Annotated in this window: 39 protein-coding genes, 8 tRNA genes, 3 rRNA genes and 1 other RNA gene; 43 read left to right on the top strand and 8 right to left on the bottom strand. The window is 28.4% G+C overall.

Features of this window, described 5'->3' with window-relative positions:
* The 15 genes from KQI86_RS19785 to KQI86_RS19715 form a co-directional block, all read left to right on the top strand.
* Positions 1–156: ribosomal RNA gene (locus KQI86_RS19785) — 23S ribosomal RNA — on the top strand; the annotation flags it as partial.
* Between the two features lie 110 nt (positions 157–266).
* Positions 267–383, top strand: a 5S ribosomal RNA gene (gene rrf / locus KQI86_RS19780).
* 6 nt (positions 384–389) lie between these two features.
* A tRNA-Ile gene (locus KQI86_RS19775) sits at positions 390–466 on the top strand.
* Positions 467–469: 3 nt separating this feature from the next.
* Positions 470–545: transfer RNA gene (locus tag KQI86_RS19770), tRNA-Ala, on the top strand.
* A gap of 121 nt (positions 546–666) precedes the next feature.
* Entirely contained in the window at positions 667–1,161 is a 495-nt protein-coding gene (locus KQI86_RS19765; RefSeq protein ID WP_216441138.1) for an HD domain-containing protein, read from the top strand.
* A gap of 17 nt (positions 1,162–1,178) precedes the next feature.
* On the top strand, positions 1,179–1,694 hold the full coding sequence (locus KQI86_RS19760; RefSeq protein ID WP_216441137.1) for a transcription repressor NadR: 516 nt from the start codon (positions 1,179–1,181) through the stop codon (positions 1,692–1,694).
* 17 nt (positions 1,695–1,711) lie between these two features.
* Complete coding sequence (locus KQI86_RS19755; protein WP_216441136.1) at positions 1,712–2,875, top strand: DUF362 domain-containing protein; 1,164 nt, start codon at positions 1,712–1,714, stop codon at positions 2,873–2,875.
* A gap of 5 nt (positions 2,876–2,880) precedes the next feature.
* The gene (locus tag KQI86_RS19750; RefSeq protein WP_216441135.1) at positions 2,881–5,559 is read left to right on the top strand and encodes a UPF0182 family protein; all 2,679 of its coding nucleotides are present in this window, start codon (positions 2,881–2,883) and stop codon (positions 5,557–5,559) included.
* Between the two features lie 118 nt (positions 5,560–5,677).
* Complete coding sequence (locus tag KQI86_RS19745; protein ID WP_216441134.1) at positions 5,678–7,912, top strand: hybrid sensor histidine kinase/response regulator; 2,235 nt, start codon at positions 5,678–5,680, stop codon at positions 7,910–7,912.
* A gap of 40 nt (positions 7,913–7,952) precedes the next feature.
* Positions 7,953–9,344: an NAD(P)/FAD-dependent oxidoreductase gene (locus tag KQI86_RS19740; RefSeq protein ID WP_216441133.1), complete on the top strand. Its 1,392-nt coding sequence runs from the start codon at positions 7,953–7,955 to the stop codon at positions 9,342–9,344.
* A 20-nt stretch (positions 9,345–9,364) separates the two neighbouring features.
* Positions 9,365–9,745 carry a DUF1667 domain-containing protein gene (locus KQI86_RS19735; protein WP_216441132.1) on the top strand — a complete coding sequence of 127 codons (381 nt, stop codon included), beginning with the start codon at positions 9,365–9,367 and terminating at the stop codon, positions 9,743–9,745.
* Between the two features lie 10 nt (positions 9,746–9,755).
* On the top strand, positions 9,756–9,923 hold the full coding sequence (locus KQI86_RS19730; protein WP_425514398.1) for a hypothetical protein: 168 nt from the start codon (positions 9,756–9,758) through the stop codon (positions 9,921–9,923).
* A 120-nt stretch (positions 9,924–10,043) separates the two neighbouring features.
* Positions 10,044–10,134: transfer RNA gene (locus KQI86_RS19725), tRNA-Ser, on the top strand.
* A gap of 30 nt (positions 10,135–10,164) precedes the next feature.
* Positions 10,165–10,255, top strand: a tRNA-Ser gene (locus KQI86_RS19720).
* A gap of 93 nt (positions 10,256–10,348) precedes the next feature.
* Positions 10,349–10,425, top strand: a tRNA-Arg gene (locus KQI86_RS19715).
* Between the two features lie 59 nt (positions 10,426–10,484).
* Here KQI86_RS19715 and KQI86_RS19710 read toward each other — a convergent pair.
* The 3 genes from KQI86_RS19710 to KQI86_RS19700 form a co-directional block, all read right to left on the bottom strand.
* Positions 10,485–11,084 carry a nitroreductase family protein gene (locus KQI86_RS19710; RefSeq protein ID WP_216441131.1) on the bottom strand — a complete coding sequence of 200 codons (600 nt, stop codon included), beginning with the start codon at positions 11,082–11,084 and terminating at the stop codon, positions 10,485–10,487.
* 29 nt (positions 11,085–11,113) lie between these two features.
* Positions 11,114–11,815 (bottom strand): pirin family protein, encoded by a 702-nt coding sequence (locus KQI86_RS19705; RefSeq protein WP_216441130.1) that lies wholly within the window; start codon positions 11,813–11,815, stop codon positions 11,114–11,116.
* 290 nt (positions 11,816–12,105) lie between these two features.
* On the bottom strand, positions 12,106–12,414 hold the full coding sequence (locus KQI86_RS19700; RefSeq protein ID WP_216441129.1) for a winged helix-turn-helix transcriptional regulator: 309 nt from the start codon (positions 12,412–12,414) through the stop codon (positions 12,106–12,108).
* Between the two features lie 491 nt (positions 12,415–12,905).
* Here KQI86_RS19700 and KQI86_RS19695 point away from each other — a divergent pair, with 491 nt between their 5' ends.
* The 7 genes from KQI86_RS19695 (at position 12,906) to KQI86_RS19665 (ending at position 21,868) form a co-directional block, all read left to right on the top strand.
* Positions 12,906–14,057 (top strand): DUF3798 domain-containing protein, encoded by a 1,152-nt coding sequence (locus KQI86_RS19695; protein WP_216441128.1) that lies wholly within the window; start codon positions 12,906–12,908, stop codon positions 14,055–14,057.
* Between the two features lie 85 nt (positions 14,058–14,142).
* On the top strand, positions 14,143–15,747 hold the full coding sequence (locus tag KQI86_RS19690; RefSeq protein WP_343216197.1) for a sugar ABC transporter ATP-binding protein: 1,605 nt from the start codon (positions 14,143–14,145) through the stop codon (positions 15,745–15,747).
* Positions 15,747–16,796 (top strand): ABC transporter permease subunit, encoded by a 1,050-nt coding sequence (locus KQI86_RS19685; protein WP_216441127.1) that lies wholly within the window; start codon positions 15,747–15,749, stop codon positions 16,794–16,796. Before KQI86_RS19690 ends, KQI86_RS19685 begins: the two co-directional genes overlap by 1 nt.
* Entirely contained in the window at positions 16,789–18,042 is a 1,254-nt protein-coding gene (locus KQI86_RS20560) for an ABC transporter permease subunit (protein WP_216441126.1), read from the top strand. The genes KQI86_RS19685 and KQI86_RS20560 overlap by 8 nt, the downstream gene beginning before the upstream one ends.
* 164 nt (positions 18,043–18,206) lie before the next feature.
* Positions 18,207–19,697, top strand: a complete 1,491-nt coding sequence (locus KQI86_RS19675; protein WP_216441125.1) for a spore germination protein — start codon at positions 18,207–18,209, stop codon at positions 19,695–19,697.
* Positions 19,684–20,763: a GerAB/ArcD/ProY family transporter gene (locus KQI86_RS19670; protein WP_216441124.1), complete on the top strand. Its 1,080-nt coding sequence runs from the start codon at positions 19,684–19,686 to the stop codon at positions 20,761–20,763. Before KQI86_RS19675 ends, KQI86_RS19670 begins: the two co-directional genes overlap by 14 nt.
* Complete coding sequence (locus KQI86_RS19665; RefSeq protein WP_216441123.1) at positions 20,753–21,868, top strand: Ger(x)C family spore germination protein; 1,116 nt, start codon at positions 20,753–20,755, stop codon at positions 21,866–21,868. The genes KQI86_RS19670 and KQI86_RS19665 overlap by 11 nt, the downstream gene beginning before the upstream one ends.
* Positions 21,869–21,911: 43 nt before the next feature.
* Here KQI86_RS19665 and KQI86_RS19660 read toward each other — a convergent pair whose 3' ends face one another.
* Positions 21,912–22,799: a phosphatidylserine decarboxylase gene (locus KQI86_RS19660; RefSeq protein ID WP_216441122.1), complete on the bottom strand. Its 888-nt coding sequence runs from the start codon at positions 22,797–22,799 to the stop codon at positions 21,912–21,914.
* Positions 22,800–22,988: 189 nt separating this feature from the next.
* Here KQI86_RS19660 and KQI86_RS19655 point away from each other — a divergent pair.
* From KQI86_RS19655 to KQI86_RS19585, 15 genes are all read left to right on the top strand, one after another.
* Positions 22,989–23,065: transfer RNA gene (locus KQI86_RS19655), tRNA-Arg, on the top strand.
* Between the two features lie 58 nt (positions 23,066–23,123).
* Entirely contained in the window at positions 23,124–23,570 is a 447-nt protein-coding gene (locus tag KQI86_RS19650) for a nucleoside deaminase (RefSeq protein WP_216441121.1), read from the top strand.
* 4 nt (positions 23,571–23,574) lie between these two features.
* Positions 23,575–23,666, top strand: a tRNA-Ser gene (locus KQI86_RS19645).
* Positions 23,667–23,884: 218 nt separating this feature from the next.
* A complete protein-coding gene (locus tag KQI86_RS19640; protein ID WP_216441120.1) occupies positions 23,885–24,124 on the top strand; it encodes a Spo0E family sporulation regulatory protein-aspartic acid phosphatase in 240 nt (79 codons plus the stop codon).
* A gap of 110 nt (positions 24,125–24,234) precedes the next feature.
* Positions 24,235–24,324: transfer RNA gene (locus KQI86_RS19635), tRNA-Ser, on the top strand.
* Between the two features lie 11 nt (positions 24,325–24,335).
* Positions 24,336–24,599: signal recognition particle sRNA large type (gene ffs, locus KQI86_RS19630), an RNA gene on the top strand.
* A gap of 155 nt (positions 24,600–24,754) precedes the next feature.
* Positions 24,755–26,365: a DNA polymerase III subunit gamma/tau gene (dnaX, locus tag KQI86_RS19625; RefSeq protein ID WP_216441119.1), complete on the top strand. Its 1,611-nt coding sequence runs from the start codon at positions 24,755–24,757 to the stop codon at positions 26,363–26,365.
* A gap of 62 nt (positions 26,366–26,427) precedes the next feature.
* Entirely contained in the window at positions 26,428–26,769 is a 342-nt protein-coding gene (locus tag KQI86_RS19620; RefSeq protein WP_216441118.1) for a YbaB/EbfC family nucleoid-associated protein, read from the top strand.
* 27 nt (positions 26,770–26,796) lie between these two features.
* Entirely contained in the window at positions 26,797–27,393 is a 597-nt protein-coding gene (gene recR / locus KQI86_RS19615; RefSeq protein ID WP_216441117.1) for a recombination mediator RecR, read from the top strand.
* Between the two features lie 179 nt (positions 27,394–27,572).
* Positions 27,573–27,842, top strand: coding sequence for a YaaL family protein (locus tag KQI86_RS19610; RefSeq protein WP_216441116.1), 270 nt, complete (start codon positions 27,573–27,575; stop codon positions 27,840–27,842).
* Positions 27,843–27,960: 118 nt separating this feature from the next.
* Entirely contained in the window at positions 27,961–28,221 is a 261-nt protein-coding gene (locus KQI86_RS19605; RefSeq protein ID WP_216441140.1) for a pro-sigmaK processing inhibitor BofA family protein, read from the top strand.
* Positions 28,222–28,262: 41 nt separating this feature from the next.
* Complete coding sequence (locus KQI86_RS19600) at positions 28,263–30,023, top strand: sigma-54-dependent Fis family transcriptional regulator (RefSeq protein ID WP_216441115.1); 1,761 nt, start codon at positions 28,263–28,265, stop codon at positions 30,021–30,023.
* Positions 30,024–30,330: 307 nt separating this feature from the next.
* On the top strand, positions 30,331–31,716 hold the full coding sequence (locus tag KQI86_RS19595; RefSeq protein WP_216441114.1) for an alanine/glycine:cation symporter family protein: 1,386 nt from the start codon (positions 30,331–30,333) through the stop codon (positions 31,714–31,716).
* A 177-nt stretch (positions 31,717–31,893) separates the two neighbouring features.
* On the top strand, positions 31,894–32,586 hold the full coding sequence (gene sfsA / locus KQI86_RS19590) for a DNA/RNA nuclease SfsA (RefSeq protein ID WP_216441113.1): 693 nt from the start codon (positions 31,894–31,896) through the stop codon (positions 32,584–32,586).
* 49 nt (positions 32,587–32,635) lie between these two features.
* Positions 32,636–33,169 carry an NAD(+) diphosphatase gene (locus KQI86_RS19585; RefSeq protein ID WP_216441112.1) on the top strand — a complete coding sequence of 178 codons (534 nt, stop codon included), beginning with the start codon at positions 32,636–32,638 and terminating at the stop codon, positions 33,167–33,169.
* A 127-nt stretch (positions 33,170–33,296) separates the two neighbouring features.
* Here KQI86_RS19585 and KQI86_RS19580 read toward each other — a convergent pair whose 3' ends face one another.
* The gene (locus KQI86_RS19580; protein WP_216441111.1) at positions 33,297–33,644 is read right to left on the bottom strand and encodes a hypothetical protein; all 348 of its coding nucleotides are present in this window, start codon (positions 33,642–33,644) and stop codon (positions 33,297–33,299) included.
* A 2-nt stretch (positions 33,645–33,646) separates the two neighbouring features.
* Complete coding sequence (locus KQI86_RS19575) at positions 33,647–34,885, bottom strand: DUF1576 domain-containing protein (RefSeq protein ID WP_216441110.1); 1,239 nt, start codon at positions 34,883–34,885, stop codon at positions 33,647–33,649.
* Between the two features lie 185 nt (positions 34,886–35,070).
* Here KQI86_RS19575 and KQI86_RS19570 point away from each other — a divergent pair, with 185 nt between their 5' ends.
* The 3 genes from KQI86_RS19570 (at position 35,071) to KQI86_RS19560 (ending at position 35,712) form a co-directional block, all read left to right on the top strand.
* A complete protein-coding gene (locus KQI86_RS19570; RefSeq protein WP_216441109.1) occupies positions 35,071–35,232 on the top strand; it encodes a hypothetical protein in 162 nt (53 codons plus the stop codon).
* Between the two features lie 90 nt (positions 35,233–35,322).
* The gene (locus tag KQI86_RS19565) at positions 35,323–35,511 is read left to right on the top strand and encodes a hypothetical protein (RefSeq protein WP_216441108.1); all 189 of its coding nucleotides are present in this window, start codon (positions 35,323–35,325) and stop codon (positions 35,509–35,511) included.
* Between the two features lie 12 nt (positions 35,512–35,523).
* The gene (locus KQI86_RS19560) at positions 35,524–35,712 is read left to right on the top strand and encodes a hypothetical protein (RefSeq protein ID WP_216441107.1); all 189 of its coding nucleotides are present in this window, start codon (positions 35,524–35,526) and stop codon (positions 35,710–35,712) included.
* 529 nt (positions 35,713–36,241) lie between these two features.
* On the opposite strand, the gene KQI86_RS19555 is transcribed toward KQI86_RS19560, so the two are convergent.
* Positions 36,242–36,895 (bottom strand): DUF4230 domain-containing protein, encoded by a 654-nt coding sequence (locus KQI86_RS19555; RefSeq protein ID WP_216441106.1) that lies wholly within the window; start codon positions 36,893–36,895, stop codon positions 36,242–36,244.
* 27 nt (positions 36,896–36,922) lie between these two features.
* A complete protein-coding gene (locus KQI86_RS19550; protein ID WP_216441105.1) occupies positions 36,923–38,095 on the bottom strand; it encodes a class I SAM-dependent methyltransferase in 1,173 nt (390 codons plus the stop codon).
* Positions 38,096–38,238: 143 nt separating this feature from the next.
* Here KQI86_RS19550 and KQI86_RS19545 point away from each other — a divergent pair, with 143 nt between their 5' ends.
* The 3 genes from KQI86_RS19545 to KQI86_RS19535 form a co-directional block, all read left to right on the top strand.
* On the top strand, positions 38,239–39,402 hold the full coding sequence (locus tag KQI86_RS19545; RefSeq protein WP_216441104.1) for an MFS transporter: 1,164 nt from the start codon (positions 38,239–38,241) through the stop codon (positions 39,400–39,402).
* A 22-nt stretch (positions 39,403–39,424) separates the two neighbouring features.
* Positions 39,425–40,363: a GNAT family N-acetyltransferase gene (locus KQI86_RS19540; RefSeq protein ID WP_216441139.1), complete on the top strand. Its 939-nt coding sequence runs from the start codon at positions 39,425–39,427 to the stop codon at positions 40,361–40,363.
* 335 nt (positions 40,364–40,698) lie between these two features.
* Positions 40,699–40,795 (top strand): 16S ribosomal RNA (locus KQI86_RS19535); the annotation flags it as partial.

Genomic DNA, 40,795 nt, shown 5'->3' with positions numbered 1-40,795 from the left:
GCTGAAAGCATCTAAGCGTGAAGCCCACCTCAAGATTAGATTTCCCATAGCGTAAGCTAGTAAGACCCCTTGAAGAACACAAGGTTGATAGGCTAGAGGTGTAAGTGTAGTAATACATTCAGCTGACTAGTACTAATAGGTCGAGGGCTTGATCTTAATTAAAATGCTTTGTGCAATTTTGAAAGAATTTCTTTCAATGAAACTTCGGCAGCTAAAGCTGCGAAGTACTGTTCCAAAACGAAATCAAAGATTTCTGTGGAACAGTATCTGGTGATAATGGCTTGAAGGTAACACCCGTTCCCATTCCGAACACGACGGTTAAGCTTCAATGCGCCGATGATACTACAAGGGAGGCCTTGTGGGAAAGTAGGTCGTCGCCAGGTTAGTATGGATCTTTAGCTCAGTTGGTTAGAGCAACCGGCTCATAACCGGTTGGTCCGGGGTTCGAGTCCCTGAAGGTCCACCATATGGGGGTATAGCTCAGCTGGGAGAGCACCTGCCTTGCAAGCAGGGGGTCAGGAGTTCGAATCTCCTTATCTCCACCATTATAAAGTCTATGGTTAGTTTAACCATAGACTTTTTTTATTTACAATTTATTAATATGAAATTTATAAATTATATATTAAAATTGTAATATGAGATGTATTTAAATAAAGGAGAATATAAATGAATATAAGTAGAGTAAAGCAGTTTTATCTTTACTTTTTGGATAGAATGGTAAAAGAAGATTATATTTATATATCTAAATATTTAAATGAGTATGAAATTAGTATGTTTAAAAAGTTGTCTAAAGGAGATCAAAAACATTGTGTAAGGGTAGCCTATGAAGTAGAGAATAAATGCAATGAAAATAAAAGTTTAAATAAAGATAGATTAATAAAGATAGCACTCCTCCATGATATAGGAAAAATCAAATGTAAATTAAACATAATAGATAAATCCGTATTAGTATTACTAGATTCTATAACTAGAGGGAATATAAAAAAATATTCAAATATAAAAAAAATCAATACATACTTTAATCATGGGGAAGATGGATATAAAATTTTAAAAGATAAAGAATATGATGAAGGTTTTTTATATATAGTAAGAAACCATCATAATAAGGAATTCAATAATGATGAGTTAGATATAATTAGATTATGTGATGATAATAATTAATTTATAAGGAGGTTGCTATGAATGCAGAAGAAAGAAGACAATATATGATAAACTTATTAGTAAAAAGTTTATCTCCAATTAAGGGACAAAAATTAGCTGAGGAATTAGGGGTAACAAGACAGGTAATAGTAAAAGATATTGCAATACTGCGAGCCAAAGGAACAGATATAATAGCTACTCCAGACGGTTACATTATAAACAAAAATGAAAAAGGTGGATATTTTAAAATATTAGCTCTATGTCATAATTCCAATGAAATAGAAGAAGAATTAAAAACTATTATAAAGTATGGGGGAGTTGTTAAAGATGTTTTAGTAGATCATCCGTTATACGGTGAAATTAAAGCTATGTTAATGATTAAAAATTTATATGATGTAGACAACTTTGTAAAGAAGTTTACAAACTATAAAGCAGAACCATTGCTTATTTTAACTAATGGAGTACATTTACACACAGTATGGACTGAAAAAGAGGATCAAATCAATAAAATAGTTGAAGAACTTAGTGAGAAGGGATATTTACTAGAAGAGTAATAGAGAGGAAAAGAATTATGGAGAAGGTTGCTCTAATAAAATGTGGGTATTATAATGTTAACTTAATAGAAGAAAAAATAAGAGAGGGTTTTAAGTTATTAGGAGGAGAAAAATTTTTAAGAAAACTTATTCCATACAATAGTAAAGTTTTATTAAAGCCAAACTTATTAAATATTGAAAAACCAGGTTCTATTGCTGTAACTCATTATGCAGTTTTTGAAGCTGTTATTAGGGTGTTAAAGGACTATTCTAGTGATATTACATTTGGAGATTCTCCAGGATTTGGAGACTCAAGAAAAGCTGCTGAAAGATCAGGATTAATAGATGTAGCGTCAAAATATGATGTAAAGTTTGATGGATTTAGTGATTCAATTCATGTAAGATTAGAAGATTCTATACTATGTAAATCATGGAATGTAGCAAAGGCAGCTTATGAAGCAGATGTTGTTATTACATTACCAAAGCTTAAAACCCATGGTATGGCTTTTTACACAGGTGCAATAAAAAATCAATTTGGATGCGTTCCAGGTACTCAAAAGGCTACTTGGCATACAAGAATGCCAGATGCTAATAATTTTTGTAAAATGTTATTAGATTTAAATACCCTTATAGGCACAGACTTTGCAATTTTAGATGGTATAGTTGCTATGCAAGGAAATGGTCCTAAGAGTGGAGAGCCATATAAATTAAATACATTAATAATGGGGGAGAGCCTAACAGCAGTGGATTCTGTAGCTGTAAGGCTTATAGGTTATGACAATCCTTTAGATATTCCAGTATTGAAGGAAGCAAAGGACTATAATTGGGGACCAGTTTTACCTAATGAAATTGAAGTTCTTGGAGAAAAAATTGAAGATTTAAAAGTAGATGATTTTAAATTATGTAGAAAAGCTGGAAACTTCTATTTCGTAAGTCCAGTAGTAAATAATTTCTTGAGGGGAATGATAGCTCCTTACCCATCATTAATAGAAAACAAATGTATAGGATGTAAGAGATGTAAGGAAGTTTGTCCTGAAAATCCTAAAGCTATAAATATGATTAAAGATAGCAATACACTAATGCCTGAATGGGATATGACAAAATGTATAAGATGTTTTTGCTGTCAAGAACTGTGTCCAGAAGGAGCTATAGAATTAAAATATAATACTTTAGGTAGAATATTAGGAATGAGTAGAAGGTGAAATATTTGAAAAAAAGTGTTTTATTCATAATTTTTATTAGTATTATAACTATAAGTATGTTATTTATAAATACAATAGTTGAATTTTTGATAAACATACAATGGTATAAAGAAGTATCGTATTTAGCAGTTTATTTTACTAAAATTAATGCACTAATAAAGCTAATGATACCATCATTTATAATTATTTTTATTTTCGTATATGTATATTATAATATAATAACTAAAAATAAGATTGAATTTAAGAAGATATTTAATAATAAAATTTTACTATGTATTAATAGTTTAATTTCAATAACTGTTGCATATCTATTTTCTAGTGAATATTGGTATTATATTTTGCAATTTAACAATTCAGTAAATTTTAATTTAACAGATCCAATATTTAATAAAGATATAGCATTTTATATATTTAAATTACCTCTTATAGAATCTATATATAACGCTTTAATAGGACTACTAGTATTTTTAGTATTAACAACATTTATTATGTATTTAGCATTATCTATAAAAGATAATGTACAACGTGGTGGCTTAAGGGAAATATTATCTAATTTTAAGGAAGAAAAAAGTAGAATTACAATTCTAGCAGGAAGACAGTTAGCAGTAATTTCATCTTTAATATTAATAATATTAGCACTTGGCTTCTTCATAAAAAGCTGGAATTTAGTTTATAGTCCTAGGGGAGGAGCAACTGGAGCTAGCTATACAGATGTGAAAGTGACATTATTGTTTTATAGGATAATAATAGTATTATGTATAGTTTCAGCCATTGTAGCTTTTTTTAGTATTACAAGAAAAAAAATTAAACCTATAATAATTTGTTTATGTGGTATTTTTTTACTTACTGCTATTGAAGGAGTAGCTTCAAATTTAGTTCAAAATTTCATAGTTAAATCTAATGAAAAAAAGTTAGAAGAGCCATATATTAAACATAATATTGCTTATACAAGAAAAGCGTTTAATATTGATGATATACAGGAGATAGACTTTGATGTAAAGAATAACTTAACCATTAGTGATATAAAAAATAATAAAGATATAATAGATAATATTAGGATTAATTCATTTGAACCAGCTTTAGAGTTTTACAATCAATATCAAACTATTAGGCCATATTATATATTCAATGATATGGATATAGATAGATATAATATTAATGATAAATACACTCAGGTTTTTATAGCTCCTAGGGAATTAAATCTTGAAAATATTGATCCTAATACATGGCAAAATAGACATTTAATATATACCCACGGATATGGAGTTGCTGCAAGCAAAGTTAATTCCGTTACGCAAGAGGGACAGCCTGATTTTTTAATTAAAGATATACCAGAAGAAAATAATACAGATATTGTTTTAAAAAATTCTAGAATTTATTTTGGTGAAAAGACTAATGATTATGCTATTGTTAATACCAATTTAAAAGAATTTGATTATCCTAAAGGTGGAGATAATAAAATAAATCAGTATGATGGTAAATCTGGTATAAGAATGACATTATTCAACAAAGTTTTATTTGCTATAAAAGAGAAAAATTTAAACTTTATTCTTTCAAGAGATATAACTAGAGATAGTAAAATACTAATAAATAGAAATATAATTGAAAGAGTAAATAAGATAGCACCATTTTTGGTATATGATAAAGATCCATATGTAGTTATACACGATGAAAAATTATATTGGATAATAGATGCATATACTGTGTCAAATAGATATCCTTATTCCCAATCATATAATAATATTAATTATATAAGAAATTCTGTAAAGGTAGTAATAGATGCTAGTGAAGGAGATATGGATTTCTATATAGTAGATAAAGATGATCCTATAATAATGAGCTATTCAAAGATTTTTAAAAATTTATTTAAGGATTTAAGTAGTATGCCACAAGGATTAAAAGATCATATAAAATATCCAGAAGATATTTTTAAAATACAATGTAGTGTACTGGAGAAATACCACATGACAGATCCTATAGCATTTTTAAATGGAGATGATTTGTGGGAAGTATCGAAAAATGAAAAACTAGTACAAACTAAAGAGGCTGTAGATGAATCGCCTTATGTAGTTATGAGATTACCAGGAGAAAAAAGTAATGAGATGGTAGTATTAGAATATTTTAATATGAAAAGTAGAAATACTATGTCTTCAATATTTGGAGCAAGAATGGATGGAGATAACTACGGAAAGTTAATAATGTATAAAATGCCTTCTCATAAGACTATATATAGCCCATATTTCTTCAATCAAAAGCTAAAACAGGATCCATCTATTTCAAAAGAGATAGCTCTTTGGAATACTAGTATTTCAGAGGTTATATTTGGAGATACAATAATAGTTCCATTAAATAATTCTTTATTATATGTTGAGTCTATGTATTTAAGAGCTAGCGGCAAAAATAGTGCTCCAGAAGTAAAAAGAATAATATTATCTTATGATGATAGAGTTGTAATAGCAGAAAATCTTGATTTAGCTATAAAACAAATGTTTGATATAGATGAAAAAGAAAATAATAAGGGAAAAGAAAATAATAATGAAGAAAATAATAAAGATTTTCAAAGTATAAAAGCTGCAAAGGATGCCTATGAAAAAGCTATAGAAGCTCAGAAAAATGGGGATTGGGCTAAATATGGAGAATATATAAAATCATTAGGAGATATACTTAACACTTTAAGTAAATAATAAAAGGCTAAACAGATAGTTTATCAATCTATCTGTTTAACTTTTTTGTTATATTTAAAAGGATTTTTAGAAAAAATGTTGAATGATACTTTTATAACGTATTTTTGTGAGGTATATTATGAATAGTGAAGATAAAAGAGTAATTGTAAATAAAAAACTAAAAAATAGTATATATATTAGCACAGACTCTTTTAATATAATTAATTTTCCAAATTCTATTAAAGATAATATATGCAAAAGTTTATTAAAAAAAGAAAAAGTTATAATATTTACAGATGAACTTTTATATAAGGATTTGGAAAAAATATTTTTATCTTCATATGATTTAATTATAAGTAGCATAAATAACGAAAAATTAGATATAAAATTATATGATTCTTTAAATTTTAATGTAAATTCTATAGACTTATTAGAAATATTAAAATATACCGCTAAAACAAAAGATAAAGTTACTATTTTATGGGATTTTAGAAACTACGCAAGGAGAATTGGTGATTTAGACGAATTAATAAAATGTGTAAGTAATATTATTTCCTACTCTAATGCAAAGGTTAAAAATATAGTTTTTATTAGTAATTATAAATATAATGTTAATTCATTAAAAGAATTATGTTTAATATTAGATACTATGATTATATTCGATAAAAATAAAGAACTTTACTTTCAATGTGATGAAGAAATAGATAGTATTTTATGTTTGTTAAATTCTAATGCAGAACTAAAATATCAAAATAATAATTTAGTTATGTTTAATGATATATTTTCCAATGTGCCTAAGACTTTAGATAAGGATACCTTTAAAAATATAATAATCAATAATTTAAAAGATGTTTGTGATATTGATTTCTGTATAATATATACTTCAGATAAAATGAGAGAAAATATTGTTGGATTAGACAGTAGTTTTGGAATAACTAAAAGACACCAATATCATATGATAAACAATAGAAAATTTATAAGTTTTCAAAAGAATACAAATGAAAAAATAATTAATAAAGGTTCTAATTCTTTTATAGATATTTCAGAATCAGATAATATTGATATGGAGCAAGCAATAAAAGAGATAGCTATAAGTAGCTGTTTAGGAGTTTATGTAGATAGTTACGAAAATATAAAAGGTGTTATTTGGGTTGGAAGATATGAAAGGGATAAAAAAATATTAAAAGAAGATATAAATTATATAGCGCCATTATGTAAAACTGTATTTCACTTAATATATGAGCAAAATAAATATTGTGAATTGCAAAATAAATTTATAGAGAGTGAGAAACTAAGAGCTATGGGAGAAATGGCAGCAGGTATAGCTCATGATATCAATAACGTTTTAACACCTATAGTTGGATCTATTCAATTGTTAAGAGACAGTAATATAAACGACAAAAGTATAATGAAACATTTAAAAATAATTGAAATATGTGCATATGATGGCATGAACATAGCTAACAAAGTAAATAGATTTACAAGAAAAAACATAAAAAATAAATTAGAATTATTTTTTATAGATGATATTTTGACAGATGCAATTGATTTGACTAAGAATAAATGGCTAACAGAAAGCAATTTAAATGGAATATATATAGAAGTAATATTTAATTTAAAATCTAAAGCTAAAGTAAAAGGTAATGCTACTGAATTAAGAGAAGTATTTGTAAATATAATTAGAAATGCAATAGATTCAATTGATGGCGGGGGTAAAATAGAAATAATTACCCAGGAAATTAATGACAAAGTATGTATTAAAATTAAAGACAATGGGATGGGAATGAATGAAGAAGTTGTAAAAAGGGTGTTCGAACCATTCTTCACTACAAAAGGAAATAAAGGTTCTGGTTTAGGATTAAGTCTCTCTTATAAAATAATTCAGGAGCATGGTGGAGAAATAAAAATTGATAGTAAGGAAAAAATAGGGACATGTTTTAATATTAAATTACCTATTTGCAATGATACGGATTTAGTAGAAGAAAAAATGTACGAGGAAAAAATTGAATTTAAGGGTAATATTCTTATTATAGATGATCAAAGTCAAATAAGAAGTGTTATATCAGATATGATTAAATCCATAGTTGATTGTAGAATAAAAAGTTGTGGAAATGAAAATATTGAGGAAGAATTAAAAAGAAGAAAATATGATATAATAATTTGTGACTTTTCAATGCTTGGAATGAATGGAGTGCAAATATCTAATATTGCTAAAAAGATTAATAAAGATGTGTTTTTTTGTTTAATGACTGGCTGGTTAGGGAATTTTGATATGGATATGACTGAAAATGTTGATTTAGTATTAACTAAACCAATTGATAAAGAAAAATTAAAACAAATATTTATGAAATATAAAAATAAGATAACCACTTAGTATATATAATTTATATTTTATACTGAAGGGAAGGAAGTTTATGGATTATGATGTGCTAATATTAGGTGGTGGTATAATAGGCTGTGCTGTAGCCTATGAATTATCAAAGTATAGCTTAAATATAGCATTAATAGAAAAAGATTATGATATAGCCGATGATGTGGCTTTAATTAATTCAGCAGTGGTTTACGATGGTGTAGAGTGTGACGATACTTTAATGGCTAAACTTGAAATGATGGGAAATGAAATGTTTGATGAACTTTCATCGAAGATAAATGTTCCTTTTAAAAGACAAGGTTCTTTAATTATAGCTGAAGATGAAAAAAGCGAAGATATGATAAATAAAATGTATGAAAGAGCTTTAGAAAGAGGAATAAAAAATATAACTTTATTACAAAGTAATGAAGTATATGAATTAGAACCAAATTTAAGTGTTAAAGTATCAAAAGCTTTATATTCTAAAAATACAGGAGTAATATGTCCATATGATCTAGCTATAGCATATGGAGAAATAGCTTTTGATAATGGAGTTAATTTTAGATTAGAGGAAGAAGTAGTAGATATTCAAAAAATAACTAAAGGATTTAGAGTAATAACTAATAAAAATAAATTTACATGTAAAATGGTTATTAATACAACTCCAGGTCAAAATTATAGTATTGATACTTCAGAAAAAATATATAAGGAAAAAAGAAATTTAAGTTTCTTTCTTTTAGAGAAAGATTGTAAGGTGAATTATAATAATATAGTGTTCACTATTAAAGATTCTGAAGAGACTGTGCGTATAATTCCCACAGTTCAAGGAAACATTATACTAGCTTTAAATACTGAGAAACCAGTGGGATATGAATATACATTAAAGAATTTTAATAATTTAATGGGAGAAATAGATGAAAATAAAATAAATGCTTTTTATCAATGGCCTCATTATAAAGATACTATAATAATAGATGAAAGTTTAATAGATAAAGGTTATATTAAAGTTGTAGGAAAGCATTATGGTCAGGTAACGATGACTCCTTCTATAGCAAAAATGGTTTGTGAAACTATTGTAAGCAATATTAATTGTGTATTGAAAAAAGACTTTGTAGGGAAAAGAAGAGAAGTTTATAAGTTTAGTCAGCTTTCTAATGAAGAGAGAAATCAAATTATCAAAATGAATAAAAAATATGCGAATATAGTATGCATTTGCAAGAATATTACAGAGGGTGAAATAGTAGATGCAATTAGAAGACCTTTAGGAGCTCGTACAGTTGAAGGAATAAAAAGAAGAACTGGAGTAACCTTTGGAAGCTGTAAAGGATCTGAATGTTTTAGCAAAATTGTTTCTATTTTAGCTAGAGAAACAAATAAAAAACCTACTGATATAGTAAATGACTCAAAAAATTCAAATATACTCAAGTCTAGAATTAAAGAATTTCAATATGAGTAGCTTGGAAGGGTGTATTTTTAATGAGTAAAGATTTTATATGTAATGGTTGCAATGATAAGTGCGTTATAAATATGCAATGGGATGATGAAGATACCTTTGAAATAAGCGGAAATAAATGCAATGATGGCATTTATTATGCTAATGAAGAAAGAAAAAATAACAAAGACATATTTACTACTTTGGTTAGAATAAAAGGGGCAGATTGCAATGTGGTTCCAGTTAAAAGTAGTAAAACAATAGATAAAAAACTGTGGATAGATTGCTCTAAAGCTTTGAGTATGTTGTATGTAGGTGCACCTGTAAAAATTGGAGATATAGTATGCCATAACCTTTTAAACACAGGTGTAGATATATTATGTACAAGAAACATAGATAAGGCAATCAGTTATGATAAAGAATAAATATTAGAAGTTGACATATATAGTATATATACATCCAAAACACGTAGCATATAGTGCATGTTTTAGATTTGAAGCGGTACTTCAGGGGCTAGATTTACCATATAGGGTATTAAAGATATGCGAAGGTGATTTAGGCTTTACTGCAGCATTTAAACACTATATAGAAGTTATAAAATAAGGCCAAATGAATAAAGGTAAATTAAGATGTCCTTATTTTACCTTTATTTAATAAAAAAATTTTAAAATACTGTTGACATAACTCTAAATCACTGATATAATTTATTTTGTCATGAGATACGGAAAGATGGTCGAGTTGGTTTAAGGCACCGGTCTTGAAAACCGGCGTGCGGGTGACCGCACCCAGGGTTCGAATCCCTGTCTTTCCGCCATTTTTTTATTTATAAAGTAAATTTGGACATGGAGAAATACTCAAGTGGCCGAAGAGGCGCCCCTGCTAAGGGCGTAGGTCGGGAAACCGGCGCGAGGGTTCAAATCCCTCTTTCTCCGCCAAAGCATCTAGTTAACTAGATGCTTTTTACTTTTATAGGAATTAAACTAATTGATTTTTTTATAAATATATGTTAATATATTAGTGTTAAGTATGCGTCGGTAGCTCAGTTGGATAGAGTAGCTGGCTACGAACCAGTTGGTCGGGGGTTCGAATCCTCTCCGACGCACCAAAAAACACCAAGGCTTGAAGTAATTCAATTCTTGGTGTTTTTCTATTTTAAAGTAGAATCTATTTAAATACCTTAATACGATCTTCTAATGGTTGGAACTGTTTTTCATCTGGCTGTGCTGTTGGTTTTCCAAATGGCATTTGTGCAATTAGCTTCCAGTTGTCCGGTATGTTCCATTCTTTTTTTACATCAGTTTCAATAAGCTCATTATAATGTTGCAATGATGCTCCAAATTCATCAATTTCTAAAGCAGTCCAAATAACAAATTGATGCATTCCACTTGCTTGCTGAGACCAAATTGGGAAGTTATCTTTATAGAGAGCAAATTGTTGTTGAAGAGATTCTACTACATTATTATCTTCAAAGAACAAAACTGTACCATACCCACTACGGAATGAATTTATTTTATCTTCAGTAGGACTAAACTTGTCTGCGGGTACAACCTTTCTCAAAGCCTCTTTCGTAATATCCCATAATTTATCATGGTGTTTTCCTAATAATAAAACTACCCTTGCACTTTGTGAATTAAATGCAGATGGGGTATGCTTCACAGCATGGTCTATGATTTCTTTAATTCTATCGTCTGGAACCACAGCCTCCTTGCTAATTCCATAAAATGTACGTCTATCTGCTACAGCAGTAAAAAAATCTTTTGACATTTAATCATTCCTCCAATTTATATAAAATATTAATCTTGTTTATTCATTTCTAAAATTAAAATATGAGAAGTCTCTTTTGCTTTGATTAAAATATCTTCTTCAACTATTTCCAATCCATCTCTATCATCTAACTGGATATCATTTATTATAGATATTCCCTCTATTTGAACTAAATATGCCTGTCTTCCTGTATTAATTAGAAAACTAATCTCTTTTCCTTGTTCAAGTTCTAAGGAATAAATATTTATATCTTGGTTTATTTTTATTAGTGCATTTCCATCTTTACTTGAAACCATATGAAGCCATTTATTCTGTCTATCAGTCCAATTAAATCTATAGTCTCCATAGCTAGGTTTGTATCCTTGTTTATTAGGGAAAATCCATATCTGTAAAAGTCTCAATGTATCTTTTCCAAGGTTATGCTCACTATGGTAAACCCCTGTTCCTGCACTCATGTATTGAACATGACCACGTGTTATAGTGTTTTTATTACCCATGCTATCTCCATGTGTAAGCTCACCATTAACTACATAGGATATTATCTCCATATCTCTATGAGGATGAGTATCAAATCCAGTGTTAGATTCAATTAAGTCATCATTTATAACTCTTAAAACCCCAAAGTTTATATTATCTGGATTGTAATACTCAGCAAAAGAAAAGTGGAATTTACTTCTTAACCATCCAAGATTGCTACTACCCATATTTTTACTTTCTATCTTTCTTAACATTCTACATCTCTCCTTTTGATTATTACTTATAACTTTAACTTAAAATATAAATAAATTTTTCTATAGAATTTATCTCATTAACTTACAAATAGTTATTATAGCTAATTATTAAAGTTAGTTATTTTTAGTAACTAAATTTAAATTTATTATTACATATATATTATAATTAGTCAAGAATCTTTTGATACATATTTACAGGTGTTTTCAAACTTTCATTTTTACATAGATAAAAATATAAAGAACCTCCTAACATTAGGAGATTCTTTCTCAAATTCTTTATATTATCTTAATTAATTCCATTTTTCTGCCCATTTTTGAATTTCGTCCATAACAGTTTGAAGCTCACGACCTTTTTCTGTAAGCTCATATTCTATACGTACAGGAGTTTCTGGATAAACTTTTCTAATGATAATGCCTTCATTTTCTAATTCCTTAAATCTTTCTGTAAGCATACGAGCACTCATATTAGGAATTGATTCTGCTATATCAGAAAATCGCTTTTGTCCATTCAATAATGTTCTTATAATTAATCCAGTCCATCTCTTTCCCAATAATTCAAAAGCGTTTTCAAATTTGGGGCACATATGATATTTTTCCATGTCTAATCACCACCTGTTATTATTCTATCATACTTACTTTATTAAAGTAAGTAACTTATTATATAATACCAATTTATAGATATTTTTCCTTTTTAAATGAAATTATGATATTCATTTTAAAGATTAAATGAATAAATATTGATTAATAAAAATATTTATTCTATGTCAAAAAAATCTAATATAAACTTCATTAATGAATGATAAAAAACAAATATGATTCAATAATCTGAAAATAATAAATTGAAAAATTTTTCTTGATTAATGGTAACACATAGCGTATAATTTGAATAAATTATGAACAAGTGTATGCGCAAAGCAATCATATGTATTTATATGTCTATAAAATGAAGTATTTAGTTAATTAAAATTCATTTTATAAATTTGTTTGCATATATATAAATAAAAAAATATGAATATTTAATTAATTTAAATGAATAATTATAAAATATAATTATAGATCTCATGTGAATATTTTAAGAGGGGGTTAATTTATGAAAAAAAGAATATTATCTATATTGCTATCTGGGGCGATGGCAATAAGTGTAGTAGGTTGTGGCAGTAAAACAAGTAGCACACCTGCGAATACACCTGATAAATCAAATTTTAAAATAGGTGTTATTACAGGAACCGTTTCTCAAGGAGAAGAGGAATACAGAGCAGCTGAAAACATGAAGAAAGAATATGGGGATATGATAGTTCTTCAAACTTATCCAGATAATTTTTCAAAGGAACAGGAAACTACTATAGCTAATACGTTAAGTTTAGCATCAGACCCAGAAGTGAAGGCTATAGTTTTCGTACAGGCTGTTCCTGGCGCTGCGGCAGCGATAGATAAGGTAAAGGAAAAAAGGGATGACATCTTATTTATTGCTGGAGTTCCAGGGGAAGACCCATCAATAATAGCTTCAAAGGCAGATGTAGTTTTACAGGCAGATGAGTTAGGAATGGGAACGGCAATAATAAAACAAGCTAAGAAACAAGGAGCTAAAACTTTTGTTCACTACTCTTTCCCAAGACATATGTCTTATCAATTATTAGCGATGAGAAGAGATATATTAAAAAAGACTTGTGAAGAAGAAGGAATTAAATTTGTAGATGCTACTGCACCAGACCCAACTGGAGATGCTGGAGTTCCAGGAGCTCAACAGTTTATCTTAGAAGACATTCCAAGAAAAGTTAAAGAGTTAGGGAAAGATACATCATTTTTTAGTACAAACTGCTCTATGCAAGAACCTTTAATTAAAGCAGTACTACAAGAAGGAGCTATATTATCACAACAATGTTGTCCATCACCTTATCATGGATATCCAGGTGCCCTGGGAATACAAATACCAGAGGATAAAAAAGGTGATTTAAATTATGTTATAGAAGAGACAAAGAAAAAGGTTGCAGAAATGAATGGAACAGGAAGATTATCTACTTGGCCGGTACCTGTTAATATGTTATTTGTTCAAGCTGGCGTTGAATATGCTAAAGCTTACTTAGAAGGTGATATAAAAGAAAAAAATGATAAGGCTAAATTAGAGGAGATATGTAAAAAGGTGGCTGGAAAGCCAATACAAATAAATACTTTCAAAGATGAAAAAACTAACCAGACTTTAGATAATTTCTATGTAGTTCTATCGGATTACATTGATTTTTAATAAAATAATACAGGTTGCTTATAAGAGCAACCTTGTTTTTTAATTATATACTTTCTTTTGAAAATTTGTAGAGGAGGTTAATTAATTGAGTGGAGAAGAATATGTTCTAAGAATGGAAGATATAAAAAAAGATTATTTTGGAAACAAAGTTTTAAAAGGAGTAAATTTAAAGATAAAGCCAGGTGAAATTCATGCATTATTAGGGGAAAATGGAGCGGGAAAATCTACTTTAATGAATATACTTTTTGGGATGCCAGTGATTCACTCTACTGGAGGATATGAAGGGGAGATATTTATTGGAGATGAGAAAGTAAAGTTAAAATCCCCTAAAGAAGCTATGGAAAAAGGCATAGGTATGGTACATCAAGAATTTATGCTCATACCAGGTTTTAGTATTACAGAAAATATAAAACTTAATAGGGAACTTACTAAAAATAACTTAATAAGCAAATTGTTTGGTAAAAGCCTTAAGACTTTAGATTTTGATGAAATGAATAAGGATTCAAGAGAGGCTCTTAAAATAACAGGATTAAATATAGAAGAATTTATAAAAGTAGAAGGACTTCCAGTAGGTTATATGCAATTTATTGAAATTGCCAGGGAAATAGATAAAAAAAATATAAAACTCATGGTTTTTGATGAACCAACAGCGGTTCTTACAGAAAGCGAAGCAGATAAACTTATGGAGGCTATGAAAAATATAGCAAACTCTGGTATAGCAATAATTTTTATTACCCATAGATTAGATGAAGTTATGGCAGTGTGTGATAATATAACCATATTAAGAGATGGGGAGTTAGTATCTAGTAAAAAGGTTGAGGAAACTAATGTTATAGAACTTGCACAATTAATGGTAGGAAGAAGTATTGAGAGAATAGTAAAAGATAATGAAAAAGAAATAAATAATCAAGAAGTTATTATGAACATTAGAAGTTTAAAGGTAAATATGCCTGGAGAAAAAGTTAAAGAGGTCAATTTAGATATTAGGAAAGGTGAGATACTAGGGATAGGAGGATTAGCAGGACAAGGAAAAATAGGAATAGCTAATGGAATTATGGGACTTTTCCAAGCAGAAGGAGAAGTGTTTTTTGAAAACAAACCTTTAAAATTAAATAATCCAAGAGAAGTCTTAAAAAATAAAATTGCATTTGTATCAGAGGATAGAAGAGGAGTAGGACTTTTATTAGATAAGTCTATAGAATTGAATATAGCATTAACAGCAATAGAAATAAATAGTGAGTTTGTAAAGAGTTTTGGACTATTTAATCAAATTGATAGTAGTAAAATTAGAGCTCATGCGTTAAATCTAATTAAGGATTTAGATATAAGATGCACGGGGCCTCAACAAATCACAAGAAGATTAAGTGGAGGAAATCAACAAAAGGTATGCATTGCTAGAGCACTTACTATGAATCCTAAGATATTATTTGTTTCAGAACCAACCAGAGGTATAGATATAGGAGCTAAGAAATTAGTACTTGAATTATTAGTTAAACTAAGTAATGACCTTGGAATGACGGTGGTAATAACCTCAAGCGAGCTAGCAGAGCTTAGATCAATTTGTGATAGAATTGCAATCGTATCAGAAGGGAAGATTGCAGGTATTCTGAAACCTGAGGATAGTGATGTAGACTTTGGATTGCTTATGTCAGGAAGTAAAAATGTACAAGAAAGGGAGGAGGTTTTATAATGAAAAATAGAATTAAGCATTTAATAGATAAAATAGGTTTACCAAGAATTATAATTATAACTTTCTTTTTATTTTTATGTGTTTTATCTTTGATGCTTAAACTTTCCCTCCAAGATTTGATTTCAGACACTCTAGTAAGAGTTGGAATGAATGGTATATTAGTTCTTGCCATGGTACCAGGCATACTTTGCGGAATAGGGCTTAACTTTGGTTTACCTTTAGGTATTTTAGCTGGACTTATCGGAGGATTAATAAGTATAGAAATGAATTTAAGAGGCTTTACAGCCTTATTTGTAGCTATATTAATATCTATCCCAATATCGGCTATAGTAGGATATTTGTATGCTTTGCTTTTAAATAAAGTAAAAGGATCAGAGATGATGGTATCCACTTATGCAGGTTTCTCAGCAGTATCTTTAATGTGCATAGGATGGCTCTTATTTCCCTTCCAAAGTGCTGAGTTAAAATGGCCTATTGGAAAAGGATTAAGAACTACTATAACACTTACGGATAGATACGATAAGCAATTAGACAAATTTCTTTCCTTTAAATTAGCTGGAGTAAAATTTCCTACAGGGCTTATATTAATGTTTTTATTCTGCTGCTTATTGATGTGGTTGATTTTGAGAAGTAAAAAAGGTGTATCTATGATAGCGGCAGGAAGTAATTCTAATTTTGCACAAGCTTCAGGTATAAATGTAGATAAGTCTAGAATATTTGGAACCATGTTATCAACAATTTTTGGAGCAGTCGGAATTATAGTATATGCTCAAAGCTATGGATTTTACCAGCTTTACCAAGCTCCAATGATGATGGGATTTGCAGCTGTTGCAGCAATACTCATTGGTGGAGCTTCGGCTGCTAATGCTAAAATATCACATGTTGTTATAGGAACTATTTTATTCCAAGGCCTACTGACAATGGGACTTCCTGTTGCCAATAAAATAGTTACAGAGGGTAATTTAGCAGAAGTAGTAAGGATAATATTGAGTAATGGTATAATTCTATATGCTCTAACTAAGGTAGGAGGAGGGGATATAGGTGAATAGTGATTTATTAAAAAAAGTTAAAAAGGGTTTATTTGATAATATAGTTACTATATTATTTGTTGTATTATGTTTAGTAGGAATTAAACTTTCAGGCCAACCTCTTTCCTTTGTATTAGATGAGTTGATGGCAAGAGTAGCTAGGAATTCATTTTTAGTTCTTGCTCTTATAATTCCTGTTATTGCAGGTATGGGATTGAACTTTGGAATAGTAATTGGAGCTATGGCGGGGCAAATTGCAGTTATAGCAGTAACTCATTGGAATATAATAGGAATGAAAGGATTTTTACTATGTGTATTAATAAGTACTCCTTTAGCTATTATTTTTGGTTATTTAACAGGTAAGCTTTTAAATAAAACTAAAGGACAGGAAATGATAGCTAGTATGATATTAGGTTTCTTTGCTAATGGTCTATATCAATTCTTATTTTTATTTCTAGTAGGAACTCTTATACCTATGAAAAACCCTGTATTGGTTTTAAGTGGTGGAATAGGAATTAAAAATACAGTTGATTTAAAGGACACCATAAAATATTCATTAGACAATTTATTAAATAATTTATTTAAATTATCTATGTACGAAGCGGTTCTAATAACATTAATAATTGTAATTTTATATAATTTATATAAGATTATAAGGGAAAGAGAACAATATATAAAAAGAATAGTATGCTTAAGCTTATCCCTATCTATAATTCTATTAGTAAATATATTACCAAAGTGGAAATTTACATTAGAATTTATCAATGTGCCAATAGTAACAATGCTAGTAATAGGTCTCTTATGCCTATTCAATATATTTATAGTAAAAACTAAATTAGGTCAAGATATGAGAACTGTAGGCCATAGTATGCAAGTAGCAAATGCATCTGGAATTAAAATAAATAAAGTAAGAATTATTGCTATTATAATGTCTACAGTATTAGCGGCTTGGGGGCAGTTAATTTTTCTTCAAAACATTGGAACATTAAACACTTATGGTAGTCATGAACAAGTTGGTATGTTTGCTATAGCAGCTCTTTTAATAGGAGGTGCTTCTGTATCTAAAGCTACCAATGGACAGGCGATATTAGGGGTAATATTATTTCATACTTTATTTATAGTTTCGCCAATGGCAGGTAAAAATTTGTTTGATAATCCTCAGATAGGAGAGTATTTTAGAGTTTTTGTAGCATACGGTGTAATAGGTGTTTCTTTAGGATTACATGCCTGGAAGAAGCAATTGTTGATTAAATCAAAATCTATGTAAAATTATAAATATAAAATTATAAATATAAAACATCTGTAATCATAAAAATTACAGATGTTTTCTTTTGTCCATATATTAAAGTATATTTTTATAATTGAATAATTTTATCTATAAAAGATTAAAATACAAGTAATAAATAATAACTATTTATCGGTGGTAATAATATGAGTAATATTTTAGATGATAAAATAAATTTGATTTCAAAAACTCTAGAAGATAATAGCCAATTAATAATAAAAAAACTATTCATAGGCTCAAATGAATATTTAGAAGCTGCAATTTTATATATTAATGGATTAACAAACAAAGATGTAATAAACAGGTACATATTACAGCCATTAATGATAGAGGTAAAGGAAGACTTAAAAGAAAAAGAAAATTTGAATGATTATATTTGTAAAAAATATATATGTATGGGCGATGCACAGACAGAACAAGATATCAATAAGGTCATAGATGGCATTAAAAGAGGAAAGACTATATTGATAATAGACAATAATCCTGGATATATAATTATAGATACAACAGGTGGAGAACATAGACATATATCCGAGTCAAGCACTGAATCTTCTATTAGAGGCCCTAGGGAAGCTTTTGTTGAGAATATAGAAGTAAATATTAGTATTCTCAAAAGAAGAATAAAAGATAAAAATTTAGTAATAGAAAAAACAGTAATAGGTAAAAGATCCCAAACTGATGTAGTCCTGTTATATATAAAAGATATAGCTAGTGATAAACTAATAAATTATATAAAAGAAAGATTAGAAATGATAGATGTTGCTCACATTTCATCTACTGGAGAATTAGGACAATACATAGAAAATCATACGTACACTATTTTTCCACAATTTTATACCACAGAAAGAACAGATGTAGTTGAAGCAAATATAATGGAAGGTAGAGTGGCTATAATAGTAGATGGAGCACCTCAAATATTGACTGCACCAGTTCTATTCATAGAGTTTTTTCAAACAGTAGAAGATTATTATGAAAGATTTATAGTAGCATCTTTTTCAAGAATGCTTAGAATTTTTTCAGCTTTTACTATAATTACATTACCATCGTTATATTTAAATTTTATAAAATTTAATGTAGAAATAATTCCATTAGAATTAGTTGTACCGCTTATAAGTTCAAGAACAGGTATAGTTTTAAGCCCTTTTTATGAAATATTATTAATGGAAATAGTAATTGAATTACTTAGAGAAGGAGGTTTAAGACTTCCTAGTAAAATTGCAAATACACTAAGTATTGTTGGAGGTATAATAATTGGTGAAATGGTTGTAAGAGCTAGAGTAGTAAGCCCTGAGACTCTTGTTGTAATAGGAATTTCTGTAATATCAACGTTTTTAATACCAAACTATGAAATGGCTTTAACTATTAGGCTGTTGAGATTTCCAATGCTAGTAGTATCTAATTTCTTGGGTATAATTGGAATAGTGTTATTTTGGTATATTATCATAGTACATTTGTTAAGTTTAGATAGTTTTGGATTTCCTTATATGACATTAAATAAAGCTGATTATAAAGATGTTATTATAAGAGCACCTGCTTGGAAGATGAATAAGAGACCTGAGGATATAGCCCAAAAGGATAATACTAGACAAAGCAATTTTAGAGAAAAGTATAGGAGGTCTAAGTTTGGAAAAAGATAAAATTATAACTCCTATAGAATTTATGACCATAATATCAGGAACAATTATTGGCATAGGAATATTAACGTTGCCTGCAGATGTATCAAAGTATGCCCATGAAGATGGATGGATTTCTATACTAATAGCCTTATTATATCCACTATATTTATGGGTAATTATGATATATGTCAGCAATAAAAAACCGAATAATTATATATTAGAATTAAGCAGAAAATACTTTGGGAATATATTAGGTAATATATTTAACTTAATACTCGCATTAAATTTTTTATATTCAGCCTCCATAATAGTTAGTTATATTGGTTATGTATTAACCAATTATTTATCTTATTTTTTAAGTAGAAATAACATAATAATTCTTATGGCAATTGTTTGCTATTATACAATAATAAAAGGATTTAAGGTTGTTTCAAGATTAAATTACATTGTGTTTTTTGTAACAATAGTTTTGTTATTGATTCCAAGTGCAGCACTGAAAGAGGGAAACTTTTTAAATGTTTTACCTGTATTTAAAACTAATATAGTTGATGTGATGAAAGGAGCATATTCTGGTATATTTTCATTTATAGGTATGGAAGCAGCATTTTTAATATATCCTTTTATTAGTGATAAGAAACAAATAAAAAAGTATTCTATTTTGGCACTTTTATTGGTTGCATTGTGTTACATATGGGTTCAATTTATAACATTATTTTATTTAGGAGATGAAGTTATAAAGAAATTGAGATGGCCAATGATTATTATTACTGAAACACTTAATATACCGTTAGTAAATAATTTTAGATATATTTTTATTTTTCTATGGACAAATGTTATTTTGAAAACTTTAGTTAATTACTGCTTTTTTAGTTCTTTTACCTTTCAAGATGTGTTTAAATTTAAAAATGATAAGATATCATATACTATATCCATTATTATATTGTTAATTGTATCAATATCTTATAAAAACCTTATAAGAACACAGTATTTAAGTATGTTGTTGGGTACTATTGTAATAATATATAACTTAATTTATATAACGACTATAAGCATTTTTGTAAAAAGAGATGATATATATGAAAAATAAATATAAAATAGCCATAATGATAAGTATAATTATTTTTATCGTTTATTTTGGGCAAAAAGACGATAGAGTTGAGTATGTAGAAAAATTGTTGATTCCAATAGGTGTAGGTTATGACATAAAGTTTAGATTGGGAGAAAATGTGATATATGATGTACCAATAAATCACTACAGATTTCAAGTAAATAAGCCACCTACTACTGATGTAAAAACTGGAACAGGTGAATCATTAATAGAAGCTAGATCATCAAGGCAAGTAAAATCAGATAAAAAATTTTTTTTAGGGTTAGAGAGAGTTTATATTTTAAGTGAAGAAGTAGCGATGTATGGTATAAAGGATATAGTAGAAGGTATTTTTAATACATCTATAATAAGTGATTTAGGATTAGTTACTGTTTGTAAAGGGAAAGCAATTGATATTTTTGAATATCCTGTAAAAGGAGGCTCTAGTCCTAGTGAATACATAGAAGGATTAATAAAAAATTTAAAGTATGCCTATTTTTTTGATGATGATTATAAAATGACAGATATTTTTGTAAGAATATTTTCAGAGGGAAGAAAGGTTATACTGCCATATATAGAGGCTAAAGAGGAAGGGATAGAGGTAACAGGAGTAGCTGTTTTTAAAGAAGACAAAATGGTGCTTAAACTTGATCTTAATGAAACAAAAATATTAAATATGTTAAAATCTGATAACACACAGGGAGAAATTACAATAAGATACAATCCTGTAAATTATGTTAGCTTCTCAGCAGATGCTAAAAGAAAAGTTAAAGTAAATAAAGAAAATAATAAATATAACTTTAAAATAGATTTAAACATAGGTGCAACAATAGAATACGATGAATCTAAGAATGAAGTTTTTGGCAGCTTAGAAAATGAAAAAATATTTAAGGAAAAAGCTGAAGAACAAATTGAAAAAGAATGTAAAGATTTTATAAGAAAAATGCAGACAGAATATAAATTAGATTTATTAGAATTAGGAAGGGTAGCGGCTGCTAAATATGGGAGAAGAACAGGTGTAGATTGGGATGATGTAGTAAGTAATTCTAATATAGATGTAAAGGTAAATGTAAAAGTTATTAAAGGTGGAAGAGGAAACTTTTAAAAGTTCACTATATATTTAATTAAATATATAGTGAACTTTATCTTTATATTTTAGTGCCAATTTTTTCACCTATCAAAACTTTTGTTTCATATCCTAAATTAGTTTGTTCAATTATATCTCTATCTATTTTTACTTTGTCTTTTTCTAAGAAAAGTATCACTGTTGATCCTCCAAATTTAAAATAACCTTTTTCATCGCCCTTTGATACTCTTTTATTAGGACGATAAGTTTGAATTATAGATCCTACACAAGTAGCCCCTACTTCTAAATACAATACTTTACCAAAGTTATCTGTATGAAATAAAGACCATTCTCTTTTATTTTGGCAAAACAATTTAGGAATTTTTTTCAATGCTATTGGATTTACTGAATAATATTTTCCATCTATTTTTATAGTATTATCACAAATACCGTCATCTATAAAATGAAACCTATGATAATCCGTTGGACATAATCTTAATATTATACAAGTTCCATTCTTATATAAGGATGCAATTTCATCATTCATAATTAATTCATTCATACTATAATGAAAACTTTTTATTTGTACTATTTTATTTAAATCTATGTTCTCATAAACTGATATTCTTCCATCACCAGGAGAAATTAAGAGGTTTTTTTCACTTGCAATAGGTCTATATTTAGATTTTATTTTTCTTATAAAAAACTCATTAAAAGATTTAAATTCATCTAAACTATTTTCATACTCATCCATGTTTATATTAAAATCTTTAACAAAGGAAGGGATTTTTTTTGAACTATAACTGCTATCACAATACTTTCCATAAATATGAGAAAAAAATTTTCTTTTCAAAAATATTTCTAACAATGATACTCCCACAGAAGTATCATAAATCCAGTTTAAATATTTTTCTCCTGAAATTTTTTCAATATCGTAGGTTTTTGTTTTTCTATTAAAAATTTTAATCATGTTTTCCTCCAAAGTATATGAAAATACTAACTTATCAATATTTTACATTAAATAAAGTTAAAATAAAAGAATTATTATTTGTTATATAATATAATACACTATTAAAAGAATTTATAGTAATAAAATTAAACTAAACTTGTATTGATAGTGAAAATGAAGTATAATAAATTATTATAGAAATAATTATATGCGCTCGTAGCTCAGTAGGATAGAGCAGCGGTTTCCTAAACCGCGTGCCGGGGGTTCGATTCCTCTCGGGCGCACCAAAGCCTTCAGTAGATACTGTAGGCTTTTAATATATTTAGTTATAAGGATAAAATAATTATGAGTGAATTTTTTATGCATTATGCTTTAGAAGAGGCTAGAAAAGCTAAGAAACTAGGTGAAGTTCCTGTCGGGGCAGTTATAGTAAAAGATGATGTTATAATAGGAAAAGGACATAACATGATTGAAACACTGAAAGATTCGACTGCTCATGCAGAAATGATTGCTATAAAAAATGCTTCTAATTTTTTAGGGAATTGGAGATTGAATGGTTGTGAAATGTACGTTACTTTAGAACCATGCCCTATGTGTGCAGGTGCTATAATTCATTCTAGACTAAAAGGAGTATATATTGGCACCTTTGAACCTAATGCTGGAGCATGTGGTTCGGCGATTAATATTTTACAAAATAGATATTTAAAAACTTATGTAGACGTAAAATGGCTATACATGGAAGAATGTAGTATCCTATTAGAAGATTTTTTTAAATCTAAAAGAATAAATTGAACATGGAGAGATGTCCGAGAGGCTGAAGGTGGTTGACTCGAAATCAACTGTAGGATTAATATCCTACCGGGGGTTCAAATCCCCCTCTCTCCGCCATAATTATAAAAACAACCAACAAATTATTACAAAATAATATTACATCTCATGTAGAATAACTAATAAAACTATTATAATAGTAGTTATTAAGTAGATATGCATAAAAAAGTGTATTTAATCCATTATTTACTTAACATATTAATGATGATATACTTCATAAATAAAACATTTATTAGTGTTAAATTTAAAATATGCTTATTTAAAGGAGAGGATTATATATGAATAAAAAAATAATATCCTCAAGTTACGATTTAAGCGAAGATTTTATATTTGAAAAAGAAATTGAAGAAATAGATTTAAATAATATAGAAGAAGAAATAGAGGTAACTAGGCAACTATTAAATGAAATATCCTGTGATATTGATAAAGTTGAAAAAAGTAAGCAGATATTAGAAGTAAGTCAATATATGGACAAGTTATTAAATGAATATATAAATATGGTAAAAAATAAAAAGTAATTATCAAAGAGAATTTTACAAAAAACCCTTGAATTAAATTCTTATTGATAGTATAATAAGTTTTGTCTTAGCTAATATAATAAAATATATTATATTCATGAGAAATCCGTGGAGAGATGTCCGAGCGGCTGAAGGAGCACGCCTGGAAAGCGTGTGTAGGGGAAACTCTACCGAGGGTTCGAATCCCTCTCTCTCCGCCATATAAACTTTGCCGTGCTAGACGGGGAGTTAGCGGTGCCCTGTACCTGCAATCCGCTATAGCAGGGTTGAATCCCTCGCCTAGGCAATAATATGTGGGGTCTGACCTATATAAGTGGCGTTGAGAACTGGGTCCCACGCAACGGAAACTCATGAACCCCGTCAGGTCCGGAAGGAAGCAGCGGTAAGTGATAATTTTCGTGTGCCGTGGAGAAACCTGGTTTGAGTTAACTGTATAGGTAACGCTCATATGTTATTGTCGAAGCGGGGTGCACGGTTTAAATTAAGTATTTTACGCAATAAACTATGAGAGTTTATTGCTTTTTTGTTTTATAAACTTAATTAAAGAAAAATAGTTTAATGTTTAAAAATACTGTTTTTATATATATAATAAGGTATGTAGAAAAATTATATTATAAGAGGTGAGTTTGAATGTCCTATACTGCTTTATATAGAGAATGGAGACCTAAAAAATTTAAAGATTTAGTGGGACAGCAACATATATCTATTACATTAAAAAATCAAATAAAGAATAATAGAATAGCTCACGCTTATCTTTTTTGTGGAACAAGGGGTACGGGAAAAACTTCAACAGCAAAAATACTGGCTAAAGCCGTAAATTGTTTGGACTTACAAGATGGTGAGCCTTGTAATAATTGTGAAATATGCAAAAAGATAAATTCAAATCTTTTAATAGATGTTATTGAGCTTGATGCAGCTTCAAATAATGGAGTAGATAAAATTAGAGAAATAGTAGAAGAGGTAAATTATCCTCCAAGAGAAGCAAGATTTAAGGTATATATAATGGATGAGGTCCATATGCTATCTCAAGGAGCCGTGAATGCATTTTTAAAGACTTTAGAAGAACCACCTTCCAATGTAATTTTCATATTAGCAACTACAGATCCTCAAAAGCTTCCTATAACTATTTTATCTAGATGTCAAAGATTTGACTTTAAAAGAATAAAAAGTGATGAGATATTTGAACTATTAAGAGTAATCGTTGGAGAGCAAGGTGTATATTCAGATGATAAAAGTCTAAGTTTAATTGCTAGAATGTCTGATGGAGCTATGAGAGATGCTTTGAGTATATTAGATCAAGCAATTTCCATGGGAAATGGAAAAGTAGATTATGAAAAATTAATTAATATGTTAGGCTTAGTTACTAATGACAACTTAATAAAACTTACTAATAGTATCATTGATAAGAATGTAGAAAGTTCAATAAAAGTAGTAGAGGAAATAGTATTAAGTGGCAAGGATATACATTTATTTATTAAAGATATGATAAATCATATGAGAAACTTATTAATAGTAAAGGTGAGCCAAAATCCAGATGAATTATTAGATATGTCGAAAGAAAATATTGAACTTTTAAAAGAACAAGGCTATAAAATAAGAATAGAAGAAATAATGAGGAATATAAGAATACTTCAAGATGCTGAAGAACAATCTAAATGGACAAAACAGAGTAGAGTATATTTAGAATTAGCACTAATAAAAATGTGCAAAATAGAGTATGATACATCTAATGAAGTTATACTATCAAGGCTAAACAAACTAGAAGAAGCTATGAAGACAGGTGAAATAAAAGTTGCATGTGAAGCAATAATACCAAAAATCGTTAAAGAGAAAGAAGATAAGAGTAAGTTAGATGAAAGCAATATAAAGATACAGCCAGTTAGCGAGTATAATCCTCATTCTAATTTAACTTTGGAAATGGTAAAAAAATCATGGAAAGATATATTGGAAACATTTAAGGGCAAGAGGAGTATGGTATTATATGCCTCCTTAATGACAGCAAATCCTGTAGAGTGTAAAGACGGTATTATAACTATAAAATATGACAAAGAATATGCCTTCAATAAACAAAGGTTGGAGAGAGAAGAAAATAAAAAATTAGTTGAAAATATATTTTCAGAGGTACTAAAAGAAAAAGTTGGAATAAAATATATAGTAGATAAAGCAGAAGAGGAAGAAAACCCAGAAGAGATTTTAATTAGGACTTTTGGTCAGGACATAGTAGAGATAATTGAAGAATAATGCTATAATAGTTTACATCTTAAGGTGAACTAAAATTTAATATATTAAAGGAGGAGTTTATAATGGCAAAGGGTGGAATGCCTAATTTTGGTGGAGCAAATATAAATAACTTAATGAAACAGGCTCAGAAATTTCAAAAACAAATGGAAGAGATGCAAGGAGAATTACAAAATAAAGAATTCCAAGCTAGCGTTGGCGGTGGTGCAGTAATTGCTGTTGCTAATGGTAAAAAGGAAATAATAGATATAAAGATAAAACCAGCAGTAGTAGATCCTGATGATGTTGAAATGTTAGAAGATCTTATACTATCTGCTTGTAACGAAGCTTTAAAAAGAGCAGAAGATGAAACAGCAAATGAAATGAAAAAATTAACAGGCGGATTAAATATTCCTGGAATGTTTTAATTTAACTTTTGAGATGAGGTGAATGAGTTGGAGTTTTATCCTATAGCTATAGAAAAACTCATTGAAGAATTTGCTAAGCTTCCTGGCGTTGGAAATAAGACTGCTCAGAGACTTACTTTACATGTACTAAATTTACCGCAGGATGAAGTAGAAGAATTTGCGGCAGCTTTAGTAAAAGCTAGGGGAACCATAAAATATTGTTCTAGTTGTGGAAATTTTACTGATACAGATCCTTGTTCTATATGTAGCAATCCTAATAGAGATAAGAGTCTTATTTGTGTTGTAGAACAGCCTAAGGACATAATGGCAATGGAGAAAGTCAAAGAATATAATGGAATGTATCATGTACTTCATGGTACTATATCACCTATGGCAGGGAGAGGACCTAACGACATAAAATTAAGAGAGCTCATCACCAGGATAAATGGAGTTGTAAAGGAAGTTATAGTAGCTACTAATCCAAACGTGGAGGGGGAAGCTACAGCTATGTATATATCAAAAATATTAAAGCCTTTAGGAGCAAAAGTAACTAGAATAGCACACGGGATACCTGTCGGAGGAGATTTGGAATATGCAGATGAAGTTACATTATCTAAGGCTTTAGAAGGTAGAAAAGAAATTTAGAAAATAAAATTAATAAGGAGTATTGAATGATAAATACAGTAAATTTTTATATTCAATACTCTTTTTTTATTTTCAGTTAAGCAAATATATTTTCTTAATGACAGGTATTTAGTTTAACCTTGTATAAACCTCCTGCCTCATGTCAAGAATTAAGTTAAAATGAAGCAGGAGGTTTTGTTATGAACAAGAGTTTTTTCAATAAATTAAAAAAGGATAGAAGATATACTAAGGAAGAAAAGAAATTAATATGCTCCATTATAGATGCTATGAATGATATAAAGGTTGCAAGGGAATATTTTCAAATGGTTAAGGATCCTGGATTAATCGATTATGCAATATATATGGAAGAAGCAGCTAAGGCTAGATACACTTATCTATTAAATGAGGCTAAAGATAAAAAGATAAAATTACAGTATAAATATGTATTAGATGAATATAATGCAGTATAATCTACATAAGTGTATAATATTTATATAATAATGATTAATTGGATAACATATATTTTAAAATCAATAATTAAATATTAATTATTGATTTTAAAATATAGTATACAAATTAGAAGGGGGGATTTTTTTGGAATACATAGGATATTTTTTGATTTCTATAATAGGATTAATATTAATAGTAAAGGTATTTTCTTGGCCTTTAAAGATGCTAATAAAATTAATCATAAATGGTGTAATGGGTGCTGTATTATTATTATTAATTAACACTGTAGGTAGTTTATTTAATTTTAGCATAGGTATAAATGCAGTAACAGCAATTATTGCAGGATTTTTTGGTGTGCCAGGTGTTATATTTTTGATATTATTTAAAACTATAATGTAATAAATTTACAGATATGAAATACCAATGAAGGGTGATGAAATATGGCTTCATATTTGATGGAAATACAGGATTCAGTTATAAAATATGCTAACATAATATCACAAATTTTAAATGTAGAAGTTGAAATAGTAGATGAAAATTTATATAGAGTTGCAGGAACTGGAATATTCAAAGATAAAATAAATAAAAATATGGCTGATGAGGGTTACGCTTATAAAAATGTACTAAAATCTGGACAAGCTCAAATAATATACGATCCTGGGAAAGATGAATTATGTATACCTTGTCCGAAAAGAGATATATGTGAAGAAAAATTTGAAATGAGTAGCCCTATAAAGTTAAAAGGTGAAACTATAGGAGTTATAGGTTTAATATGTTTAACAGATGAACAAAGAAACCATTTAATGAAAAGATTTGATATTCATATGGCCTTCCTAAAACAAATATCTGAATTTATAAGTATAGCTGCATATGATAAAAAGGAAAAGACTAGAAATCAAACATTGATGGAACTGTTTAACACAATAATAGATAAAGTGGACCAGGGAGTTCTTATATTAAATAGGGATAATTATATTAGTCATATAAATAAAAATGCATCAAAATATCTTAGGTTATCAAATAATTATTCTCAAAGTAAGGTTTCCATAAGATTTAATGGAGATAGTATTTTTAATCTACATGAATATAAAGTCACCATTGATAATGAAAATTTTACGTTATTGGGAAGTATATATCCTGTCTATCTAAATGAAGAAGATTATGATAAAATATTTTTTTTCCATGACTCAAAAGAATTTAAAGATAGATTAACCCAGATTTCAAATTCTAAAAAGTATATAGGCTGTGATGATATTTTAGGTGATAGCAAAAGAATGAAAATTTTAAAAGCTACTATAAAAAAAGTAACATCTTCTACGTCTACAATACTTATTACAGGAGAAAGTGGTACAGGTAAAGAGATGGTGGCTAGAGCAGTACATAATGAAAGTGATAGAAGAGATCATCCTTTTATAGCAATAAATTGTGCTGCTATACCAGATACCCTTCTGGAAAGTGAACTATTTGGTTATGTAAAAGGGGCATTTACTGGTGCTGATCCTATGGGAAGAATAGGTAAGTTTGAATTAGCTAATAAAGGAACTATTTTTTTAGATGAAATAGGGGACATGCCTTTATTCTTACAAACAAAACTATTAAGGGTACTTCAGGAAAGAAGGATCACTAGAATAGGTTCCAATAAGTCAATTGATATAGATGCAAGGGTTTTAGCAGCAACAAATAAAAATTTACTTGAAATGATAGAGGAAGGAAAATTTAGAGAAGATTTATATTATAGGCTAAATGTAATACCTTTAGAAATTCCGCCTTTAAGAGAAAGAGTAGAGGACATAAAGTTATTTATAGAATATTTTATGAGCAAATATTTAACTTTGTTTAATAAGGATTTTTTGTCAGTAAAAATAGAAAAAGAAGTATGGGATGTATTTTACACTTATCATTGGCCAGGAAACATACGTGAGTTGGAAAATACAATTGAGTTCGTAATAAATATGGTTGGAACAGATGGAATAATAAGCTTAAGTACTATACCTAAAAGTATAATGGATAAAAAATCAAAAGGACAAGCAATAGAAAATACTCAAATATATAATTTAAAGGATTTAGAAAAAAGAGAAATAGAAAAAGCTTTAAATTTATATGGAAGGACTACGGAAGGTAAAAAAATAGCATCAGCAAAATTAGGAATAGGTATTGCTACATTGTATAGGAAAATAGAAGAGTATGATTTATCGAAATGATAACTTATTTTAAAAAAATGTAATGAAAAGTTTGAAAAATCAATATACTTTAGACCATTATCAGTTTGATAATTATTATCGAATTGATAATGGTTTTTTTATTGTAAATATTGTAAAATACATACTGTAATGATTTTCCATATTGGCATGTATTTTGCTAAATTAAAAAGTACATATTAAAGTTACACTTTAAAATTAATATAAATAAGGAGGAAGCATATTGATAGCTGTAAAGGATATGAGACTATACTTAAGGATTTATTAAAGTAATAAATATACTAAAGCAAAATAATAAGGGGGGCTTTTTATGGTAAACTTTTTAAATTGGTTAGGCAATACTCTTTGGGGACCACCAACAATGATTCTAATTTTTATAACTGGAATAGTGTTTAATGTTAAAACTCTATTTTTCTCAATAAGAAAAATAGGATATATTTTAAAAAATACTATAGGTACTATTTTTAAGAAGGACGAGGTAAAGGGTGAAGGAGTAATGACTCCATTCCAGGCCGTATCTACAGCACTAGCGGGAACAGTAGGTAATGCTAATATTGCAGGAGTTGCAACGGCCATAGCTGTTGGAGGTCCAGGAGCTGTTTTTTGGATGTGGGTAGTTGCTCTGCTTGGCATGATGACAAAGATGGTAGAAGTTGCTCTTGCAGTTCATTATAGAGATAAGGATGAGAATGGGAACTTTTATGGCGGACCTATGTATTATATTGAAAGAGGATTAGGACCAAAATGGAAACCATTAGCTAAATTTTTTGCTTTAATGATGGTCATTGGAGCTCTAGGAACAGCTGTTTTTGTTCAACCGCATACAATGTCAGCTGCTATGAAAAATATATTTAATATACCACCAGTGATTACAGTTACATTAGCAACAGCATTGACAGGAGCAGTTGTAATAGGGGGATTCCAAAGGGTAGGTCAATTTTGTGAAAAGGTAACTCCAGCCATGTGTGTTGTTTATATTGTATCAGCATTAGGTATTATATTTGCTAACATTGATAGAGTACCAGAAGCCTTCGGATTAATATTTAAGTATGCTTTTCAACCAATGCCAGCAATAGGTGGATTTGCAGGTTCAAGTATAATGCTTACTCTACAAAGAGGAGTTGCTAGAGGAACTTTTTCAAACGAAGCTGGAATGGGTTCAGCGCCAATGGTACATGCTACTGCGATGACAGATCATCCAATAAGACAGGGATTATTTGGAGCCTTTGAGGTTTTTGCAGATACTCTAGTTATATGTACTATGACAGCTATAGCAATATTAACTTGTGGGCCAGAAATTTGGGCTAGTGGATTAAACGGAGTGGATTTAACTATGGCGGCATTCAAAACTTTATATGGTAACTTCGGTGGCGTTATTATAGGAGTATGTGTATTACTATTCGCTTTCTCAACTATGGTGGGATGGGCTATAGAATATGAAACATCAATAGTATACTTATTTGGAAGTAAGCACATCAAGATTTTTAGATGGATATACTTAATACCACCATTCTTAACTTTAGGAAAAACTACAGAAATGATATGGACTATAGTAGATATATCTACAGGTATAGAAGTTATTCCTAATCTTATAGCATTATTCATGTTAAGTGGAGTATTTATTAAGTTATTTATTGATTTTGAACAAAATATAATGCCAGCAGAAGCAAAGAATAAAAAATCTCAAGCTATGTAAAAAAAGAAACTCTCTCTTTGAAAAATAAGAGAGAGTTATTTTTGTATAATATTTCATTTATATTATATATTATTAGAGATAAGATGTTAAAATAAATGTATGTGATTATATATGTGAATAATGTGGATAATTTTTTGTTTTCATACTAAGTTATCCAGTGAAAAGAGGTAATATATTATGATAATAAATAAAAAAGTAGTGAAGGCTGAATTTATAAGAAGACCTAATAGGTTTCAAGCATATATAAAGTTAGATGGAGAAGAAATAATGGTTCACGTTCCCAATACGGGAAGATGCAGAGAAATATTAATTCTAGGATGTACTGTTATTCTAAGAGAAGAAAATAATCCTTTAAGAAAAACTAAATATGATCTTATAGGTGGATATAAAGGAGATAAATTGATTAATATTGATTCACAAATACCAAATAAAGTGGTAGAAGAAGCTTTAAAAAAAGGATTAATAGAGCCTTTGTCAAATTATAATATAATTCAGAGGGAAAAAACTTATGGTAATAGTAGATTTGACTTTAAACTATCCAATAATGAAGGAGATGAGTATTATTTAGAGATAAAGGGAGTTACATTAGAGGAAAATGGAGAAACTAGATTCCCAGATGCCCCTACGGATAGGGGAAGAAAACATATTTTAGAATTAATCCAAGTTAAAAAAGAAGGCAAAGGAGCAGGAATATTATTTTTAATTCAAATGGATGATGTAAAATATTTTACTCCCAATGATGAAATGGATAAACCTTTTGGTGAAGCCTTAAGGCTAGCTCATGAAAATGGAGTAGATTTATTCGCTTATGATTGTAAAGTAGGTGAGAGTTTTATAACATTAAATAATAAAATAAATATAAAACTTTAAAGTATTTTGAAAGGAAGGTGTAAGGTTCTTATTTTAGAACCATTGAATAATGAAATATAATTATTGTCCTTTATGTGGAGAAAAACTAATAATTAAAGATAGTTGGGATGAAGGAGGAGTACCTTATTGTCCTAAAGACGATGTAATGTATTTTGATACACCTAAGCCCTGTGTAGTGGTTGCCGTAATAAAAGATAATGAAATATTATTACTTAAACAAAGTTATATATTTAAAGACTCTAAAGTTTTAGTTTCAGGGTATGTTACTAATGGAGAGACTGTTGAAGATACAGTTTATAGAGAGGTAAAAGAGGAAACAGGTATTACCGTTGGAGAAATAAAATATTTAGGAAGTGAATACTTACCTTCAAAAGAAATTTTAATGTTAACTTTTATGGCAAAGTATATTGAAGGCGAAATAAAAAAATCAGATGAAGTTGAATGGGTAGAATGGGGAAAGATAGAGGATGCTCTATGTGAAATGCATGAGGATGAAATAGGTAAAAATATAGTGAGAAAAGTGCTTAAAGAAATAGGATATAGGGGAGATAAAGCTTATAGATGTGAATTACGTAGTTTTTAGTAGCAAAAGCTAATTTATTGAATTTACCCCAGGGATATCTAGAAGAAGACATTGTTACTGATGCTAGTAAATAATAAAGGTATAGTTTTTAATGATTAATCATTAAAAACTATACCTTTTAATGTATTCATTTTAGTCTAGTTAGTTTTATTTCGAAAATTTTATCTTTTTTATTATAACTTACTGTGGATTCATCTATCATCATGCCAACTAAATTTAATTCTGTATTAGATAAATCATTTCCTGCTAAATTCCAATAATACTCTTCTAATTCGTGAGCTCTAGGAACATTTAATGATTTTTCGATATCATCTATTTTTTTAATATCAATACTATCAACATATCCCTTTAGATGAAGAATACACTTATCATCAAGTAATTCAACATTTACATTAAATTTTTTACAGTTAATACTATAGCAAATGGTAACAAGTTCATCAATAATTCTAAGAATTTTTTGTTTAGAGTTAGACATTATTAATTTTCCTTTCTTAAATTGGTTATTATAGGAAGAAGAATTATTGCAACTAATCCTCCAGAAAAACCATTATTATAAAGATTTAGGCCAGCATGAAGATAACCAACATTCATAACCATACATGTATGCAAGAAACCAGCTATAATACCATATATAGCACCAAAACTTCCTGCTATAGGAGCTAAGGTAGTGCTAAGCAATGTGGATAGTAACATACCAGCAGAATTAATAGGCCATATATTCAATAGGCTTGCAATTACTGTACCAAAAGCTACAGGTAAAGTATTTTTAGGATGCTTACCAAAAGCACCAAAGCCAACTATGGTAAATATTCCAGCCATTGTAGGTCCATTTAAATCTCCATTTACACTTACTACATAAACAGTAAATATAATACCTAATATACCCATATTAATAAGACAGCAACCTTCACCAAATTGAAGATAGTAATCGGAAACTGATCTACCTGGTTGTTGACAAAGAAGTTTTAAATTCTTAAAACTATTGTCATTTAAATGATATCCTATTAAAATCATAGATAAAAATATTATTATAAGAAAAACAAATAATATTCCTGTATATTCAGTAGACCATAAATATCTGTGTTCAAATTCTATTCCAAAGGATCTAAATACGCCCATTATTAGCGTTGCTACTAATCCAGCAGCAAAACCAGAATTATATAAATTATAACCTTCATGCATTTTTACGCAATAAGAAGATATGGGAGGGAGAATAAATCCTATAAATATACCAAGAGAGATTCCTAGGCCAATTCCTAACCACCAAGGTAAATTACTCGAAAATGAAATTTGGCTTACAGTAGGAGCTAATGTACTTCCAAAAAGGGCTACTAATATATAATTTAAATAAGGTTCTTTTTTGTATTTAGAATAAAGCCATGTCCCTATAAAAATAGGCCATATATTAGATATATTTTTTCCGAAAAAAGCAAATCCACAGGTAGTAAATATGGCGGCATAGGTGGAACCATTTGGCTTAATTCCTATTTTTATTAAGATAAATATACATGCTAGGCAGATTAATGCTGAGTTTACAAATGAAGCACCTAAACCACCTATTTCGAGATAATCTGTTATAAGAATATCAGGTTCAACTATTATTGTTTTTAATCCTGCTAAAATCTCAGCAGGCGTATCAACAAGAAGACCAAAGATTAAAAAAGAAAGGGAGTATAATATTAATATTCTGTAATTAGATATTAATGAATTCCGCATTATGTTCTCCTTTTAAAATATATTTTATTAATTCCTAAAATATATTTTAAAATAATCTGAAAAGATTGTCTATTATTAAACAAAAAAAAATGCGGATTTTTTTAAAATTTAATGTATAATTAATATTATTATTTAAATTATTGATTTTAATTAATACATTTTAATATGAATAAGAGGTGAATAAGTTGAAGATAATAGATAACAATTGTAAACATTGTCCGGAATTTAACAATAGAAGTTGTACAGGAGATGTAAATAATTGTATGTGTAAAAAATGTCCTAGAAATCTTGGTAAATGTTTAACTACAAAGTACTGTACTGAAACAGAATCCGTATTAGATTTTTAGTCATACTCCAAAAATTTGGAGTATGATTTTTTATTTTCATGGGAACAATATGTATTACAATGTTAAAATTTTAAAGAGAAGGTGATACATATGCGATATGAAGAATTGAAAATGGTAGTGGCTGAAAACTGTGAAGGATATGAGCCCATAGCATCTGTATTCATTTCTGATATTGGAGGTAACATAACTGATAGTTGTGAGAACTGCAAAAATTTTATAAATGAAAGATGTGTAAAAGATCTATTTGATCCACTTAAAGAAAGAATCTATAGAAATTAAGGAGGAAATGTCATGGGGAATGCTTATGAAATGATGGCTGTAGCGGATAATTGTCCTGGGTATTTACCAATATATGATGGTTTTCAGTCTTCAACGGGAGAACCTAGAAATAAAAGCTGTAGAAACTGTTTAAATTTTGAAAAAGGTATATGTACTATAAATTATTATGACAAAGTAGTAAAAGGCTTAGATCAGACATAAAAATTATTCTGATAAAGTAATAAAAGATTTAAATAAAACGTAATGAAGACAGCATAAAATGCTGTCTATTTTTGTTGTTATTTAGAATTTCAAATAATAATTAATGTTTTAAATACATATTTAAACAACGCTAAGTTATGCTATAATTATATCATTAGTGATACTGTGAAACTATATAATTATAAAAAACAGAACCAAAGGAGTGACATATTGTTTAAAGCTTATGTGCTTAGTGAGCGTGGAAAACTTTAAGTTCATATGGTTTAATACAACTTTATAAGTTCTACTCAGATATATTCTTGCGGATAGGGTTTAAAATAATTAGGGGTAATTTTGGTATAAGAATATGATTTGATTAATGTAGAGCTTATGCTTCTCAGTGTTCTGTTAATATTAGAAAATCTACTTATAAGAGTTTAGTCAATACTATAACTAGGATCGAGGCCTTGGACGCAAGCAATAGTATTGACTAAGAATATAATTAAGTAGATTAATGAAAGGGTAACTATAAAAAGTTACCCTTTTTTATCTAGTAAAATGAAATTACTAAACTATATTTATTATTTTCATTTAATATATTATCTATTATTTCAGTTAAGGACTTTTTTGAGATTTCTTCAGCCTTACTCATATTAGAAGGCTCTAATAATTTTTCATTCATTCTTTCTTTTGCTTTTGAAGTTACTACTCCATTTTCTGCTGATGTAAGTTTAATTTCTCCGAAGCGTAATAATCCTTTCTCTGTCTTATAGGTAGTTTTATTCTCCTCTATATTAATTGATTTTACTACAGGCTTAGGCAGTTTTATGTATATAACCTTGCTATCTTGTGCAATGTTTATATTACTAGATTCCATTTTAGATAAATCTACAGTATAGATGCCTTTACCAGTAAAATTTATATATGTTATTTTTTTAAAAACTTCAAAGTTTCCCCAACTATCATCTAGCATTACTTGGTCTTCTAGTTCTGCCTCCATAACTATCAATTCCTGTTTTTCTTTTAACTTATTTACAATAGCTTCGCTGGTTATGGTTTTTCTAGACATTTTTTCTATTACTTTAGTCATTCCAGGCAAAGAATGAGTATTTCCTTTTACAAGAAAATAATATTCACCGTAAAATCCTAAACAAATTGAAAGAATAATTATTATAAAAGTTTTGTTTTTTATTATCTTTTTCATATAAACCCCCTTAATCCCCCTATCATACTACCAATTATTTAAGAAGTTGTATAAAGCAGGATTAGCATTTAACTCATTCATTAAAGTCACATAAGCATCTTTTATATTTTTATTTTCATTTTTTGTTTTTAAGGCTCTAATCATTAAATTTTTAGGAGTTTCTAATGGAGAAATATATTCAACTATAGAAACATCATATCCATTTCCTTCGAGCATCATTGATCTCATTCCATCGGTAATTACATCTGCCATTCTAGCTTTTAGGAGACCATGCTTTAATATGCCTTTAAAAGGTTCATAAGAATATTGACTTAGCAATTCTCTATGGCAACATGGTACCGCTATGATTACGTCAGAATTTAATCTAATACCTAAGGCTAATGCCATATCTGTAGCAGTATCGCAGGCATGTAGTGATATAACTACATGTATTTTCTTGTCAGGGGAGTAATTTTTAATATCAATGGCTTTAAACTCCATATTTCTATATCCTAAGTTATTTGCCATATTTTTAGAAGATTTTATTACCTCATCAGAAATATCTAATCCTATAAAATGACATTTTCTTTTCTTAACTTCTGTTAAATAGTAATTGAGTATAAAAGTAAGATAAGATTTTCCACAGCCACAGTCTAAAATGTTTATAGTCTCATTGTCAGGAAGTTTGTGTAGAATTCCTTCTAATAACTCAACATAATGATCTATTTGATTATACTTTCTTATTCTATCGTTTTTAATTTTACCTTCCTTTGACATTATACCAATCTCTTTTAATAAGCTATCGGCTTCACCTACTTTTATATAGTAATCTCTATTTAATAAAGTAGAAGTTTTATTGTGAGGTGTTTTAATTTCATCATCTATAGTTTCTTTTATATTTATATTTTTCATATTTACTTTTTCATTAGAACCTTCTATAAGTATACCAGTACCTCTTTCCTTATATAAAATTTGCAAAGAATCAAATTTTTCTGCTTCTTTGCAAATTAAAATATTTAAATCTTTAATGCTCAGCTTATTGGTTTTGCCATTGAAATTAAAGTTAATATTGTTGTCATCATATTTACCTATGCCTTTAAAGCTTTTTAAACCTGCAAAGAAGGTTACAACTATTTCATTAAATATATCTTTATTTTCATCAAATCTATTTTCTAATCCCATCAATAATAAAGTGAGTTTTGAAATGCTTTGTTTATTCATTTTATACACCTTTTCCTTTAAAGTATTATTTTTAATATAAATATTAACATAAACAAATCATATATCAATATTTTTTTATAATAATTAAGCATAAGCATATGTTATAATATTACATAGTAGTGAAATAGCTGTGGGGAGTAATTATGGATAATAAAAATAATAAAATTATTAAAATTACAGCTTTGATATTTATGACTATGATTCTATCAGCGGTATGTGAAAGTATAAGGGGGATTTTTGTACCTACATTTCAAGAAAATTTTAATGTAAATGATCATCAAATAGCATATATTTTTTCTATTGGATCTATAGGATATATCCTATTTACCTATATAGGAGGAATATTGTGTGAAAAAATAGGTCAGAAAAAGGTTATTCTACTTGGTTTTATGTTTTTATTAATTTCACTGACTGGATTTTATTTTACCCATAAATATATTGGATTACTTATATATATGTTTATTATGAATATGGGAGTATCATTATGCACTATAGCTATAAATACATTAGTACCTATATTATTTATAAGTTTCCAAGCATTATTTATGAATTTTACTCATTTTTGTTATGGGTTAGGACTAACTATAACTCAAAGAACTACTGGTATATTGTTATATAAGGGTGTGCAATGGAGAACTATATACTTATTCATAGCTTTTTTGTATGCTTTGTTAACAATAGCTTTTTTGTTTACTAAAATACCAGAACCACAAAAAGTTATGGATATTGAAGAAAAAGAAAAAAATGATTTAGATAAGCCATTAATTTTTTGTTATATGTGTGCATTAGGATTTTATGTATTTGCAGAATCTGCTACACAAAATTGGTTTGTTAATTTTATGTACAAAGTATACGACTTAAATGAAAAGGAAGGTTCTTTCTATATAGCGTTGTTTTTTGGTTTATTTGCTATAGGAAGACTAATAGGAGGATTTATAGTAGATAAAATAGGATATATAAAATCTGTATTAATATTAAGTACTGTAGCTTTAATTCTTTACTCTACAGGTTTAATCATGGGAAGGAAGGGTTTAATTATAATATCATTATCAGGATTTTTCTTTTCAATAACTTTTCCTACTATTGTAGTAACCATTAGTAAAGTATTTAAAGAGAAGAGTGCATATATAACAGGAATAATAATTACTGTATCCTCTTTAATCAATACGGTATTTAATCAATTAATAGGAGAATTAAATAGGATGATAGGTGTTTATAATGCTTTTTATTTAGTTCCCATAAGTTTGATTATATCCATTATATTTATATATAATATATACAAAAAAACTAATAAAATACTATCTTAAATATATAGGCTAGGTGTTAAGTATTATGAATTATGAAAATGTTAATATTGAATTGGTTAATGGAAGTAATAGTGAATATCTAATTAAAGATGAAATAGGAATTAATTTAGGAAGAATATATATTGTGGAGTTATCAAGGGATAATAGTTATTGTTGTTTTAGAGTAAAGTTCTACAAAAATGAGGAGAAAAGCTATGGATATTTAAAGAGTGCATTAAATAAACTTATTACTTTACTGTTTAACAGAATGGGTATATACAAAGTAAATGCATTAGTAGATGAAGATACAAAAATATATCCTTTTACAGCATTAGGATTTGAGTTAGAGGGGGTTGTAACTAGCAGTATTGGCAAAGGGAACTTACGTAAAGATGAACTACTATTTGGTATAGATAAGCACGAGTTCAATAATCATGTTATAAGAAAAACTTCATTAGAAGGTAGAAGAATAAAATTAAAGATACTGACTCCTGAGAATGCTGAGCAATTATTAGAGTACTATATAAATAACAAGGAGCATTTAGAACCATTCGAGCAGATAAGAGAAAAGGATTTTTACACCTTGTCTTTTCAAAGAAAAACTTTGGTGGATAATTATAAACAGTTTCTAAATGGTACAGCTGTTAACTTTGGTATATATATAAGTGATAAATTTATAGGTAAGATACAATTGTCAAATATAATTATGGGAGTGTTTAAAAGTTCTTTTGTAGGGTATTCTATAGATAAAGAGGAACAAAGAAAGGGATATATGAAGGAAGCCTTAATGTTATTAGTGGATTATGCTTTTAATGAACTTAATCTCCATAGATTAGAAGCTTCTACTCTTGTAGATAATATAAAATCACAAAGGGTTTTAAAATCTTGTGGGTTTAGTGAAATAGGTATAAATAAAAGCTATCTTTATATAAATGGAGGGTGGAAGGATCATATAACTTTTAGTAAAATAAGAGATTCTTAGCACAACTGATTCTAGTGTATCAATATGGGATATATAGAGTAATCAATAGAATAATGGAGAAAAATAAAATTATTTTTATAAAACTACAAATAATGCATGTTTGTATATGAATAATTGTGTTAGAATAACAAATGTCGTTGCGAACAAGAAAAAACAAAGTCATGAAAAATTAAAAAATAAAATGACGAAAAATAAAAAAACTTGTTGACAACGATAAAGAAAAATGATACTATATAAAAGTCGCTTGAAGCGGCAATGGTCTTTGAAAATTAAACAGAGGAATGAAACCAGTCGATTCTAAAGAGAATCAACGAATGAGCAAATGATTAAACTTATAAATTGAGAGTTTGATCCTGGCTCAGGACGAACGCTGGCGGCGTGCCTAACACATGCAAGTCGAGCGAGAGGAATCCCTTCGGGGATGAATCTAGC

Source organism: Clostridium mobile, from assembly GCF_018918285.1.
Classification (GTDB): Bacteria; Bacillota; Clostridia; order Clostridiales; family Clostridiaceae; genus Clostridium_AW; species Clostridium_AW mobile.
This window is presented reverse-complemented; position numbering and strand designations above follow the sequence as displayed.

Coding starts and splice junctions, on each gene's coding strand:
- KQI86_RS19700 (WP_216441129.1), bottom strand. CDS start 12,414: ATGGAAAAATATCATATGTGCCCCAAATTTGAAAACGCTTTTGAATTA.
- KQI86_RS19675 (WP_216441125.1), top strand. CDS start 18,207: ATGAGTAATATTTTAGATGATAAAATAAATTTGATTTCAAAAACTCTA.
- KQI86_RS19665 (WP_216441123.1), top strand. CDS start 20,753: ATGAAAAATAAATATAAAATAGCCATAATGATAAGTATAATTATTTTT.
- KQI86_RS19550 (WP_216441105.1), bottom strand. CDS start 38,095: ATGAATAAACAAAGCATTTCAAAACTCACTTTATTATTGATGGGATTA.
- KQI86_RS19555 (WP_216441106.1), bottom strand. CDS start 36,895: ATGAAAAAGATAATAAAAAACAAAACTTTTATAATAATTATTCTTTCA.
- KQI86_RS19710 (WP_216441131.1), bottom strand. CDS start 11,084: ATGTCAAAAGATTTTTTTACTGCTGTAGCAGATAGACGTACATTTTAT.
- KQI86_RS19600 (WP_216441115.1), top strand. CDS start 28,263: ATGGCTTCATATTTGATGGAAATACAGGATTCAGTTATAAAATATGCT.
- KQI86_RS19580 (WP_216441111.1), bottom strand. CDS start 33,644: ATGTCTAACTCTAAACAAAAAATTCTTAGAATTATTGATGAACTTGTT.
- KQI86_RS19610 (WP_216441116.1), top strand. CDS start 27,573: ATGAACAAGAGTTTTTTCAATAAATTAAAAAAGGATAGAAGATATACT.
- KQI86_RS19565 (WP_216441108.1), top strand. CDS start 35,323: ATGCGATATGAAGAATTGAAAATGGTAGTGGCTGAAAACTGTGAAGGA.
- KQI86_RS19560 (WP_216441107.1), top strand. CDS start 35,524: ATGGGGAATGCTTATGAAATGATGGCTGTAGCGGATAATTGTCCTGGG.
- KQI86_RS19745 (WP_216441134.1), top strand. CDS start 5,678: ATGAATAGTGAAGATAAAAGAGTAATTGTAAATAAAAAACTAAAAAAT.
- KQI86_RS19760 (WP_216441137.1), top strand. CDS start 1,179: ATGAATGCAGAAGAAAGAAGACAATATATGATAAACTTATTAGTAAAA.
- KQI86_RS19595 (WP_216441114.1), top strand. CDS start 30,331: ATGGTAAACTTTTTAAATTGGTTAGGCAATACTCTTTGGGGACCACCA.
- KQI86_RS19755 (WP_216441136.1), top strand. CDS start 1,712: ATGGAGAAGGTTGCTCTAATAAAATGTGGGTATTATAATGTTAACTTA.
- KQI86_RS19575 (WP_216441110.1), bottom strand. CDS start 34,885: ATGCGGAATTCATTAATATCTAATTACAGAATATTAATATTATACTCC.
- KQI86_RS19620 (WP_216441118.1), top strand. CDS start 26,428: ATGGCAAAGGGTGGAATGCCTAATTTTGGTGGAGCAAATATAAATAAC.
- KQI86_RS19735 (WP_216441132.1), top strand. CDS start 9,365: ATGAGTAAAGATTTTATATGTAATGGTTGCAATGATAAGTGCGTTATA.
- KQI86_RS19685 (WP_216441127.1), top strand. CDS start 15,747: ATGAAAAATAGAATTAAGCATTTAATAGATAAAATAGGTTTACCAAGA.
- KQI86_RS19740 (WP_216441133.1), top strand. CDS start 7,953: ATGGATTATGATGTGCTAATATTAGGTGGTGGTATAATAGGCTGTGCT.
- KQI86_RS19660 (WP_216441122.1), bottom strand. CDS start 22,799: ATGATTAAAATTTTTAATAGAAAAACAAAAACCTACGATATTGAAAAA.
- KQI86_RS19640 (WP_216441120.1), top strand. CDS start 23,885: ATGAATAAAAAAATAATATCCTCAAGTTACGATTTAAGCGAAGATTTT.
- KQI86_RS19650 (WP_216441121.1), top strand. CDS start 23,124: ATGAGTGAATTTTTTATGCATTATGCTTTAGAAGAGGCTAGAAAAGCT.
- KQI86_RS19585 (WP_216441112.1), top strand. CDS start 32,636: ATGAAATATAATTATTGTCCTTTATGTGGAGAAAAACTAATAATTAAA.
- dnaX (WP_216441119.1), top strand. CDS start 24,755: ATGTCCTATACTGCTTTATATAGAGAATGGAGACCTAAAAAATTTAAA.
- KQI86_RS19545 (WP_216441104.1), top strand. CDS start 38,239: ATGGATAATAAAAATAATAAAATTATTAAAATTACAGCTTTGATATTT.
- KQI86_RS19765 (WP_216441138.1), top strand. CDS start 667: ATGAATATAAGTAGAGTAAAGCAGTTTTATCTTTACTTTTTGGATAGA.
- KQI86_RS19695 (WP_216441128.1), top strand. CDS start 12,906: ATGAAAAAAAGAATATTATCTATATTGCTATCTGGGGCGATGGCAATA.
- sfsA (WP_216441113.1), top strand. CDS start 31,894: ATGATAATAAATAAAAAAGTAGTGAAGGCTGAATTTATAAGAAGACCT.
- KQI86_RS19705 (WP_216441130.1), bottom strand. CDS start 11,815: ATGTTAAGAAAGATAGAAAGTAAAAATATGGGTAGTAGCAATCTTGGA.